Consider the following 47,678-nt stretch of genomic DNA (forward strand, 5'->3'; position numbering starts at 1 on the left):
AGGAAATTATAGAGATGTTACGTAATAGACCATATTGAGTTGTTGAAAATAAACGTGTTTAAACTTTGGAGGTGATTTAAAAAGTATGATGAAGTAAAAAGTTGACAATTAGAGCAAAAAGTTATATTTTTGCTTAAGCTTTCTTTTATATCAATTATGGGTACATCTAAAGTTGTATCATACTTTTTGAAGCACCACTGAAAATTATTATTACACAGAATAATGAAAAAGAATATTAACCCTTCCTCTTTATTAACTGTCTTTTGCTTGTTTTTTTTCAGCAGTTTATTATCTCAAAACATACGAATAGCTGAAATACAAGATAGGGATGGATATACGAATATACGGGAACAAGCAGATGTAAAATCTAAAATCATAGGTAAAGTGCTGAAAAAAGAGCTTTTTTTCTATGAGGAGTATAATAACAATTGGGTGAAAATAAAAACCCAAAAGGGTGTATATGGTTTTATTCACAAAAGTAGAATAAAGAATAAAGATAATACTAACTTGCTAATTGTAAAAGTAAATGATTATAAAAGTGATTTACTAAAAGATAGTATTTTAGATTTGAAAGTGAAATTAAAAGAGGAAGCTCCTCCCTTTTTTATTCAAGATTTTTCTTATACAAAATTAAACCGAAGAGAAAGACAACCATTTTATACTTTATTTTCTGACAAAGATACCAGCATTAAGATAGCTAAGAAAAAAACAAATATAAATGACTATCATATAAGAACAATAAAGGTAGAGAATAGAGCGTATATTGATATAATACCTCAAAAAGGATTGGAAATACACGGTGTAGATATTGATTTTCCAAAATATGAAATAGAAAGTATCAATATTTCCTCTAAAGACCATCAATATAGTATATCAAAGACAGCTATTAAATACCTATTTAATCCCAACTTAGAACAAACAAGAGTTTATAGGAAAACAGACAAAGAGTATATCATATTTCTGTCAGGAGGAGATGGGGTAGCAGCATATAATGTCATTTTTGTAGTTGATAAACAAAAAATGCTCCATAGATATATCTTAGAAAATTGAATGTAAGCTTTATAAAAATATCACATTATGAATACACAAGCTGTAACGCAGCATATAGTGGGGTGGCTCTCGGACTACCTCCAGCAAACAGGTATCAAGGGCATGGTTATAGGGATCTCTGGGGGGATAGACTCCGCAGTGGTCTCCACTCTATGTGCCCAAACGGGTAAGCCTGTATTGTGCTTGGAAATGCCTATACACCAAGCCCCGAACCAAGTGAGCCGAGGACGCGCTCATATAGATTTTCTTAAAGAGCGCTATCCCAATGTAAGCAGCTTAGAGGTGGATCTCACCCCTGTGTTTGATACCTTTGTAGGGCAAATCCCTCCTGCTGAGACGGATAACGCTTTGGCCTTGGCCAATACACGTTCCCGCCTTAGAATGACCACGCTCTACTACTTTGCGGGCTTATATGGCTATATGGTGGTGGGTACGGGCAACAAGATAGAGGATTTCGGAGTGGGCTTCTTTACCAAATATGGCGATGGCGGGGTAGATGTCAGCCCCATAGCCGACCTTATGAAGAGTGAGGTGTATGAGCTGGCCGACTACTTGGAGATTATCCCTGCCATACGTCAGGCACCCCCTACCGACGGCCTTTTCGGTGACGATCGTACCGACGAAGACCAGCTGGGGGCTTCTTATCCCGAATTGGAATGGGCAATGACCTTTGTAGAGGAAGGCCGCAAGGAGGAAGGACTCACCCCACGCCAAGCACAAGTACTCTCCATCTTTAAGCGACTGAATAAGGCTAACCAACATAAGATGCAACCGATCCCCGTTTGTAAGATTCGGTAGTCAGTTGCTAGTTGTCAGTTATTAGTTATTAGTTATTAGTTATTAGTTATTAGTTGTCAGTTATCAGTTCTAACCACTAACTTCTAACCACTAACTACTGACTTCTAACCACTAACCACTAACCACTAACCACTAACCACTGACCACTAACCACTAACCACTGAAGGTTGAATTGTTAAAGAATATAAAAAATATTTTATTCTCGTAATAAAGTAGTACCTTTGCGACTTATTAAATGAACCAATGAAAAAGAATATTTTTATACTCTTTATCTTAGGAGTAATCTCCTTTGCTTCTTGTAGTTTTACAGGAAAGAAGTTTGAATATACCGGAGAAGGGGATAGGGAGCGTTACCTGATGGATGTGATAGAATACCTTATCTCAAGGGGGCATTATAGCCAAAGGGATCTCAATGATGCTTACTCTAAGCGTGTCTATAAGGCGTATTTGCAGTACTTAGACCCACAGAAGCGCTATTTTATCCAGTCGGATATCAATGAGTTCAAGAAAAGTGAAACCAAATTGGACGATGACCTTAAGAATAAGGACATCTCCTTCTTTACCCTTACCTATACCCGACTCAAGGAAAGGATAGAGGAAGCCAATAAGCTCGTGGAGGAACTCCTTAAGCAGCCTTATGAGTTTACCAAGAATGAAACGGTAGACTTGGATTATGAGAAAATCCCTTATACCAAGGATAAAAATGCGCTTAAAGAGCGTTGGCGTAAGCTCATCAAGTATTCTATTCTTTCCAATATCCTTATCAAAGAGAAGGAAGAGCAGGATAAAAAGGAGAAAGATGCCAAATATGTAGTTAAAGATAGCGAAACGCTCAAGAAAGAAGCCTTGGAGGCTACTCAGAAGTCTTTCGAAGAGATGTTTGTATCCTACAAAGACCTTACCGAAGATGATTGGTTTGGTATCTACCTCAATAGTTATATGGAGGCTACCGACCCTCATTCGAACTATATGGCACCTGATATCAAGGAACGTTTTGATCGCGATATTTCCGGTAAGTTCGAAGGAATTGGGGCTGTACTCCAAAAGAAATCCGATGGGATACGTATCTCGGATATTATCATGGGTGGGCCTGTATGGAAAGGAAAGCTCTTGGAAGTGGGCGATTTGATCCTCAAGGTAGGACAAGGCGCTGATGACCCTGTGGATGTGATCGGGATGCGCCTGGAAGATGCAGTAAAGCTCATCAAAGGAAAGAAGGGTACCGAAGTACGCCTTACTGTAAAGCGCATGGATGGTAGCATACAAGTGGTACCTATCAAGCGCGATGTGGTGGAGATAGAAGAAACCTTTGCCAAATCAGCTTTGGTGAAAAAGGGCGATCATACCTATGGAATCATCAACTTACCATCGTTCTATATCAACTTCAACAATTCCCGTGAGCGCAACTCAGCTTCGGATATGGCCTTGGAGATAGAAAAGCTCAAGAAGGTCAATGTAGAAGGAATTATCTTGGACTTGAGAAACAATGGAGGAGGCTCTCTCTCCAAAGTGGTAGAGATAGGTGGTCTCTTTATCAAGGAAGGGCCTATTGTACAGGTACGCAGTGCTAACAACAGTACCCAAGTACTTGAGGATACCGATAGTGCCATCCAGTGGGACAAACCGCTGATTATCTTGATCAACGAACTATCGGCTTCTGCCTCTGAGATATTGGCCGCAGCTATGCAGGACTATGGCCGCGCGATTATTCTCGGTAGCAAGCAGTCCTATGGAAAGGGAACCGTACAGGAGCTTATAGACCTTAATCGTGAGATACGCAATAACCTGATGGGCGACCTGGGAGCACTGAAGCTCACTCGCCAAAAATTCTATCGTATCAATGGGGGCTCCACCCAGCTTAAAGGGGTCAATAGTGATATCGTGATTCCAGACCGTTACCAATATATCAAAGTAGGGGAGCGCGAACTGGAAAATCCGCTACCTTGGGATGAGATCAATAAGGTATCTTACGAACCATGGAAGAAAAACCAACGCTTTGCTACTGCGATAGCCAATAGCAAAAAACGTATAGAGGCCAATCCACTATTTAAGCTCATCGATGAGAATGCCCGCTGGGTACAGAAACAAAAAGAAGAAAACACCTATTCACTTGAATATAATGCCTATAAAAAACAGGTAGATGAGAGTGAAGCTATGATCAAGAAATTCAAAGAACTGACTGAATACAAATCGCCTGTACAGTTCTCCTCCTTACCAGCAGAAGAAGAGAAAGCCAAGACGAATGAAGATGTGAAAATACGTCGTGATCGTTGGCATGAAAGCCTTCAGAAAGATGTCTATGTAGAGGAAGCCGCATCGGTATTGGAAGATTTGGTAAAGTAAGCATGATAATGTATTAAAAATTGACGAACGCTTTGAAGAAAATATTCTTTGGAGCGTTTTTTTAAGGAAAATAAAGAACTAAAAAACATGAAAACAAAAACAATTCTGATGATGTCTGTTTTTACCTTTTTTCAGCAATTATGGGCGCAACCCATCACACAGAAACAGATTTTTGCGGAAGATATATCGCAGATAAATTCGTTGGAGAAGGCCATCCAGCAATCTGAATTGGTGGTGAATTACCTTCTTCAGGAGCACTACACCCCCAGCATGTCGATCTGTGTAACCAAGCGCGGTTTTCCCATATGGGAGCAAGGTTATGGTTATGCGGATATAGAGCAGAAAACACCGGTTAATACCCGAGAAACCCTCTATAGGATCGCCAGTGTCTCCAAGCCTTTGACAGGCCTTTCGCTTACCAAGATGCAAGAGCAGGGCTGGATCGATTGGGACTGTTCCCTCTATGACTATGTTCGCTATTTCCCTAAGAAGGAATATGACTTTACAGTCAAACAATTAGCTGGTCACTTAGCGGGGATACGTGCCTATAAGGGAAAAGAAGTTTTCCTTAACCGTTTTATGAGTATCAAAGAAGGGATAGAAGTCTTTGCGCAAGATCCCTTGCTTTTTGAGCCAGGGACGAAGTATTATTACAATAGTTATGATTTTAACTTGGTTTCTTTGGCCATGCAAGAGGCTAAAAAAGAGCCTTTTGAGTGGTATGTAACTCATAATGTATTGGAACCTTTGGGAATGAACCATACCTTTCCCGATATGGGAGGGCTTTCGCCCAATCAATCCATTCCTTATTCGGTGGATAAGAAGAAACAGTTCAAGCGGGCTACGGAGGTCAATAACTTCTTCAAGCTGGGAGGGGGCGGTTTTCTCTCGACTGCTTATGATGTCAATCTGATGGGACAGGCTATATTAGGCAAGGCCTTTCTAAAGCCAGCATATCAGGAGCAGATGCTTACCTCCCAGAAGCTAAATAATGGAGAAAATACTGGTTATGGGATAGGTTGGCAGAGTGCCCCCGACTGGAGAGGGCGTACCTACTACGGACATATAGGTAATGGGATAGGCGGTTATGCGTGGTTCTATGTATATCCTGAAGAGGAAGTAGTCTTTACCTTTCTATTCAATACGACGAACCCCTCTATAAATGATTACATGCACCGTATTATGGATTGTATGCTTAAGGGTGCCTCCTACAAGGAATATAAGACAACTAACTACCCGATAATCCATAAAGTAAAAGAGACAGAATCGACCCCAGTTACAGAATAGAAAGCTATGAAAACCGTTTTGATTACAGGAACCACCCGAGGGATTGGAGCTGAACTTGTCAAAGCCTTTGAAAAAGAAGGCTTTAGGGTGCTTGCTCTCTCTCGGTCTTATCCCCAAATACACAAGGAGGGAACAATCACTTATATTCCCTTTGACATCACCTGCGAAGCCGATCTACAGCAGTTAGTCACCTACTTACAGCAGGAGCAGCTACGCCTTGATGTAGTGGTGAGCAATGCAGGCAAGCTCATTCATGCCCCTTTTGAGACGATTTCTATGGAAGACTTGCAGGCGGTGTATCAGGTCAATGTGTTGGGAGTGTTTAGGCTTATACAATATTTGCTACCAATGCTTCAGCCGAAAGCCCATATCGTTACCATTAGCAGTATGGGCGGGGTACAAGGCGCTATGAAGTTTGCTGGCCTTTCCGCTTACACCTCCTCCAAGGCTGCCTTGATTGCCCTAACGGAGCTATTGGCCGAGGAGTACAAGGATACTCAGTGGCACTTTAACTGCTTGGCCTTGGGGGCGGTACAGACCGAGATGCTCTCGGAGGCTTTTCCCGATTACAAAGCTCCTGTTACGGCAAAAGAAATGGCGCAGTACATCAAAGATTTTGCACTGCACCAATATTCGTATTTTAATGGAAAACTATTACAGGTAGCCTCTACGACCCCTTAGTCTAAGAACTTTACCGACTTGATAATGGTCTCCAATTCGAAAAGCAAATCACGCTTGGAGGTACCAGGAGCAGCGATGAATCCCTCGATGACCACACAGCGATTTCGCTTTGGGTCTTCTATGATATAGTTGCTAAAGGGGCCTCCGAGGATAAAATTCTTCACTTCCCATAGGCCTTTACTCTCGATGGCAGGGTAAGGGCCTATTTGTATTTTCTTATAAGTAGGGGCAAAAGCAGGGCTGGTAATCATATACATCCCCTCTTCAGGGCCGGGGATATAGCGCTGCCCGATGGAGTCTCGCATTTGGATGATCTCTTTCGTATAGTCCTTGTTTGCAGTGCCAATAGCACTCTTGGGCATCTCATAGAGGAGGATATCGGCAGTGCCATTTTTTACTTTTCGCTCCAGCCAAAAGAAGTTGTTCTCTTGTTTTACGATGTTGTACACTGAAGGTAAGGTGAGGCTTACTCTTAGTCGCTCTTCGATACTCTTAGTCTTGTTAAGGGTATGTTTGAAACGGTTTTGTAGTTCCTTCATCTCATTTTCTTTGAAAGAAAGGATAATTATCGGGGCGTATTGCTGTATTCCTCTGATGAGGTCATCGGTGGTTTGTCCGGTAAGGAAGGCTACCTTTTGGGGCTTGGCATAGAGAGAGTCCTTGATATGGAAACGATTTTTGGTATCGGTGGAGACGACCAGTATATTTCTTCCGGCACGAGTCATTCCCTGAAAGACATCTTCGGGAATCTGTTGAATATCGAACAAAGGTTCTCTCGCTCCCGCGATTTCCTCGATGGGAGAGGCAAAATACTGTCGCAGGCTATCCCCGACAACTCCTCCCCAGAGTTGAGGATCCATCACAATCGTAACGGAATTGATACTTCCTACCGAGTCAGGTAAGTATTGTTTTTTCTGTTGTTTGCAGCTTCCCAATAAGCTACAGATAAGAAGTGCTAAGATACATTTTTTCATAAAAAGTGTTTTGCACACTTGCAATAGCTAATATTGTTCCAAAAATAAGGAAAACAAAAACTTTATAATTTGTTTAACAATTCAAAAAAACTAAGGGTTGAGCGTTTTGTTGGTTGTAAAGAAAGTGACATGGGTACCGGCCTTATAGAATCCGCTTTTGTATAGTTTGTTCTCCTCTACGCCTTCGGTAACGGTACCTCCTTGGTAGAGATCATACCGTTTGTTAGGCAGGAGCTTACCACTGGTAAAGAGTAGATAGTCACAAGATAGATAGCTTAGGGAATAGGTAAGTACCTCCCGTTCGCCCTCTCTGAGGTGTAGCAGCGTATGGGGAGGAAAATTGTGAGAGAAAGCGAAGGTTATTTGTGATCCCTCTTTGAGGGTAGCCATCTGTTCAGGACGTCCACCAATGGCCAAGAGGGTACCTGCTTTTATTTCGAAAGTCCCTGAGGAAGGTACATTGATAGGAGTTTCTGTTCCTCCACTTCTAAGGAAGGTACGCCCGGCAGTAAGGGTAAAGAGTAGGTTACTTTTTATAGCATTCTTAGAGGTAGATTCGATAAAATACTTACCTTGGTTGATATAGATCCCCTTGTCCCCCTGGAGGGCGAAGTCGATAGAGTTAATATTCATCTTCGCATTGGATAGGGTAACGATACTGGGGGAGGCGATTCCCTTAGTCCAGGCACTGATGGCAAAAGTTCCTCCATTGATGGTAATATAGGGGTCTATAGTTTGCTGTGAGGAAGCGGTAGTGAGCGCATTACTCCTGGCATTGAGGTTATAGTTACCTTGGTTGATGATGATATATCCGTTGGTCACGGAGATCGTGTGATTGCCGTTTCTAGCTCCTTGGGTATTGAGGGTAAGGGAGCCTCCATCTCCTATATAAGCATTTTTGGCTCGTAGGGCATCTTTATCTGCATTTATATTTAGGAGTGCCTCAGCAGAGAGTGCCACACGAAGTGTTTTTTGGCAAAAGATGCCAGAAGCTTTTTCTGTTTGTAGGGATAAGTTACCCGCTCCTGTAAGAATGAGCGTCCCTAAGCTATAGATAGCAGCGATATTTTCATCATCATTGGAGAAAATATTACAAGTGAGGGAAGAGGAGGTACCAGCGGGGATATTCAGAAAAGCCTTTTCGGTATTATTGAGCTTGATGACGGCATTGTCATGAGTAAGGTTCAGGTTCTGGAGCGTTAGCTTATAAGGGTGCGCGCTATTGATATTGAAACTTCCGCTGGAGGAATGGCCAGAGAGGATGTACTCCACATTTTGTTCGGAAGAGGAGAGGCTCAGGTGTGCCTGATTCTTATGTACAGTGATACTTCCGGCGCCTTCGACCCGTACATCAGTATCGGAGAAAGTAATTAGAACCTGTCGGTTGAAATTATAAGCACTGGGCAGGTCATTGGGGTCAGTGCCTCTTTGTCGCCCTCCTAAGGCTTCGGAAGAAGAGTCGGTAAGGGGGGTGATGGTTATTCTTTGGTCTGCCGCATTGGGGGTAGTGTTTGTTCTCGGGTTGGTTTTTTTCTTCGATATTTTATCGTCTATATCATTGTTGCAAGCAGCCATTAGGAATAAGGCGATTAGGCAAAAAAGGAAGTTTTTTTTCATTAAATATGGATTGGTTAAGTTATATAGAATATGTAATAAGGAAAAATCAGAATATGGTGAGTTGTTTCAGGCGATATTCCACCCCTATGGAGAGGAAAGAGTGCCTGAAGACATTTGCATTTCCCAAGTCTAAGGGGGAGAGAGCAGGGTGTTTTTTGTCAAATAAATTGGTCAGAGAATGGGTATAGCGGAGTTCGGAGGCTAGGTTGTCTCCAAGTCGTACTCTAAAGCCTAAGACAACCGCAAAGTCGAAGTTGCGATAGACACTTTTGTCTAAAAAGTTGTCTCCCTGATAGAAGATAGGATCTTCGGAACCTATTTCGGGCTTTACGATTAAGAACCCGAACTGAGGGCCTGTCAGTAGGGTAAGCTTTTCATGGAGTTTCAGATGGGTAAGGATGGGGATATTCAGGTAATCGGTATTCATAGAGGCCGTATAGGGCTGGTCATGGAGCGCTAAGGTCTCATGCTCCCAGCGGGCGCCCTCTCGAGAGAAAAGGATTTCAGGCTGTAGGGAAAAAATACGCCCTAAGAATAGCTCCCCATAAGCTCCTACATAGAGGCCTAATTTTCCCTTGAAAGAAGAGACCTCGGAGCCATTGCCACTGAGGTTCACATAGCTAAGGCCTCCCTTGACACCCACATCAAACTCCTGTGCAGTGGCTAAAAAAGAGAGGGAAAAGAAGCAAAAAAGGAAATATTTTTTCATAATAGAATATTGGTCAAAAGGAGATATCCTCTTGAAGAAGAAATCTCATAGATAAAACAATGTGCAAAAATAGTAAAAAAACGAGAACAGTTATTCTGTAGGGTAGGTATTTCCTAAAAAAAGATATTCACGGCTTTAGAAGTTAAATATAGGAAAAGAGTGTTAAAAGTAAGCAATAAAGAGAGGTGGAATGGGCGGGGAGAAAAATTTTTCTAATTTTGCTTGTGGAATAGAATTAAGTTTGTATCTTTGCCCCTATGTAAGCAGTGCCTAGGGGCAAGGAGCCTTGGTGCTGACTATCAAGTAATTACTTCATTCCAGTTAAGAGAAAATAAGTGAGAGCTTAGAGAACTTTGCTGGGGTGTTATTTTTTTATAAGTTTATCAACCTAAAAAGCATAGAAAAAGATGAAAGTAGCTTATTACACTGAAGAAGGCTTAAAAGCGCTGAAGGCAGAATTGGATCAGCTTCGTGATGTAGAAAGGCCACGAGCCTCACAAGCGATAGCAGAAGCCAGAGATAAGGGAGACCTTTCAGAGAATGCGGAATATGATGCGGCAAAGGAAGCCCAAGGGCTTTTAGAGCTAAAGATAGCAAAGTTAGAAGAGCTGGTAGCCAGTGCACGTGTGATAGATGAATCCCAGTTGGATACCTCCAAAGTACTGATACTCTCCACGGTAAAGCTCAAGAACAAGGCCAACAATGCAGTGATGACCTATACCTTGGTAGCCGAGAGTGAGGCTGACCTCAAGAGTGGTAAGATCTCGGTAAGTTCCCCTATAGGGCGCGGCCTATTGGGCAAATCAGTAGGCGATATAGCTGAAATAAAGGTGCCTAATGGCACCCTTCAGATGGAGATTATAGAAATAACCCGATAAAAATAATTGCACATGGCATCTATCTTTACAAAAATTATTCAAGGTGAAATCCCATGCTACAAGATAGCAGAGGACGAACACTGTTTTGCCTTTTTGGACATCAACCCCAATGCCATTGGGCATACCCTTTGTATCCCTAAGCAGGAAGTAGATAAGCTCTTTGATTTGGAGCCGGAGCGTTATCACCAGCTACTTGAGTTTGCTCGCCGCGTAGCCATTGCCCTTGAGAAGGCGATTCCTTGTGAGCGCGTAGGGATGGCCGTTGTAGGGTTGGAGGTACATCATGCCCATATACACCTGATACCTATTAGTCAAATGAGTGAGATGACCTTTCAAGAGAAGGTGAAACTTACCCCTGAAGAATTTCAGGAAGTGGCCGATAAGGTAAAGGCTTATTTGTAGAAAGTTGTCATCATAATGTTTATTAATAAACTTTGCTAAAGAGCTTCTTTGGCAAAGTTTTTTTGCGAAAAGTAAAAAAACAATTCTATTTTTGGTAGAAAATTCTTATATTTGCATTTTGAAAAAGACATATACCAACAATAGAAATAAATCATTTATTGAGGTTAAACAAACAGATGAATTATAATAATTTATGGGACTGATTACAGCCAAGGAACTAGCGAAGGCGGCGCATTTAGACCGTTTTGGGGTGGTGGGAACCTTTGCAGGATGGGGGCTTTTGCATTTGTTGCGCTTGGCACCTCTCAATAGAGTTTATGACAGGAACAAACATCTTCAAGGGGTAGCATTTTTAGAGGCTTTGCTTCAAGAGTTCAAGGTACATTATGATGTGAGAGAGGAGGACTTGAAGAAAATCCCCAAGGAAGGCCCCTTTATTACGATTTCTAACCATCCATTGGGAGGGTTGGATGGGATTCTTTTGCTGCGACTTCTCTTGGAACAACGTCCTGACTATAAGGTGATGGCCAATTTCCTTTTGGCACGTATAGCCCCCTTGGATCCTTACATTATTCAGGTCAATCCTTTTGAGAAACACAAGGATGCCTCCTCGAGCCTTATGGGGTTCAAGCAGGCCTTGGCACACCTCAAGGAAGGAAAGCCCTTGGGAATATTCCCTGCTGGAGAGGTTTCCACTCAGCCCAGTGGAAATATTTATGTGGATAAAACATGGGACAAATCGGCCATGAAGCTCATCAAAAAAGCCAATGTGCCCATCATTCCTATCTATTTTCATGCTAAAAATAGTCCTTTGTTCTACCAATTGGCCAAACAAAGTGATTTGTTGCGTACTGCAAAGCTCCCTTCAGAGTTGCTCTCCCAAAAAAATAAGACGATAGGGGTTCGTATAGGGCGCCCTATATTGCCTAAGGCTCAGGAGGAGATGGAAGACCTCTATGAATTTTCCAATTTTCTAAGAAAGAAAACCTATTTGCTCTCCAATACTTATGAGCAAAAGAAGCTCTTCAAGAGCTTTGCCTCTATGATCAGGGTTAAGAACAACAAAGACCCAGAGGAAGTAGCCCCTGCTATCGCTCCTGGTTTGTTGGAGAAAGAGATTATAAATCTGCGCTTGCAATCCGGTACGCGCCTTCTTCAACATAAGGAATACGAGATATTCCTAGCCAAGGCAGAGGATATCCCCAATATCCTCCATGAGATAGGGCGGCTTCGTGAGCTTACCTTCCGAGAAGTAGGGGAGGGGACTAATCTTTCGATAGACTTGGACGAATACGATGCTTATTATCGCCATCTTTTCCTATGGGAGAGTGATACCAAGCGCATCATAGGAGCTTATCGAATGGGGTTGGGTAGTGATTTCTTTGACCTCTATGGGGTCAATGGCTTCTATACTCATAGCCTCTTTAGGTTTGACCCTGAACTGAATACCATGCTGCGACAAACCATAGAGATGGGGCGTGCCTTTGTGGTAGGTGACTACCAACAAAAACCGATGCCCTTATTCCTTTTGTGGAAAGGAATCGCACTGACGACCTTACACTTTCCCGAACACAAGTACCTGCTTGGAGGGGTAAGTATCTCCAACCAGTTCTCAGACTTCTCTAAATCACTGATGATAGAGTTCATGAAGTCCAACTTCTACGATCCCTATATTGCCCAATATGTAAAACCGAAGAAGGAATACAAGGTGCGACTCAAGGATGCCGATAAGGACTTTATATTGGATGAAACCCAATCAGACCTGAATAAATTTGACAAAATCATCGATGAGCTGGAACCAGGTAACCTACGCCTTCCGGTACTGATTAAGAAATATATCAAGCAGAATGCTAAGGTGATCGCCTTCAATGTAGATCCACTATTCAATAATGCCATTGATGGGCTTATGTACATCCGTATCGATGACCTACCTGAGAGTACCATCAAGCCTGCTATAGAGGAGTTCCAATCCCAGATAGAGCGAGGAGAAATAGATCCTAAGGATTAGCCTCTAAGGCGTAAAAGCAAAAAGTCGTGCCGATTATAGGCACGACTTTTTCATTTATGAGAGGCTATGAACACTTAGAAAGAGAAGGTAACTCCTATGATACCGTTGGCCTCAGCCGCAGGATAGTATAGTGGCTTGTTCTTCTTGTATCGAGCATTGGGAACATACTTCTTATTCAAGAGGTTATTACCCGTAGCGGTGAACAAGATGGACTTGCATACCTTTTTTGGGAATAGCTCGTAAGAAAGCTGTAGTGAGTGCACTAAATAGCTGTCTAACTTAGCATTGTCTTGGTTTTCATTGCTAAGATATTGTTCGCCTACATACTTGGAAATGAGGTTTATTTGAAAGTTCTCTACAGGTATAAAAGTAAAGGCATTGCCTGCTACCCAGCTGGGAGAGAAAGAAATTTGGGTATTTCCTAAGTTCAAGAGTTCGTTAGGATGGTTAGGGTCTTTGATCTTGTAGTCAATATTTTTATTTTGGCTATAGGATACATTGGGAGCCCATTGCCACTTAGAGCTAAGACGTACCTTGGCATCTACTTCTATACCAACACGATAGCCATCACTATTACGATGGATAGGATAACCTTTGTCATTAAGGTCTCCAGTGCCCACTAACTGATCCTTATATAGCATATAGTATAGGTTGGTATTGAGTTTTACCTTATCGGTATCATACCGCCAGCCCAATTCTAAGTCATTGAGTTTCTCATGCTTAGGAAATTCAGCGCCGTTTTCTCTATCTAAGGCATAATTTTTATAATCATTTCGATTGGGCTCTTTGGTTACATGTGCGAATGAGAAATAAATAGTGTTTTTAGGATCGAAATAGTAGTTAAGTCCAGCTTTTGGGTTTAATGTAGATAGTGTTTCGTTAAAATCTACCTCTTCAAGAAAGGTTTTGAAGTGAGTATATCGGTATTGTACATCTCCAAATAGGCTGAGCTTAGGCGCTATTTGCCAAGTGAGTTTGGCAAAGGCTGATCCTTCTTTCTTATTTCCATAGACATTCTTACCCATCGGTTCTTTGTAAGAATAGCCACCGGTCTCCTTCCAAAGATACTCATCAAAGTGATTGCCTTCATATACATTGGCAGCTCCCCCTAAGACTAGGTCGATGCTATTTTTACGATAATTGGTAGAAAAGACGGTACCATAGAAGTCATTGTCTAGCAGATAGCGAATGATGAAATTGCCAGATCCCCAATTGTCCATTTCTTCCCAATAACCACGGCCTTTGGTATAGTGTAAGGAGAAAGTACTATTCCAGTAAGGGTTCCACTTCTCGCTCCAGTGGAGTTGGGCATTGTCCTGCTGATAGACGTTGACATCGTTGTCATAGAAGAGGGTTTGTCCGTCTTTGACATATTTTCCGGCAGGATTGTATTTTCTATCTTTTTCCAATTGCTGGGCAGTAATACCCTTGTAAGCGAGGTAGCTTTTCACATTTCCCCCAAAAATAAGTCCTTTGATCAGAGTATGCTCATCCTGATAGGCGCCTTGTAGGAAATACGACTTGAGGTTGGAGAAAGCACGATCTATATAACCATCGGAATTGACTTTGGAGAAGTTTCCTTTGACTTCGAAGTGGTCATTGAGCTTTCCTGTGGAGAGTTTTACCGTATGCCTATGTGTATTGTAGGAACCTAAATAGTTGGCGATCTCAGCGTAAGCCTTATCGGAGAAAGCCTCGGTCATCACATTAAGACTTGCCCCGAAGGATCCAGCTCCATTGGTAGAGGTACCTGCCCCACGTTGTACCTGAATACTCTCGGCAGAAGTGGCCAAGTCTGATAAGTTGGAGAAGAAAATTCCTTGAGACTCTGCATCGTTATAAGGAACCCCATTGATGGTCATATTGATACGATAGTTGTCATTGCCTCGGATGTAGATATGGGTATCTCCATAGCCGATACCATCTTCGGCAGAGGAAACCACATTGGGCAGATGGTCCAGCAATAAGGGAATTTGCTGACCAACATTCTTCTGTTGGATCTCCTTTTTAGAGACATTGGAGAAGGCTACCGGTGTAGACTTCTTGGCTCGGACGGCCTGGATGACCACTTCATCCAGTGCGATGGGTTGCTCCTTGGAGGAGTCATTCTCAGCGGGGGCTTCTTGCGCAAAGGCCTGAATAGAGAGGAGTAAAGCCCCACACAACCATTTTTTTTTCATGGTAAAAAGTGTTTTTACAAACAAAGGGGCATTATTTGTCTATTAAAAAAAGGCTTATTTTTGCTACCCAGGTGCAAAAATAAGCCACTTAAATTATATAGTAATCAGATAGTTTATTTTTTTCCTTTGACTGCATTACCAGCCTAAGTTCTATGGGTATGATCTCAGCTTTTTACAGCACCCCTTGAGATGAGCGCAAATTTACGAATTATTTTCGAACAACAGATTTTGTTTAATATTTTATTTAGAATTTTAAATAAAAATTTTTGGTAAGTTCCTGATACTCTTGAGTGTATTGGTGTCGTTCTTTTTCTATGACAAGGGTTTGGGTAAGGGGGGGAAGTACCTTTTCGAAGGAGAGTAGTAGGAGGCTGCGCTTGATGGGAGCCTTGTGGTGTCCCCGAACGTGTAATAGCTGCTTTGGGTGGAGTCCTTGTAGTCGGGCTATTTCTAAAAAATCCTTCTCTTCCTTATAGGGGATCACTACAGAGAATAATCCTGTGGGGGAAAGTAGCGCTGATACGCACTGAAGTAACTCGGAAAAGGGCAGATATTCGTTGGAGCGAGATAGCGCACGGGCTGCAACAGGGGAGAGGGTTTTCTCGGAGAAAAAAGGAGGGTTACTGATGATAAGGTCGTATTTTTCATCCTGGAAAAGGCGAATATCCTGTGTTTTGACCTCGATATGAGGCCAAGGAGCCCGTGAGATATTCTCTTGGCACTCCTGAGCGGCTAAGGTATCACACTCCACCGCACAGATATAGGCCTGGGGAAAGCGCTGTGCCATCATCAGGGACAATAGGCCTGTACCTGCTCCTATATCTAAGATACGGGTGGGAGCTACAGCAGGAGTCCAGGCACCTAATAGAACGCTATCGGTGCCTACTTTCATAGGGGAAAGCTCCTGAGAGATGGAAAACTGTTTGAAGTAGAAGTGACTCAAGTGATAAAAACTATTGGTAAGCCTTTTTGATGCGATCCATTTGGCGTTTGTTGTCCCGATCCTTAATCGTTTCACGCTTGTCATGCATTTTTTTACCGCGAACTAAGGCGATTTCTACCTTGGCAAAGCCATTTTCGCTTAGGAAAACGCGCAAAGGGACGATGGTAAGTCCTGTGTTTTTAACTTCCTTGTGTAGTTTTCGCAATTCTTTCTTCTTTAGCAGCAGTTTACGTTCACTTTTAGGCTTATGGTTGTAATAAGTTCCCCAAGCGTATTCCTCGATTGTCATATTGATGACAAAGAGTTCGCTTTTCTCATTGAACTCACAGAAGCTCTCGGCGATGGAGGCTTTACCCAATCGGATAGACTTAATTTCAGTACCCTGAAGGACAATACCGGCGATGTATTTGTCTAAGATTTCATACTCAAAGCGAGCACGTCTGTTCTGTATATTGACGTTATTTTGGATAGAGGTTTTCATGAATAAGTACGATATAAGTTAGTTCTTGTGTTAGGGGGGCAAAGATACGTTATTTTTATGTAAAAAGGCTTCTATGTGAATTAAAAGTTGTATTTTTGCGGCATAAAAAAATGTTATTCTTTTAGGACAGAAACTATGGCACGAGTACTTACCGGTATCCAAAGTACGGGGACTCCGCACTTGGGGAACTTATTGGGAGCGATATTGCCTGCTTTGCAGATGGCACAAGATGCTCGTAATGAGTCTTTTTTATTTATAGCCGACCTACATTCACTCACCCAAATAAAGGATGGCGTACAGCTTCGGCAGAATACTTATGAGGTAGCCGCCACTTGGCTTGCTTTTGGCTTGGATCATGATCGTGTGACCTTTTACCGGCAGAGTGATGTACCTTATACCACTGAGTTGGCTTGGTATTTGGCATGTTTCTTCCCTTATCAACGCCTGACCTTGGCGCATTCGTTCAAGGATAAGGCAGATCGCTTGGAGGATGTCAATACAGGGCTATTTACCTATCCTATGCTGATGGCAGCTGACATCCTACTCTACGATGCAGAATTGGTACCTGTGGGGAAAGACCAGTTACAACACTTAGAGTTCACTCGCGATGTAGCCTCTCGCTTCAATTATCAAATGGGAGAGACCTTCGTGTTTCCTAAGGAAAGCATCCGAGAGGACATCATGATCATTCCTGGTACCGATGGGGAAAAGATGAGTAAGTCTCGTCGCAACTATATCAATATCTTCCTTCCGGAGAAGGAGCTCAAGAAACAAATCATGTCGATCCAGACAGATAGTACCCCCTTGGAGGCTCCCAAAGATCCGGATAGTTGTAATGTCTTCACACTCTATAAGCTGTTGGCCTCAGAGGTACAAAGTGCGGAGATGGCCGAGCGCTATAGAGCGGGCAACTATGGATTTGGACATGCCAAGACAGCTCTTTATGAGCTTATCTTGGAGAAATTTGCCGAGCCACGCCAAAAATTTGCCTACTATATGCAGCATTTGGAAGAAATAGATGCTATATTAGGAAAAGGAGCAGAAAAGGCGGCAGTAGTAGCTCAACAAACAATCAAGCGAGTAAGAGAGAAATTAGGTTATTTGTAATAAAAATAAACATGAAAAAGATATTACTAATTTTAATGGTTTTTATAGGATTTCCTATTTTTGCACAAACCAAACAACATACCAGTTATACCGTAAAAGAAGGAGATACGCTGGAGGGTATAGCTAAGGTCTATCGTCTCTCTCCTAATGATATAAAGTCACTAAATTCCGCTTTGGTAGAAAAGGGCTTACAAAAAGGAATGATATTACTACTTCCAGGAGAAGAGGTGAGTTACTTTAATAAAAAACAACCCTTAGGCTTTCAGATACATGAGGTAGGGGATAAGGAAACGCTTTATGGACTGGCACAGAAGTATGGTATCACACAAGATGACTTGCGCCGCTATAATATGATTCTCTACAAAAAAGATTTGCGCAAAGGCCAAGAGATTACCATTCCAGTATATAAGGAAGTTACTAAGGAGATTTCCAAAGGTAAAGAAGGACTAACCAAGCATATTGTAAAACCTGGAGAAGGCATATGGCGTATAGCGCAGAACTATGGGACTACTCAGGAAGTCTTAGAGAAGCTCAATCCCAATCTTCCAGATCCTCTTAAAGAAGGAATGGAAATATGGGTACCCGCAGGGCGAAGCGGTCTTCCTCAAGTGACTACCGATAAGGCCTTAGTCCTCTACCAAGTAGAAAAAGGGGAGGGTTTCATGAGCTTAGAACGTAAGTTTGGTCTTTCTCAAAAAGAATTGGAAAAGCTCAATCCCGAGCTCAAGGAAGGTATCAAGCTCGAAGCTCAAATATGGATTCCTAAGAGTAATTTCTTAGATTATATAGCCACAGCAGGCTTAGCTCAGGTAGAGAGTGGAAATACTACAGATGCCAACCCGAAGATAAAGGCTAATATGCGTCCGGCTAATGCCAAGAGGGTATCCTTTGTATTGCCTTTCAAGGTTACAGGAATCCAAGCAGGTAATATGGCCGATCTTAAAATAAAGTTGCAAAAAGAAAAAATGACAGCGGTGGCAGCAGATTTCTATTCTGGAGCTCTTATAGCCCTGGATTCCTTACAAAAAATGGGCTTTTCCCTTACAGTGAATGTATATGATAGCCAAGGAAATGTGCAAGGAGTAAAGACTGTCGCCTCCAGTGAAGCCCTCAAGAATTCACAGGTCATTATAGGGCCTTTTGCTCCTTCTGCCTTTAATGCGCTTTCTGAGGCTATAACCGATGAGAATACCGCTATATTGGCACCTTTGTCTAACAAAAATATAGAATTGCGCCCCAATGTATTCCAGACGGTTCCTACTATAGAAGTACAGCAGAATAGTATGATCAGCTTCATATACCAAAAATATCCAGATGCAAACATTATATTGCTTTCCGATAGCAAGAGTAAGGATATGAATGAGAAGCTACAATCCTCTTTCCTACAAGCTAAAAATGTAGATAATATACAAGGGATACAGAAAGCATTGGTCAAGGATGCTACCAATATCGTATTTGTTTCTTCCGATAATGTAGTGTTCCTCTCCGATGCGATACGTATACTCTATAACACAGCAGGGATCTCAGGCAAGAATAGGAACTATAATATTATCATGGCTACCTTGGACAAGGGTGAGGCCTACGACCATAATAGTATATCCAACACACAGCTTTCAGCGCTGAAGTTTACCTATCCAGCCGCCAATAGATATGCTGGGGAAAATAATGCTTTTATAAGCAAATATCTTAAGACCTATAAGATTTCTCCCAGCAAATATGCCTTTAGAGGATTTGATCTTACTATGGATGCCGTACTTAGAACGAGCCTAAGTGGAAACTTTGTCAAGGAGGTTAATATAGGGGAAACCTCCTATCAGGAAAATAAATTTCAGTACATAAAGAATAGTGTAAAAGGAGGAGGATATGAGAATAGAGCTGTATACATACTTCGCTATGAAGACTTACAGATAAGTGAAATTTATTAGAAAATAGTCAACAAAATTATAAACAATAAGGGTGTGGGTAAAAAAAGATCTTTTTTCCTTTGCTATAACAAAAAAATGTTTTACCTTTGTCCCCACGTTAATGAAATTTAATTAGAATTAAAAATCACATTTATGAGAAAGCAAATTCTAGCTTTGACAGCTCTTGTAGCCTTGGGTGCGAATGCTCAAGAATACAATAAATGGTCGATAGATGTAAATGGTGGTGTCAACAAGCCAACAGTAGGGTTTACATCTGGATATGCGACAAAAACACCAAATCTTTGGACACTTAACGGAGGTGTTCGTTATATGTTTAATAACAAATTTGGTTTGCGATTAGCAGGAGGATATGACAAGATTGAAGAAGGAAAGAATTCTCCTAAATTTAATTCCAATATATGGAATGTAAACTTGCAAGCAGTAGCCAATGTAGGCCGCGTGCTTTCTTTTGAGGATTGGACTCGTGATCTTGGCTTGTTATTACACTCAGGTGTAGGTGTAGGACAACTTAAAGGAGATAATTTCTCTAAAGCAGATAACTTAGGCTTCTTTACTTTCGGTCTTACTCCACAGATTCGCCTTAGTAATCGTGTTTCTTTATTGTTAGATGGTTCTGTCTACTTGTATGCTAGGCAAAACAGAACATTTGATGGTAATGCAGTAACTACCAAACGTGGTTTCCAAGGAACTAACTTCACTGGAACTATCGGTTTGCAAGTAGCACTTGGAAGAAACTTGGTACATGCTGACTGGTACAGCCAAGCTGCTAGCGACAGCCAACTTGCTGAGCGTGTAGCTAAAGCTGAAAACACCGTAGCAGAACTCGCTAAGAGACTTGAAAACAAGGAAGACAAAATGGTGGATACCAACAGCAACCGTGTTCCTGATGAAGTTGAAAACTACATCAACGAAAAATATGGTAGCCTAGCATCTAACCAAGCTGCTCCAGCACCTGCTGCTCCAGCTACTAACTACTCTGGACAATCAGCTCGTGAGCTTATCGAGAAAGGTTACATCAATGTTTATTTCGATCTTGGATCTGCAACTCCTCAAGTATCTTCTTTGTGGGCTGTTGATTTCGTAGCTAACTACCTAAAACAAAACTCAGGAGCTAGCTTGAATGTAGCCGGTTATGCTGACCAAGAAGGTTCAGTTAAGTTCAACCAAAAACTTTCTGCAAGACGTGCTGAAGCAATTAAGAAATTGCTTACTAACAGAGGTGTAAGTGCTTCTCAACTTTCAACAGAAGGAAAAGGAGTAGATAAGACTTCTAACGTTAAGTCAGCTAACGTTCGTCAGCTTGCACGCCGTGTAACTTTCGAAGTAAAATAATTAAATATATTTACTTTAAAAGCCACTCCCAAAAGGAGTGGCTTTTTTATAAAAAATCTTTTCATATTTGTAGAAAAGTAGTATATTTGCCCCTTGTATGAACCTATCATTTTAAGGAATCAGTTACCTATATAATTGTTTGATAATCAATGAATAAGACTATTGAGCCTCCTTCAGTTTATTATGCTGTTATTCTTCCTCTGCATCTGTTACAATGTAGGGTTTTGTCTTTTTTTTCGCTACGCCCTGCCCAAAATATCCTTCGAAGGATAGGAAAGAGCTATGCCCCTCTGAGAATTTGAGTTTTATTTTCTATTTGTTCCTTATCTCTTCCCTAAAAATACAATAAATACGAAAATAAAATGAAAAATAAATATATAGATCTCATAGATCAAACTTACTATTTTCCTCAGGACGAATTTACCTTGGAGGGAGATGAACTTCGCTTCCATGATATAGACCTTATGGAGCTAGTACGCCGCTATGGAGCGCCTCTGAAATTCATGTATCTACCCAAAATTTCAGAGAATATCCAAAGAGCAAAGAAATGGTTCGAAAAAGCTATCAAAAAACATAAATACAAAGGAGAGTACAACTATTGCTATTGTACCAAAAGTTCGCACTTTAAGCATGTGATGGTAGAGGCGCTGAAGAATGATATCCATATGGAGACCTCTTCTGCTTTTGATATTAATATCATCAACAATTTAATTAACGAAGGACTTATTAGCAAAGAAAACTACATCCTCTGTAATGGCTTCAAGCGTGATGCTTATATAGATGGTATTGCTGACCTAATCAATAGAGGATATGATAGATGCATGCCTATTATTGATAATTATGAAGAAATCAATCTTTTTGACCAGAAAATAAAGGAGCGCTATAACATAGGTATACGTATAGCCTCTGAAGAGGATCCTCGTTCCGAATTCTACACCAGCCGCTTAGGGATCGGTTATAAGAATATTGTTCCTTTCTATAATCGAGAGATAAAAGATAATAAGAAGGTAACCCTCAAGATGTTGCACTTCTTTATCAATACAGGGATCAAGGACAATGCCTATTATTGGAATGAGCTTCTTAAATGTCTCAAAGTATATATTCAGCTCAAGAAAGTAGCCCCAGAGTTGGACAGCCTTAATATAGGAGGAGGATTCCCTATAAAAACATCCTTAGCCTTTGAGTATGATTATGCTTATATGGTGGATGAGATTATTCGACAAATTAAAATAGCTTGTGAACAAGAGAAGGTACCAGTACCGAATATCTTTACCGAATTCGGGAGCTTTACGGTAGGAGAAGCAGGAGGAGCCATCTATGAGATTATGTATCAGAAACAACAGAATGACCGTGAGAAATGGAATATGATTAATTCTTCCTTCATCACAACGCTTCCTGATACCTGGGCTATCAACAAACGTTTTGTGCTTCTCCCCATCAATCGTTGGAATGATGAGTATGAGAGAGTACTTTTAGGAGGGCTTACCTGTGATGGAGACGATTATTATAATAGTGAGCAGAATATGAATGCTATTTATCTGCCAAAGTATAATAAGAATAAGCCCTTATATATAGGTTTCTTTAATACGGGAGCTTATCAGGATTCCATAGGGGGAATAGGAGGGCTACAGCACTGTCTGATCCCTCAGCCCAAGATAATACTTATTGATAGAGATAAAAATGGAGAACTTACCTCACGCCTCTTTATGGAGCAGCAAAAGGCAGAGGAAATGCTTAAGATATTAGGCTATTAGTAGTACTTGTCTCTGATATATTCATATTTTTCAATCTCCTCGCAGCCTGACTGCGAGGAGATTCTTTTTTAGTATGCTAGTATTTTCTTTATTCTGAATTTATCTTAGTCATTAAAAGGAGGGAGAACAGACCTTTGTTGCTCATAGCGTATTCGGTAGCGTATTCGGTTCTTAAAATATGCAGGATTTTGGCCATAAAAAAAGAGTGTTTGTAGAATACAACACACTCTTTTTCAGTATTTTACGTTTTGTAGCGAAGACGGGATTTGAACCCGTGACCTTTGGGTTATGAATCCAACGCTCTAACCAACTGAGCTACCTCGCCATGCTTTTGCGGGTGCAAAGATACAACTTTTTTTCATATATACAAAACGATATCCAATATTTTTATCTGATAAAATGTAAATAGTTTATTATTAATAGGTTATGAACCTATAAGAGATGCTTTGATATATAATTGAGATTAAAAAGAAAGTTAAAGGTCTTTAGATGCTTTGTGTTTAGCTGAAAAATGAGTATATTTGCAGTGCTCAATATTTTAGAATATACAAGAAAAAATCCGAGTACTTTCGTAGCTCGGACTTTCGTGAAAAAACTAAACAATTATAAGATTATCTTCAATAAGTGAATTACTCTTTTTGGCAATTCCCTTTTTATTATCAGTAAACTATCTAAGGATTGGTTTTAAAACTTACTTCCTTATTTCGATTGCAAAGGTACGCATATTTTTTGAATCTACAAGTGTCAGATAGTATAAATATATGTTAAAATGTTTAAGTTGTTGATTGATTGAGATTTATAGGGTGGTTTAGCTTTGTTTTCCTAAAAGTATTATGGTTTAAAAATAGGAAGTGATAAAAATATTAAAAAATGAGTTTTTTATAAAGAAAAGATGTATTTTTGCCCCTAAAACTAAATTAAAGGAAATATGTTGTTTTTACAAGCAAATGCGATGTCTACAGCGGAATCAACCACTGAGGTAAAACAAGAAAGTCTCTCTATTATGAGCCTTATTTTAGATGGTGGCCTGGCCAATACCATCATTATAGGGGTTCTATTTCTGATGCTTGCTACGGCCATTTACATCTATTTTGAAAGGACTTTTGCTATCAGTTCAGCCAAGAGGATAGATGCTAATTTTATGAGCGTTATTCGGGATAATATAGCTTCAGGACGCATAGAGGCGGCTAAAAATCTTTGTCTTCAGTACAATAGTCCTGTAGCTCGATTGGTAGGTAAGGGAATCTCTCGAATAGGGAAGCCTATAGATGATATCCATAAGGCTATAGAGAATGCAGGATCTTTGGAAGTCTATAAGTTGGAAAAAAATGTTTCCTTGTTGGCTACTCTTGCGGGGGTAGGTCCTATGATTGGTTTCTTGGGGACTGTGGTAGGGATGGTGATGTCCTTCCATGCTATGGCCACCAATGGACAGGCTGATATGAGCATACTGGCCGGAGGGATCTATACTGCTATGACCACTACTGTAGCAGGTCTTATTGTAGGGATTGTAGCTTATTTGGCTTATAATCACTTGGTGATGAGAATCAATAATGTTACCCAAAAGCTAGAGGCTACTACAGTTGATTTCTTGGATATGTTGAACGAACCTATTTAATAAGATGAGTATCAAATCAACTAATAAGGTAAGCCCAGAGTTTAGTATGTCCTCCATGACGGACATCGTATTCTTATTGCTTATTTTCTTTATGCTTACCGCCTCTAACAATCCTAAGGTATTGGATCTGTTGTTACCCAAGGCACAAGGAAAGTCCTCAACGATTCAAAATGTATCGGTAAGCATTGATAAGGATGCACAATATTATGTAAATAATAAGTTGGTGGATATTTCTCAAATGGAAACGGAGCTTAAGGAAGCACTCTCAGGAATGGAGAATCCGACCATTGTCCTTAGGGTAGAGGAGAGTGTCCCTATAGAAAAGGCTGTTTCTGTTATGGATATTGCCAATCAAAATCAGTATAAACTTATCTTAGCCGTACGGCCTAAGTAATCCTAAGTTATGGTATTGGATACAGTACATAAGCAAAAGTCATTTGCTATTACGCTGATAATAATGGCGTTAATTGTGTTAGCCTTATTAGTAATGAGGCTAACTAATGCTATGGTTTCTGCTGAAGAGGAAGAGGGAATTACCATCACTTTTGGAACGGATCAAGTAGGGATGGGGGATATCAATCCGCCAGAGCCTACCGCTCCATCTCAAGACTTGGAAGATCCTCAGGAAGAATCCAAGATAGAGGAGCAACCTACAGCCAATGAGCCACTACTGACTCAAAATGACCAGACACAAGAAACCCTTGCCCTTCCTAAAGAGGAAGAAAAAAAGAAAACGCCACCTAAGGAGCCCAAACCTAAAAAAACGGAGAAAAAGCCAGCCGCTGCTACCACTGATGCCTTATCAAGTGTCTTGAATGCCTCACCAAAGCATTCGCAGTCCAGTACAGGATCAGGCAATCAGGGGGATGACCAACTCCCAGGCTACAAGGGGGATCCCAAGGGAAATTCTTATGCTAATAGCTTCTATGGAGATAGTAGTGAAGGGGCTGGAAGTGGAAGTGGAAAAGGTTGGGGACTGAGTGGGCGTAAGTATATAAGTGGCGAGAAGATATACCAAGATTGTAACGAATCAGGCTTGGTAATTGTACAGATAGAAGTGGATCGCTCAGGAAAGGTCATTCGTGCTAAGGCAGGGGAGCGGGGAACAACCAACAAGGCTCCTTGCCTATTAGAAGCCGCACGAAAATCCGCACTTACTTACAGATTCAATGCAGATGAGAAAGCACCACAGACACAAATAGGCTTTCTTTCTATTCGTTTTAAATTAGGAGAGTAATGTATTATAGCTTTTTATTAGTTTTTTATTTGTAGAAAAGTTTATATTCTGTAGTTTTTTGTTTGCAAATAGTTTTGCTGAAAGAAAAAAATCCTTTTTTGCTATTAATTTAGGTTAATTCATTAATTTACATTATATTTGTCTCATTGTAAAAAAATATTTAATATAACCCAATGGCATATATTGATTACTATAAGGTTTTAGGCGTAGATAAGTCTGCTTCTTCAAAAGATATCAAGAAGGCATACAGACAGCTTGCTCGTCTTTATCATCCAGATATGAATCCTAATGATAAATCGGCGGAGCAACGTTTCAAGCAGATTAATGAAGCCTATGAGGTCTTAGGAAACTCCAAAAATCGAGCTAAGTATGATAAGTACGGCAAAGATTGGCAACAAGGGGAAGCCTATGAAAATGCTCGACAACAGGGAAGAAACCCTTTTGGAAATGGTTTCGAGGGGGCTACTTATACAAGTGGTAATGATTTTTCAGATTTTTTTAAGGAGATATTTGGTAAGGAGGCTGGCTTTGACCGAGGTGGTTTTGGGACTGCTCATGGAAAATTTAAGGGGCAGGACTTGCACACCGAGCTCACTCTCTCGCTCAGGGATGCGGCTGTTACTCAGCCCACTACCTTTACTGTCAATGGAAAAACAATCCGCATAACACTTCCTGCAGGTATCCAAAATAATCAGCAAATAAAGCTCAAAGGCTATGGTGGTGAAGGAGTGAATGGGGGGCCTAATGGGGACTTGTATATTACTTTCCAAATATTGCCTGATCCTACTTTCGAACGCGTGGGAAATGATCTCAAAACAAAGGTCTCCATTGATATGTATACGGCTATTCTTGGAGGAGAAGTACAAGTGGAAACCCTCTCCGGTAGAGTGAAACTGAAGGTAAGACCTGAAACCCAACCAGGAACTACAGTACGCCTTAAGGGTAAGGGATTCCCAGTATACAAGAAGGGAACCTTTGGCGACTTATTCATCACTTATACTGTAGAACTCCCTAAAAATCTATCGGATAAGCAAAAACAATTACTAGAACAAATGAAAAAACTACAGGAAAATGGAACATCCGCTTAAAATATCAAAAACAAAGATTATAAGGCTCTATAAAATTAAATCCTCTTTTTTTAATGCTTTGGTAGATAACGGACTGATAAAAACTGAGGTTATTGATAGGGTTACTTATGTGAATTATGACCAGTTACCAGCCTTTGAACGCTTTGTCAATTGGCACTATGATCTTGATATCAATGTCCCTAGTATTGAGATTATTCATCGACTTTTGGAGAGAATAAAATTCCTACAAGAGGAAAATCAACGGCTTAGAAAAAAATGAAGTCTTTTCACATGTTTTCTAATTGATAAATGGGTGAAGTATAGTTCCTTGAACTATACTTCACTTCTTTTCTTTAGCAAGGAGGTAAGTAAAATTCCTATTCCTATAAAAGCACTGAGACGTGCTATATAGTCGCCATAGCGAACATAAAAAGTCTTCTTGTCATTGGCCAAGATAGTACCTCTTAAGGCGCCAGCTTTTCCATAATCGAGTGAGCTTATGACCTCTCCTCGCTGATTGATAAAGGCAGAGATACCGGTATTGGCACTTCGGGCAATACTTTTACGGGTCTCTATGGCTCTAAGGCGGGTATAGCTCAGCAGCTGCTTATGTCCTTGAGTATCTCCCCACCAGGCATCATTGGTTAGTATACCCAGGAATTGGGCGCCTTCTCTTACATATTGGGTTACATATTCTCCATAGATAGATTCATAACAGATGACGGGCGCTACCTTCTCATCGGATAAGGAGCTAAGAACAGAGGGAATCTCTTGGGTCGTTTTTACCGCTATGGTACCCCCTAGGTCGATCATAATATCTCCTAAGATAGGTCTCAAAATCCCTTGGAGCGGCATATGCTCTACCCCTACGACTAATTTTGACTTGTGATGGTAGCCCATAATCCCAAATGAGTTCAGCAAAAAAGCACTATTATAGTCATTAAACCAATAGTTTTGTAGTGGATTATAGTTGCTCTGTGCTCCAATCTTACTTTTATCTCGAACAACTTGGTAGATGGAGATACCTACAAGCCAATTCAGCTGAGGGTATTTCTCTAAAAGGGCATGTAAAGAGGTAACCTCTTGGCTATGAGAGATCTCCTCTAACTGATAAACGCCCTCAGAGATGACCGTTTCAGGGGTCAGTACAAAATGGGTGTTATCTGTAACGCTTTCCTCAGCGAGTTTCAAAAGCAAACGGATAGTTTCCTCATTGGAGAGGCTGTATTTTTCCCTATAAGGGTCTATATTGGGCTGTAGGGCTACCACTTCGATTGGTTTTCCTTCTTCCTTATAGAAGGAATATAGCCCCAAAGAGAAACCTATAGGAATAATTACCAATAAGCTGATACCTCCTATACGCTTGTAAAACAGTCTTTTATCTTTGGTTGCTAAGAAGATACGTAAGGAGTGGAATAATAGTATATTCACTACTAACACCCAAAGACTCCCTCCGAAAATACCCGTATATTCATACCACTGTATCCAGCGGATATTTTCAGAAAAGACATTCCCTAAGGAGAGCCAAGGCCAAGAAAAATCCCAATGATGATGGAACTTCTCAAAGGCTATCCATATAACGATAAAGAAGATACTGCTGATCTTAGTAGTATTTCGCTTCGCGACTAAGTGATAGGCGAAAAAAACGATACTCATCAGTAGGCTATTGACTAAAATAGCAAATAGAGCTCCGACTATAGTAGAGTTCCATATCCACCATGTAGTGAGGGTATTCCATACCAAAAAGCTAAGACAAGAAAGTAGGAAGACCTTTCCTTTACAGGGCTTTTGGGTGTTGCGGAGTTGTGCCTCCACAAGTAACAATGGTATCCAAGCAATAAAAATAAACAAGGAACATCCATAAGTAGGCCAGGCAATAGCCATTAGAAGCCCTGTAAGAAGAACCAAAAATAGATGCTTCATAAGTGAGAGTCAAAATAGATCTAAAAACAAATTTGCAAACAGCAGCAAAGTTAAGTAATAATATGCTATTTTCCAAGGTGAGGCCTGTTTTTATTTTCCTTGGAAAAAAACTAAAAAAGCCCCTTAGAAATCGGAAGTTTTTCGTAAATTTGTCCCTTTGTAATCAGAAAAAATCAAGCAAAATGAACAGGATTTTATTCTTATTTTTATATATTTTTCCCCTTTATCTCTTCGCTCAAGAGAAAATTTATATTGATGGAGGGGGGAATACAACCGTTAAAGAAAAGGCAAAATACTATCGCATCATCTCCGAAAAGGGAGGGCACTACCATGTCAAAGACTTTTTCCTAAGTGGAAAGCTCCAAATGGATGCTTATACAACTCGAAAAAAATTTAGAAGTATAGAAGAACTAGTAGGAAAGTTCACCTTCTATTTTGAAAATGGTAAGGTGGAAATACAAGGAGAGGAAGAAAACGGTAATCTTTCCTATAGTGTATATGATGAAAAAGGACGTTTGGATACTTTCTATAAAAAAGAAGGAGAAAATACTTATATAGAGACTTATAATTATGCGGATAATGCTTATGTAAAAGACAAGAAAGAGTTCAATGTAGCCTATTTCCAAGAAAATGCCAAAGTGAAAAAGAGAATACAATTCGACGAAGATATGAAGAAGGCAAGAATAGAAAATGATTATGATGAGAATGATAATGTAAATATAAAATATTATGATGAAGAAGGAAAACTTATAGGATCTCGATACATAAAAGAAAGTGAAGCCCAAGCAGGAATAGAAGTGGATTACTATCACTATCCTACAGAGGTGAAAACCATTACCCAGTGGGATGCCATAGGAAATATAGTGGATGAAAAAACATATTATCGTTCAAGAAAATTATTCTCTGATAGAAAAAAACAAAAAGAAGATGTTCTTATCACCTTCTTCGATTCTAAAGGAAAGAAAATGGGCGAACTTATTTACAAATATAATGAACCTTATGCTGGAGAGGCTTATACCTTGGATGATGAAGGTCACATAGAAGAGAAAAGTACGTATAAACTGGGACATATAGAACAAAGCATCGCTTACTATAAGAATGGAAATATAAAACAACAAACAGACTACAGTATTCATCATGATATAGATAAAATTACTTACTATAATAAGAATAAAAAGATAATAAAAGGAGAATTGTTTTTCAAAGAAGGGGCTTGCTATGAAGGTTATTTGTATAATGATTTGGAAAAAAACGATAGTTATATACTTTACAACAAAGGTGAATTTGCCGGTATCAAGCAAATAGATGAAAATAATATTCTTAGATATTATAAAGAAAAACAGAAAAATGGTCAGATAAACGCAGAGATATATAACGAAAAGGGAGAAAAAGAATACATATATACGATCATAGAAAATAAAAATGAAAATACAGATACTATAGATACAGTTATAAACTTCAAGCAATATGAAAAAGGTAAAGAAATAAATTCAGGGAGTATAAAAAATAAAATATTGCAAAAAGGAAGTATCAAACTAAAAAACAAATGGAATGAAAAACTACAATATTTCTATGTTGTGAAGGATAAAAAAATCATTATGGATTATATCCTAAATAATAAAATACTCAAAACAACCGAACTTAATACAGATTTTAGCGATTTTGGAGAAAACTATTTAAATCACATAGAAGAATTTATCATCACAGAAGATAGTTTTGAACCTTATGTGATGCTTCCAAGTTATATTTTTGACACAAACAATAATCCAATATTGGAGCACTAAAAAGAAATTAATAAAATCAGAATCATAGTAATTGATGGAATATTTCCATCCTACAAAAACAATAAAAAGACTAATAAGAATAACAATCTGTTTTGTATTTGTTTTATTCAATTCGAATATTCTAACAGCCCAACAAAAAGATACGCTATACGTACAAGAATATCCTCATAAGTGGTGGGTAAAATTCTTTGTACCTAATAAGATGCTTACCATCCAGCATGAAGGGATTTCTTATAATCCTACTTATCCACAGAATATAGGAATAGGCTTAGGATTGAGGAAGATTATAGGAATGAATCTGCTGCTTTCTTTTAGTTTATTTCCTCTGAAAACAGATACAGGCTTATCTTCTCATATTACAGATTTCCAAATGCACAAATATGGGAAGAAAATACTCTTGGATGGTTATTACCAAGATTATCGAGGCTTCTTCACTCAAGAAGGGCGACCTTTAGAAAAGAAAAAGTATACTCTTTTCCCCGATCTTGCGGTGAAGAGGTGGGGGATTGATGGTACCTATGTACTCCGTCATAAAAAACTCTCCTTGCGAGCAGCCTTCGAACAGAGTGAAAGGCAGCTAAAATCGGCAGGGAGCCTACTCTTTGGAGCTGGAATATATTATCATAAGCTCCTACCTGATATGGCATTACAAGAGACGATTCCTACAGCCTTTGATAACTATCAAGTAGGCGCTAATATAGGTTATGCTTATTCATGGGTGGTCTCTCCCAGCTGGTTGATGGCCGGTATGGTATCAGCGGGACTTAATTTTGGTAATAATTCACAGGCTTTGGCCTGGCATAACCTAAAGGCTTATCCTGCAAGTATCGGTAGGATGACCATTAATTACAACCGAGAGAATTGGTCTTTTGCGGTCATGGAGATATTTAATAACAAAGTGATATATTCCTCTGATCCCAAACCCTTTATGCTCTTTGCCCCTACTACACAATTGACTATTACCCGACATATAAGATAATACACTGATATAGAAGATGATAAAGAAAATCTTTAAAATAATAGCGCTTACCATCCTCTTAGGAGGGCTAACACTTGCTGGAGCAGGCTACTATATACTGCTTTATCCCAATACCTCCTTTCAGGAACAAGAGAATATATTCTATATTCCCTCGGGGAGTGATTATTCTTTTATCTCGAAGGAACTTTATCCTTCCCTTTCTGATACGAATACCTTCTATTGGGTGGCAACGGCTATGAAATATACCGATCATGTACGCCCTGGCCGCTATGAAATCCGTAAGGGAATGAATAACCTACAGCTGGTACGTATGCTCAGGAACCGAAGCCAACCGGTAAAAGTTTCTTTTAATAACCAAGATCGTTTGTCGCTTTTAGCACAGCGAATTTCTAAAGAGATAGAGGCTGACAGTACTTCGCTGATGAATGCTTTCCTTAGTCCTTATTTCCTTGCTGAAAATGGGACTGACTCTCTCAATATATTGGGGCATTTTATCCCGAACACCTATGAGCTCTATTGGAATACCTCAGCGGAAGAATTTGCCCAACGAATGGAGAAGGAATATAAGACTTTCTGGAATGAAAAAAGAAAAGAAAAGGCCGCTGCTCAAGGACTTACCCCCGAACAGGTCACCGTATTGGCCTCCATTGTACAAAAGGAAACCTATATGGCGGATGAGAGGCCTACCATAGCAGGTGTCTATCTCAATCGATTGAAGGATAAGATGCCCCTACAAGCCGACCCTACCGTGGTTTATGCCATTAAGGAGACTACCGGCAAGTATGATACCATTATCAAGCGGGTATATATCAAAGACACTCAGATTGCCTCTCCCTATAATACCTACCGAATACAGGGCTTGCCTCCTGCGCCTATCGCTATGCCTGATATCTCTTCTATAGAGGCTGTACTATCGCCCGAGGAGCATGAGTATCTCTTTTTTGTAGCCGATACGGCACGTATCGGCTACCATAAGTTTGCCCGCACCCTACAGGAGCACAACAAGAATCGACAGGCCTATAGGAAGTGGCTGGATAGAATAATGACTAATGACAAGTGACTAACCACTAATCATTAACCACTAACAACTGCTGTGCTGCCTTTTCAATTACAGCACGTGGAGCGGCTAAGTTGATTCGCATAAAACCGGTACCTTCTTTTCCAAAGACACTACCATCAACTAAGGCCAAGTGTGCCTTGTTGGTACAGAGGGCAACCAATTCTTTTTGGGAGAGTCCTAACTCCCTAAAGTCCAAAAATACTAAGTAGGAGGCCTGCGGGACGATATATTTCACTTTAGGCAGATGAGTATCAATATATTGGGTCAAGAAGTCGATATTTCCTTGTACATAGCTGAGTAGTTGGCCAAGCCACTCCTCTCCTTGTTCATAGGCTGCTACCGTGGTTTGGAAGGCAAAGACATTTCCATCGGTGAGCATATAACCCACGGTTTTGTCTAAAAATTTCTTTCTCACCTCGGCATTAGGGATAATAGCGTAGGCACTGGCCAGTCCTGCCATATTGAAGGTTTTGCTGGCCGAAGAAAAGGTTACACAACGTTCGGCCACTTCTTGGGAGAGGTTCGCCAAAGGAGTATGCTGGTAAGGGGGAAGGGTAAGGTCGGCATGGATCTCGTCAGAAATTATCAATACATTGTGCTTGAGGCAGATAGCGGCTAATTGCACTAACTCTTCTTTTTTCCATACCCGCCCGCCTGGGTTATGAGGATTGCAAAGGATAAAGAGTTTGCAGTCTTTCACCTTCTCTTCAAAATCCTTAAAATCAATCTGATATTGTCCGTCCCTGAGCAGTAGGGGATTGGTAACTACCTGGCGCCCAGTATTGCGGATGGCAGCTGCAAAGGGGTAATATACAGGTGGTTGGATAAGTACAGGGTCGCCTACTTGGGTGAAGGCTTCCACAGCCATTACGATCGCAGGGACTACCCCAGGGATGAAGGAAATCATCTCTTTGGTAATTGTCCATTGGTGACGTCTTTTTTGCCAATCAATGATAGACTGATACCAAGCATGTGGCTTTTCGGTATAGCCAAAGATTTCACATTCAGTACGTTTCTTGATAGCCTCTACGATAAAAGGAGGAGTTCTGAAATCCATATCGGCCACCCACATAGGGATCAAATCTGTTCGTCCCCAGCGGGGGAGTAGTGCCTCCAGTTTGAGGGCATCGGTACCGCTGCGGTCGATAATATCATTAAAATTATATTTCATAGGTTCTGTATGTTTTATTTATAGAAAAATCACCTCTTTGACCACCTCTTTTTTCAAATGTTCATTCATAAGCTGCACCAGTTCGGTTTTCCTAAGGCTTAGGTCTGCTTTTAGCGCCGCATTATTCAGCGTGATAAAGAGTTTATCTCCTTGCAGGCGTACTTGTTCGGTATATCGAACAACTCCTATACCGGCTATCTCTACCCACGCCTCCTTGACACGCACTTTGTCAATGCCATATTCAAGGTTATTTTGACTAAAGAGGGCTAAGATAAGTTCCTTAGCGGAGGAGGTGTTGTGATCTTGACTCATTTGTTTTTTGCCCCCAAAGGTAGTGATATTTTTTTGAAAAAATCCAATCAAAAAAGCCTTTTTTATTTCTCTTAGCTTGGTATTTTTTTCCATTGCTCTTGCTCAAAAGCTTTCCACTCTTCTTCGGTGTAGGTTTTGCCATTGAAAGTGGTGGTTTTAGGTTTGTTTTTCTCTTTTAAGGATTCTAAAAATTCATATACAGGATCTCTTCCACTTCCTCCTCTTCTGTGTATTATATCTGTTTTAAACAAGTTCTTTCCTGTTTGCCCATCTATCATAATATCTTGTGTAGGTTCATCATAAATATTTTTAGGGAATAATATTAGATGGTAGTAGTACCTACCATTTTTATTAAACCTACTTACATACCCTCTTTCTTCTTTTAGTTCTAAATTAATATGATATTCTTTTTTTACTTTTTCAATTAGTTGGCGTATAGAGAATTTATAATTCTCATCTTGATTTACTTTTCTTTCTAATTTGCCAATTTTAGAGTAAAAACACCATATACCATAATCAATATTAAAAAAGGATTGACCTATAGTAGTCCGTATTTTTGTTTCTAAATTATAAGTAGCCCAACGAGTATAAGGAGTGATTGTGTCGCTTTCCTCTATTCGTACTTCGTTATCATTATAATCATATAACAATTGAATTCTTCTATTTCCTTTTTTAAAGTATTTATCATCTCCTATTGGGACATATTGTCTGTTCACTTCCCAATCTATAAAAAATTCTTCATTAAAATATTTCATATTGTGTAAGTTAAATTCTTGAGCTTTGCAGTCAACAAGAATCAATAACAATAATGAAAATAAAAGTGTTTGTTTCATTTTGTATATTTTAGATTATCCAAAAATCCAATCAAAAAAGCCTTTTTTGTTTCTCTTAGTTTGGTATTTTTCCCATTGCTCCTATTCAAAGGCTTTCCTCTCTTCTTCGGTATAGGTTTTACCATTAAAAGTGGTGGTTTTAGGAGTCTCTTTTATCTTTTTAAGATATTCTTCTTTTGAGGGGAAAGAAGACTTTGATTTAGGTATATTCTCTCCTCCTAATAACCATAAAAAAATCTCTTCCTCACAAAGAATTTCTCCTGTATTACCATGTATATAGATTAGTCTTCGAGGATAAAAATCACCATCTGGGGGGAAGTGGATTACTATATAAAATTACAATATAACAATATTTACCAATTTCCTCTACAAGCATCCTCATCACATCATAATTTACGTCTGGGTTATAATCTTTTGAAAAATGATTCTGTATGGTCATCAGATCTACGTTATATTCCTTTTTCATTAATTGACAAAGAGAACTTACACTAAATGTATAATTTTTATCATTATTAATAGTTTCTTTTAAAAGTCCCAGTTTATTATATTTTTTTGTAGTGTCTATTTTAAAATCAAAAAAGAATATAGTTTCATAATATAATACACCATTAGAATAATAATTTCTTGCTATGCTAATAGGAGAATTTTTCTTTGTTTCATTTTCTATAAAATGCCCCTTGTCTACACTACTCATAAATTGTTCAAAATGATCCCCTCGTTCATTATAGAATAATTTAATATCTTCTCGTATTTCGTTATCTTTTTCAAAGGATTTAATGTCAAAATATTTTATTGGATTGTTTTTTATATAATTAATAATACTATCTTGGGCAAAGGCTCTTATAGATAGAAAGAAAGTGATTATAAATATTCTATTCATTTTATATTTATTTTTAATTTCAGGTATTTTCTGATTAATTATATTCCATTGCCAATAATGTAATGAATATCCTACTCTTTTTTCTTCATAATGAATTATATTGGTTATATTTTTTTATAGGTTTTCATATCTTTTGGAGTACTTAATAGGTGTATTTCCTCTTTTTACAGGATAGTGAGCTCCTTTAGGAGCAAATATTTTACTGTCAATAAGCTCTCTTTTCATAATATTGCCCATACATTGAGGGGGCTATAAGTAATGAAATAATAATTAGATTTTTTTTTGTTGTTATTTTGTTATTTTTGAGGCATATTCAGTTCTTCTTCTTTAAAAATATCTTGATTTAAATAATATTTACCATCAGAATAAAGATAATATCTGCAATTTTTCCAAATAAGTCTATATTTATTGGGTTCTTTGCTAATAATATGTAATTCCCATCTGTCTGACCACTCTTTTAGTAGGTATAAGAATTGCTTATCTTTTGAAAAACCTGTATTTGCTAATTTTTCATACGTATCTCTATCTAAAATGTCCTTTATTTTTAATTTATCAGAGTTCATATCGTAAAGCTCTGATATATATATCGGGCGAGAATAGTAAAAAATCATATTATTGGTACCCTGTATATACAAATTTCCTTGTTTATCTTCAAAAAGATTATCTTTTACTTGCTTATAATCTTCCGTTATCTTTATATATTGGCAACCTTGACTGTCTATATATACATCATTTTCAAAAGAATTATTACTTACTTTTTTTATTTTTATATTTTTAGAGCAAGATATAGATGCTAGTAATAAAAGAAAAAATATTATTCTTTTCATAGTTTTGTTTTTATCTCTTTAACTTCCAAATCGTTGTGCCTGAATAGATATTTCTTTTGAGAAAGTACTATATTCGCAAAATAAGAAAGGTATGGTTCAAATATTTTCTATAGAGGGTGGCAATTTACAAAAAAAATGATAATCTGGCAAGGAAAAAGTAAATAGCTTTTTAATCGACATGAGTTCGATGTAAGCAAAATTATATTTTCCCACAGATTCCACGGAGAAATAAGGTATAGTAACTCATTTTAATTATTCGATTTTCGACAATATATAAAATTAAAGGGTGTATAATAATCTATGAAAATCACAGCAGTATAGTTACATATACATAGAAAATTCGTGGGATACGTATTTCAAAATGGGAGTAAAATAGCAAAAAAATACAAGCCAATAAAAAACTTCGAAAAAATTTGGATACTACCAAAAAAAGCCTTATTTTTGCCGAGTTTTTTAACAACTATTACACGATGATAAAAATTACCCTACCTGACGGTTCTATTAAGGAATACGAGAAGGGGACTACCCCCTCTCAAGTAGCTCATAGTATTAGCGAAGGCTTGGCTCGTAATGTGATATCGGCCAGCTTCAATGGAAAAACGATTGAGACAGTAACGCCCCTTACCACGGATGGTAGTTTGGTACTCTATACTTGGGATAGCCCTGAAGGAAAGAAGGCCTTTTGGCACTCTTCCGCCCATATTTTGGCACAAGCCTTGGAGGAACTCTATCCTAATATCAAGCTCACCATAGGGCCTGCTATTGCTAATGGCTTCTACTATGATGTGGATTTCAATGGACATAGTGTAACAGATAAGGACTTCCCAGCCATAGAGGCTAAGATGCTCGAAATAGCTCGTGGTAAGCACGAATTTAAGATGCGCCCAGTGAGCAAGGCCGAAGCACTTTCTTACTATAAAGGAAAGAACGAATATAAGACAGAACTGATTGAAGCCTTAGAAGATGGCTCCATCACCTTCTGTGACCATAGTACCTTCACCGACCTATGTAGGGGAGGACATTTGCCTAATACAGGTTTTGTAAAAGCGGTAAAGATTCTTAGCGTAGCAGGGGCTTACTGGCGTGGTAATGAGAACAATCCACAGCTGACCCGTGTGTATGGGATCTCTTTCCCTAAGCAGAAAGACCTTACCGAATACCTCACCCTTTTGGAAGAGGCTAAGAAGCGCGACCACCGCAAGCTCGGTAAGGAGCTCGAACTCTTTACCTTCTCCAACAAGGTAGGACAAGGATTGCCCTTGTGGTTGCCTAAAGGAGCCGCCCTTAGAGAACGTTTGGAAGCCTTCTTGCGCAAAGCACAAAAACAAGCAGGCTATGAGCAGGTGGTGACCCCTCATATTGGTCATAAAAACCTCTATGTGACCTCTGGGCATTGGGAAAAATATGGAAAGGATAGTTTCCAACCTATTGCCACTCCTAACGAAGGAGAGGAATACTTGCTTAAACCGATGAACTGTCCGCACCACTGTGAGATCTACAACTCTCACCCATGGAGCTACAAGGACTTGCCTAAGCGCTTTGCTGAGTTTGGTACCGTATACCGCTACGAACAAAGTGGTGAGCTACATGGACTGACCCGAGTACGTTGTTTCACTCAGGACGATGCCCATATTTTCTGTACACCAGAACAGCTCGATGCAGAGTTCAAGCACGTGATAGACTTGGTGCTCTATGTATTTGGTTCTTTGGGCTTTGACAACTTTACCGCTCAAGTATCCTTGCGTGATCCTGAAAACCTATCTAAATATATAGGAACGGATGAGAATTGGGCAAAGGCAGAGAATGCAATTATCAATGCCGCTAAAGAAAAGAACTTAACTTATGTAATAGAAACTGGCGAGGCGGCCTTCTACGGGCCTAAGCTCGACTTCATGGTCAAGGATGCCTTGGGCAGAAGCTGGCAGCTGGGAACCATCCAAGTGGATTACAACCTTCCTGAGCGCTTTGACCTATGGTACAAAGGTGCTGATAATGAGCTACACCGCCCTGTGATGATACACCGTGCACCTTTTGGTAGTATGGAGCGCTTTGTAGCCATCCTATTGGAGCACACCGCGGGTAACTTACCCTTGTGGTTGGTACCAGAGCAGGTGAATATCCTTTCTCTTAGTGAGAAATACGAGGGCTATGCCCAAAAAGTAGCACAGCTCTTGCAAGAAGCCGATTTGCGCCCTCATGTGGATAACCGCAATGAGACTATAGGTAAGAAAATCCGTGAGGCAGAGACCCAAAAATTCCCTTATATGCTTATCGTAGGCGAGGAAGAGGAAAAGAATGGCACCCTTTCGGTACGCCGCCATGGGGGAGAGGACTTGGGAACTATGAAAATAGCCGATTTCATCACCCTCATACAAGAGGAAATCAATAAGAACGTACGACCTTTCTCAATAGATGTTTAACCTAAAAACTGAAAAGCTATTAATACTAGAGTACCCAACACGAAGAGCACAAGTGACGAAAAGACCTCACACCGCGTGAACCGAGATATCCGCGTTCCCGAAGTGCGTTTGGTAGGAGATAACGTGGAAACAGGTGTATATCCTACAAAAGAAGCCTTGCGTATGGCTGAAGAATTGGAATTGGATTTGGTAGAAATCTCTCCCAATGCCCAACCTCCTGTATGTAAAATCGTAGATTACAAAAAGTTCCTTTACGAACAGAAAAAACGTGCCAAGGAGCTCAAAGCCAAGGCTACCAAAGTGGAGATCAAGGAAATACGCTTCGGCCCCCAAACAGATGATCATGATTATGAGTTCAAAAAGAAACATGGGGAAAAATTCCTCAAAGAAGGGGCTAAGGTAAAGGCTTATGTATTCTTCAAAGGGCGTTCGATTGTCTATAAAGATCAAGGGCAAGAGCTTTTGCTACGCCTAGCCGTAGACTTGGAAGAGTTCGGAAAGGTAGAGCAAATGCCTAAGCTCGAAGGAAAGCGTATGACTATGTTCATCGCTCCAGTGAAGAAAAAATAAAAAAATAACAGATATTTCATCATTAATTTTTAAGTAACAGATGCCAAAGATTAAAACTAAATCCAGTGCTAAAAAACGTTTCAAACTAACGGGCTCTGGTAAAATCAAAAGAAAGCATGCTTTCAAAAGTCACATCTTGACTAAAAAAGCTAAAAAACGTAAGTTAGCTCTTACACACGCTACCTTGGTTCATACCAATGACGAGGCCAGCGTAAAGAAACAATTAGGCTTAAAATAATTGTTTCTAAGGTAAATTAATTGTCTCACCTTGGAGTATGGCTCAAAAGAACGTAAAGTCGCCTACTACAAAAAAAATTAGAAATTTATGCCAAGATCAGTAAACGCAGTAGCGCGCAGAGCGCGTAGAAAAAAAATAATGAAGCAAGCCAAAGGTTACTTTGGCCGCAGAAAGAACGTTTGGACAGTTGCCAAGAACGCGGTTGAAAAAGCGTTAGTATATGCTTACAGAGACCGTCGCAATAAGAAAAGAACTTTCCGCGCTTTGTGGATTGTTCGTATCAATGCAGGGGTTCGTCCTTATGGATTGTCTTATTCTAAGTTTATGGGTGCACTCAAAGCTAATAATATAGAACTTAATCGTAAAGTTCTTGCTGACTTAGCCCTAAACCACCCAGAGGCTTTCAAAGCAATTGTAGAAAAAGTAAAATAAAACGTTTCATCAAAGAAATATCTGTTAGTAAAAGGCTATCCTCGTGTGGGATAGCCTTTTTATATTTTACAGGTCAATCTCTACTTGGTTGCGCAGTAAGTCCTCAAGGGTTTCCGCCTTGCGGATGAGCTTGGCTTGCCCATCTATCCAAAGCACTTCGGCAGGGCGTGGACGTGAGTTGTAGTTGCTGGCCATGGTGTAGCAGTAGGCGCCTGCATTCCTAAAACAGAGAATATCCCCCTCGGAGATTTCCGCAATTTGTCGGTTGGAAGCAAAAGTATCTGTTTCACAGATGTAGCCTACCACAGTGTAAAAACGCTTCTTTCCCTCAGGATTGGATAGGTTCTCTATAAAGTGAGTTGCTCCGTAGAACATAGGGCGAATCAGGTGGTTGAAGCCCGAATCAATTCCTGCAAAAACGGTAGAGGTCGTTTGCTTGACTACATTGACCTTTACTAAGAAAAAGCCTGCTTCACTGACCAAGAACTTCCCAGGCTCAAAAGCCAAGGTCAGGTCTCTTCCATAGCCCTTACAGAACTCCAAGAAGCGTTGGCTAAGTTTTTCGCCCAGTTCCTCTATATCGGTCTGAATATCACCTTCCTTATAAGGAACCTTAAAGCCACTACCAAAGTCAATAAACTGGAGTTCCTTGAAGTGCTTGGCTGTATCAAAGAGGATTTCAGCAGCATAGAGGAAGACCTCTATATCCAAGATATCACTACCTGTGTGCATGTGAATTCCATTGATGTGCATCTTGGTATTCTCCACAATACGGAGAATATGAGGTATCTGGTGGATACTGATACCAAACTTACTATCGATATGCCCTACCGAGATGTTGGAGTTGCCCCCAGCCATGACATGCGGATTGATACGGATACACACAGGCACCTGTGGGTGCTTGCTGCCGAATTGCTCCAAGATAGAAAGATTGTCAATATTGAGCTGTACACCCAGTGAAGCCGCCTCTTCGATCTCCTCCATAGAGACCCCATTGGGAGTGAAGATAATCTGTTCGGGGGCAAAACCCGCATGAAGGCCTAACTTGACTTCCTGTATAGAGACCGTATCCAAGCCAGCTCCTAGCTTTCGCATGAGCTTGAGGACAGAGACGTTGGACAGTGCTTTCATTGCATAGTTGATCCTAAGGCTAGGCACAGCAGCAAAAGCCTTGGTAAGTCGCTCATACTGAGCGCTGATTTTGTTAGCATCATACACATACACAGGACTTCCGAAAGTATGTGCTACAGAAAGTAAGTCTTTGACTTCCATAGAGATAAGTATTAATGGGTTTGTTTGGGACAAAGATACAAAAATAATGACAAATGACGAATGATAAATTTTTATCATTATTCATTACTCATTGCTCATTATTTCGTATATTTGCACAAAGTTAGTTCTATTATGAAGACCTCTACTAAGTATATATTGTTGTCTTTGTTGGTAGAATTTGTGCTCTTTTGTCTTTTTATGCACTATGTAATAAACACAAAATCAATCACTTATGTTACCACAATAGGGGCTATACGTACCTATTCGGTCATTACAGCGCTTTATATCCCTACCTTTGTATTGGCTTACTTTATAGGGCAAAAGGTACCGTTCCACCTCTATAGTAGGATCAAGAACTTTATCTTAGGAGTAGTGCTTATTTTTGGTTTTTATATCACTACCTTTTGGCTTACCATGATGGGGGCTACTTATTTTCTCTGTCCTGAGCATGATAGGCGCTATTGTATGGAGCTGATACAATTGATGGTGTTTATCTATACTACAGATGGAAAAGCTATAGGGTTGTTTGTCTTTGTAGCGCTGCTCTTGGCAGGAGGGCTAATGACCATCTCCGTTAACTCCATAGAAGAATCAAAGACCAATGCTGATAATACCTAACTTATGGATTCTATAAAATACCCCATAGTAGCTTTCGAGCTTCCTAAAGAAATTACTCAGAAGCACATAAATACTTATATAGAAGAGCTCAGGCACTTTCCTTATTTGTTAGAAGAAGCAGTAAAACAATGTCCGCCTAATATACTCAACCTTACCTATAGAGAAGGAGGCTGGACAATAGCCCAGATAGTACATCACTTAGCCGATGTGAATATGAACAGCTTTATTCGTTGTAAGCTCGTTCTAACGGAAGAAAATCCTATCGTAAAACCTTACGAAGAAACCTTGTGGGCAGCGCTTCCTGAGGCAAGAGACTTTTATATAGCACCCTCTTTGCATATCATAAATGGAGTACATTGGCGCTGGTGGAACCTCCTAAGAGCTCTCGCTCCAGAGGATTTCGAAAAGACTTACCTACATCCACAGACAAGTCAAGTAGTATCACTCAAACAAGAAATAGCCAAGAGTGTGTGGCACGGCGAGCACCATTTAGCCCATATTGAGTTAGCTAAAAAACTTGAAATAATTACTAACAGCTAATAACTTATACAAATGAAAAGAAGGTTTATCTATCAAGATGCCAAATCAGATAAGTTTTGGGATATTGACTTTGAGGGTACTACCCAAACAGTCGTTTATGGGAAGACAGGTACCGCAGGGCGTGAGGCGGTAAAGGAATTCGCCTCTGCCGAGGAATGTGTCCAAGAAAGCGAAAAACTAATCCTTCAAAAACTCAAAAAAGGCTATACCGAACTCAAGGAAGGGGAGGCCGCTCCTGAAAAAAGAGCATACTCCGAGGAGGAAAAAGCGGACTATTTCTTCTGGGAAGCTATAGAAAAGAGCTATAAATATAATAAAAAGGATTGGAAAGCCTATGACTTGGACGAACATTTAGAAAAACTCGCTACCTATCTATCTAAATATAGTGAAGAGAAGCTTATCCTTTTTCAAAAAACCTTAGAACAGAAGCTCATCACCCTCTATACCGCTCCTATAGCCGAACTTTATATCATTCTTGGCAATGAATATGAAAAAGAGGGAGATAATTATAGTTTTGATGGCTTTATCTCCGATGATGGGTTCCTCTATTTCCGGTGTTGGCTGCTACTGAAGGGAAAAGAATTCTATGACGATATTACTCAGGATATAGAGACCTTTGTTTCAGGTAAATATCACTTTGATATAGGCGAGACTTGGGCAGAAGGTCTGCTCTATGTAGCCGATGATGCCAATCAAGAAGCCCGTCCGGATAGTGATGAGGGAATCATAGAAGATACTGTATACCAGAAATGGCCAGAGCTGAACTATGACTTTGGCGAATTTGCTATGGACAGAGCGCCTAAGAGTGGGGTTGAGTTACAAAAGATGTATCCCAAATTGGTGGCTGAAATCATGCCTATTCGTTAGTAAATAAATTCTTTAATAAAATAGCGATATTCTTCAAAAAGTAGTACCTTTGCCGCAGCTATGGAAAAACAAGAACGATACGACCGTGCCTATATGCGTATGGCACAAGAATGGGCAAAGCTCTCCTATAGCCAGCGCAAGCAGGTAGGGGCTATCATTGTCAAAGACCGTATGATCATTTCTGACGGTTACAATGGTACGCCCACAGGTTTCGATAATTGTTGTGAGGATGCACAAGGGGAGACCCTATGGTATGTCCTACATGCTGAGGCTAATGCGATTCTTAAGGTAGCGGCCTCCACCCAGTCGTGTGCTGGTGCGACTCTCTATATCACCATGTCGCCCTGTAGGGAGTGTAGCAAGCTGATACATCAGGCAGGGATCATTCGCGTGGTGTACAAGGAAGCCTATAGGGATACCAGCGGACTGGAGTTCCTGGACAAGGCGGGGGTGGAAACCCTTTACCTACCGGACACAACCGCAGATAAGGAATCTTTATAACTCGTTTTCTTGACTGTATATGGCCTTAGTACTCGAATGGGACTTTGAGCAATATCAGGAGGACGACCTCCTTATTGCCTTGCATACCCGGTTTGTTCCCTGCAAACTGGCCTATTGGATCAATAAGGTACTGGGTATTCGGCTTGAACGCAGCTTGAAAGACTTATACGACCAGGAGACAGCGACCTTGTTTCCCCTTTTCTCCTATGAGGATGAAATGTCCCAATGGCACCTTATTACCAATAAGGTACGCGAAAAGGTCGCCATGGGAATGTTCGACCAAGTAGAGCAGCAGCAGCTATTTATCAAAGAACTTCCTAAAGTAGACTATTTGCTTAGGACAAATACTAAGGAAAAGACCCTTTATTGTCTGTCCTTGCTCAAGGAACAATCTTGGATAGATTTTATCTATGAAATACCGCTCTTCCCTGAAGAGAAAGTCTCCAATAAGGAGCAGAAAAAACTTAAAGAAATCAAATCAAAGTTAATCTTTTAAAATTTATATAGTATGATAGGACGAAAAAAAACCAAAATAGTAGCGACCTTAGGGCCGGCTACCGATAGCCCTGAAATTCTCAAAGGAATGATCTTGGCCGGAGTGAATGTATTCCGTATCAACTTCTCTCATGCCAACTATGAGGAGGTAAAGCAGCGTATTGCCCAGGTACGAGCCCTTGAGGAGGAACTCAACACCCATGTAGCGCTCTTGGGAGACTTACAAGGTCCTAAGCTCCGTGTAGGGGTGATGGAAGATGATGTCGTAGTGGAAGAAGGAGACCAAATCTCCTTTGTCACTGGCGAGCCTTTCGTAGGAAACAAAGAGCGTGCCTATATGAACTATACCCAATTCCCCCGAGATGTGAAAGCCGGCGAACGGGTACTTTTGGATGATGGCAAACTCATCTTCGAGGTGATATCTACTAATGAAAAGGATACCGTAGTGGCCAAAGTGCTACAAGGCGGTGTACTCAAATCCAAAAAAGGGGTGAACCTACCTAATACCAATATCTCTCTTCCTGCCCTTACTGAAAAAGATATCAAGGATGCCATCTTTGCGATAGAACAAGAAGTGGATTGGATAGCCCTTTCCTTCGTACGCCACGCTAAGGATATAGCAGACCTCCAAGAACTTATCAAAGCACATACCACAGAGGAGATTCCTATCATTGCTAAGATAGAAAAACCAGAGGCTTTGGCCAATATAGATGAGATTATCGCCAACTGCCAAGGGCTGATGGTAGCTCGAGGTGATTTGGCTGTAGAGACACCCGCTCATGAGGTGCCACTACGCCAAAAAGAATTGGTTCGCAAGGCCAAAGAAGCTCGTATTCCGGTGATTATCGCTACCCAGATGATGGAAACCATGATAGAGAGCCTTACCCCTACTCGTGCCGAGGTGAATGACGTGGCCAACTCAATCATTGATGGGGCGGATGCGGTGATGCTCTCGGCTGAGACCTCCACAGGGAAATATCCCGTACAGGTTATCGAGCGAATGTCCAGCATTATCAACAGTGTAGAGGATTCCGAGTTCGTTAATATACCTCGTATCCCTCCTGTACGAGAAGGTAATGAACGCTTCGTGACCCAGTCTATTTGTTTGAGTGCTGCCAAATTGGCCGACGAAATGGATGCCAAGATCATCTCCACCCTTACCGGTAGTGGTTATACAGCCTTCCAAGTATCAGCTTTGCGCCCCAGTGCCAATATCTTGGTCTTCTCCTCCAACCGACGTCTGCTTACCAAGCTCAGCCTACTATGGGGGGTAACCACCTATTACTACGACCGTTACGTATCCACCGATGAGACAATAGAAGACATCAATCGTATTGCTACCCGTGAGGGACACGTACAAGTAGGTGACATCGTCATCAGCCTTAGTGCCATGCCGATCAGCTACCAAGGCCGTGTAAATACCGTACGTGCTACTCAGATATTAGCGTAAAGAAATGAATAGTGAAGAGTGAATAGTGAAAAGTGAAAAACGCTTTTCACTATTCACTTTTATCTTTAAATTGGTTTGTTATGTTAGTAATGCGAATTAATAGTTAAAATAATACACTTTATACAGTAATCCGTTGATATTCAGGATTTTTTTTCTACATCCCCCTCACATACTCCTCCGCTCTCGCGCACTTCCTTCAAGGGGAGAATTGTAGAACGCTGAACTATCATGCTGATATTCAGTATATTTTTTTCTACATCCCCCTCACATACTCCGCTCTCGCGGACTTCCCTCAAGGGGGGAATTGTAGAGCGCTGAACTATCATGCTGATATTCAGTATATTCAAGTGTGTTTGTTCACTATTTTACTTGATACCACTCTGTGATTCCTCCCTTGAGGCGGGGCTAGGGGGGATGTGATGGTAAGTCGTTAATAATGAGTTGTTTATAATTTTTTAAATATCTATACTTATAGTTTTTTAACTATTGATTTGCATTATAGTAGGTTTCAGCTAGCTTAAAACTCTTTGGTGGAGGTCTTACATTGGAGAGCAGATCGGTTTGAATGACTTTTAGATAGGGATCGTGTAGGGAGGGGTGCTGCTTCTTTGTAGGAAAGCCATCATAGAGGCGATTGCTTGCGATGTAGGGGCGCATGCAAGAGGTCGTCTGCTGACACTTTCCGTTAGGGAAAAGTTTGGGTTTCATATATTTTTCAAAGTATTTTTTAGCAAAGCTCTTGAGTTGCTCAGGATAAGGCGCCTTAGCTGTGGGAACAAGAGAGGGGAGCTTTTGAGTGGATAGTGAATAGTGAATAGAGGAAAGCGGTGTTTCCTTAGGAAGTTGGTTGTCAGCCGAAAGAGACCATTCATCTTCGTCCAATAGGAAAGGAGCGAAAGGAGACACTTCCTCTTCTTCCTCCTCCTCAAAGGAAGTATAGTCAGCTACACTCATCACACTTTGCTGTTCACCCACATACCCAAGCTCCATGTTTTCGCTTGGCTTTTCGCTTCGTTCCTCACTCATCATTCTTTGTTCGCCTCTTTTTATTTTTCGCTCCTCCCTTTTTTTCGCTTCTTCCAGACGAATGATCAAACGGATCGCGGCAATGCTTTGGTTGATGGTAGGGATTACCACCTTTCCATTGCAATCAATCGGCTGGCGGCGCGCGTATGTCCAAAGTATGTCTAGAGCCTCTTCCATAATGATTAATGATTAATGCCAACAATGATTAATTAATGCCTGACGGCTGACTACTGAATGTGGTGCAAAAGTACAACAATTGGAGAGGGGGAGTCAAGGAAATGCTATGCGAGAAGTGAGAGTTTATACAATAAAAAATAAAGTTAAGTATTTAAGAGCTGAAGTTTTTCCTTTACAAAGCTACTGACGGTCAGGCGATGTACGCCAAGGATACGCCCAATGGCGGAGTAGGATACACGCTTATCTAGCAGCTCTTTGATACGTTTTTCTTGTCCGGTGAGTTTGGTTTTGGCGGATTTACTTCCTTTAGGTCGCCCCAGTACCACTCCTTCCGCTTTTTTACGCGCCAAAGCCTCCTTGGTACGTTGGCTAATGAGATTACGCTCTATCTCAGCAGAGAGACCAAAGGCAAAGGCCAGCACCTTGCTATTGATATCGCTCCCTAAGCGGTAGTTATCCTTGATCGTCCAGACCTGAATGTCGCGGTTCATACACTCATTGAGTACTCCCATAATCATCAATAAGTTACGCCCCAAACGCGATAGCTCCGAGCAGATAAGGATATCGCCTTTTTTCATACGCTTGAGGAGCTTGCCCAGCCGGCGCTCTTCCACACTCTTGGCACCAGAGATGGTCTCTTCAATCCATTTATCCACAACCATTTCTTGGTTTTTACAGAATTGATTGATTTCAAAACGTTGGTTCTCTACCGTTTGTTTATCGGTACTGACCCTAATGTATCCATAAATCATGGTATAAAAAATTTAGAATTAGGGGGGACAAAGTACATAAATTTTTGTACCTTATAGGTCAAGAATAGGCTAAAATTATCTGATTTCTGTCTAAAAAAAATAGCGAATAAGACCTTTATTTTAATCAGCCTTTATGTTCGGCAACATGGAGGAAAAACCT

Annotated in this window: 45 protein-coding genes and 1 tRNA gene; 30 read left to right on the forward strand and 16 right to left on the reverse strand. The window is 40.3% G+C overall.

The genetic code is table 11. The features are described 5' to 3' along the window. The first annotated feature begins 222 nt into the window (after positions 1-222). From HMPREF1551_RS11040 to HMPREF1551_RS11060, 5 genes are all read left to right on the forward strand, one after another. Positions 223-1,050: an SH3 domain-containing protein gene (locus HMPREF1551_RS11040; protein WP_021629231.1), complete on the forward strand. Its 828-nt coding sequence runs from the start codon at positions 223-225 to the stop codon at positions 1,048-1,050. A gap of 27 nt (positions 1,051-1,077) precedes the next feature. Then, positions 1,078-1,848: an NAD(+) synthase gene (nadE, locus tag HMPREF1551_RS11045; RefSeq protein ID WP_021629232.1), complete on the forward strand. Its 771-nt coding sequence runs from the start codon at positions 1,078-1,080 to the stop codon at positions 1,846-1,848. Positions 1,849-2,091: 243 nt separating this feature from the next. Next, entirely contained in the window at positions 2,092-4,191 is a 2,100-nt protein-coding gene (locus HMPREF1551_RS11050) for a carboxy terminal-processing peptidase (protein WP_021629233.1), read from the forward strand. Positions 4,192-4,278: 87 nt separating this feature from the next. Further along, positions 4,279-5,478 (forward strand): serine hydrolase domain-containing protein, encoded by a 1,200-nt coding sequence (locus HMPREF1551_RS11055; RefSeq protein ID WP_034544671.1) that lies wholly within the window; start codon positions 4,279-4,281, stop codon positions 5,476-5,478. A gap of 6 nt (positions 5,479-5,484) precedes the next feature. Continuing rightward, entirely contained in the window at positions 5,485-6,159 is a 675-nt protein-coding gene (locus tag HMPREF1551_RS11060; RefSeq protein ID WP_021629235.1) for an SDR family NAD(P)-dependent oxidoreductase, read from the forward strand. On the opposite strand, the gene HMPREF1551_RS11065 is transcribed toward HMPREF1551_RS11060, so the two are convergent. The 3 genes from HMPREF1551_RS11065 to HMPREF1551_RS11075 all read right to left on the reverse strand — a co-directional run bounded on the left by HMPREF1551_RS11065 (position 6,156) and on the right by HMPREF1551_RS11075 (position 9,459). Continuing rightward, positions 6,156-7,133: a DUF4837 family protein gene (locus HMPREF1551_RS11065; RefSeq protein ID WP_021629236.1), complete on the reverse strand. Its 978-nt coding sequence runs from the start codon at positions 7,131-7,133 to the stop codon at positions 6,156-6,158. The genes HMPREF1551_RS11060 and HMPREF1551_RS11065 overlap by 4 nt on opposite strands. A 90-nt stretch (positions 7,134-7,223) precedes the next feature. Then, positions 7,224-8,750, reverse strand: coding sequence for a carbohydrate-binding domain-containing protein (locus HMPREF1551_RS11070; protein WP_021629237.1), 1,527 nt, complete (start codon positions 8,748-8,750; stop codon positions 7,224-7,226). A gap of 46 nt (positions 8,751-8,796) precedes the next feature. Further along, complete coding sequence (locus tag HMPREF1551_RS11075; RefSeq protein ID WP_021629238.1) at positions 8,797-9,459, reverse strand: porin family protein; 663 nt, start codon at positions 9,457-9,459, stop codon at positions 8,797-8,799. Between the two features lie 407 nt (positions 9,460-9,866). Between HMPREF1551_RS11075 and greA the strand changes: the two genes are divergently transcribed. The 3 genes from greA to HMPREF1551_RS11090 all read left to right on the forward strand — a co-directional run bounded on the left by greA (position 9,867) and on the right by HMPREF1551_RS11090 (position 12,747). Then, positions 9,867-10,337, forward strand: a complete 471-nt coding sequence (gene greA, locus HMPREF1551_RS11080) for a transcription elongation factor GreA (protein WP_021629239.1) — start codon at positions 9,867-9,869, stop codon at positions 10,335-10,337. Positions 10,338-10,349: 12 nt separating this feature from the next. Continuing rightward, on the forward strand, positions 10,350-10,739 hold the full coding sequence (locus HMPREF1551_RS11085) for an HIT family protein (RefSeq protein WP_021629240.1): 390 nt from the start codon (positions 10,350-10,352) through the stop codon (positions 10,737-10,739). Between the two features lie 193 nt (positions 10,740-10,932). Next, the gene (locus HMPREF1551_RS11090; protein ID WP_021629242.1) at positions 10,933-12,747 is read left to right on the forward strand and encodes a GNAT family N-acyltransferase; all 1,815 of its coding nucleotides are present in this window, start codon (positions 10,933-10,935) and stop codon (positions 12,745-12,747) included. Positions 12,748-12,821: 74 nt separating this feature from the next. Here the strand turns inward: HMPREF1551_RS11090 and HMPREF1551_RS11095 are convergent, their stop codons facing one another. The 3 genes from HMPREF1551_RS11095 to smpB all read right to left on the reverse strand — a co-directional run bounded on the left by HMPREF1551_RS11095 (position 12,822) and on the right by smpB (position 16,351). Beyond that, a complete protein-coding gene (locus HMPREF1551_RS11095; RefSeq protein WP_021629243.1) occupies positions 12,822-14,927 on the reverse strand; it encodes a TonB-dependent receptor in 2,106 nt (701 codons plus the stop codon). Positions 14,928-15,171: 244 nt separating this feature from the next. Then, complete coding sequence (locus HMPREF1551_RS11100) at positions 15,172-15,870, reverse strand: tRNA1(Val) (adenine(37)-N6)-methyltransferase (protein ID WP_034544663.1); 699 nt, start codon at positions 15,868-15,870, stop codon at positions 15,172-15,174. 10 nt (positions 15,871-15,880) lie between these two features. Then, on the reverse strand, positions 15,881-16,351 hold the full coding sequence (smpB, locus tag HMPREF1551_RS11105) for an SsrA-binding protein SmpB (protein WP_021629245.1): 471 nt from the start codon (positions 16,349-16,351) through the stop codon (positions 15,881-15,883). 135 nt (positions 16,352-16,486) lie between these two features. Here smpB and trpS point away from each other — a divergent pair, with 135 nt between their 5' ends. The 4 genes from trpS (at position 16,487) to HMPREF1551_RS11125 (ending at position 22,469) form a co-directional block, all read left to right on the forward strand. Further along, a complete protein-coding gene (gene trpS / locus HMPREF1551_RS11110) occupies positions 16,487-17,458 on the forward strand; it encodes a tryptophan--tRNA ligase (RefSeq protein WP_021629246.1) in 972 nt (323 codons plus the stop codon). A gap of 11 nt (positions 17,459-17,469) precedes the next feature. Beyond that, a complete protein-coding gene (locus HMPREF1551_RS11115) occupies positions 17,470-19,383 on the forward strand; it encodes a LysM peptidoglycan-binding domain-containing protein (protein WP_021629247.1) in 1,914 nt (637 codons plus the stop codon). A gap of 132 nt (positions 19,384-19,515) precedes the next feature. Beyond that, a complete protein-coding gene (locus tag HMPREF1551_RS11120; protein ID WP_021629249.1) occupies positions 19,516-20,715 on the forward strand; it encodes an OmpA family protein in 1,200 nt (399 codons plus the stop codon). A gap of 362 nt (positions 20,716-21,077) precedes the next feature. Next, positions 21,078-22,469 carry a Pyridoxal-dependent decarboxylase sheet domain protein gene (locus tag HMPREF1551_RS11125; RefSeq protein WP_021629251.1) on the forward strand — a complete coding sequence of 464 codons (1,392 nt, stop codon included), beginning with the start codon at positions 21,078-21,080 and terminating at the stop codon, positions 22,467-22,469. A 251-nt stretch (positions 22,470-22,720) separates the two neighbouring features. Here the strand turns inward: HMPREF1551_RS11125 and HMPREF1551_RS11130 are convergent. Continuing rightward, a tRNA-Met gene (locus HMPREF1551_RS11130) sits at positions 22,721-22,794 on the reverse strand. 603 nt (positions 22,795-23,397) lie between these two features. On the opposite strand from HMPREF1551_RS11130, the gene HMPREF1551_RS11135 reads away from it, so the two are divergent. The 5 genes from HMPREF1551_RS11135 to HMPREF1551_RS11155 all read left to right on the forward strand — a co-directional run bounded on the left by HMPREF1551_RS11135 (position 23,398) and on the right by HMPREF1551_RS11155 (position 26,671). Then, positions 23,398-24,087: a MotA/TolQ/ExbB proton channel family protein gene (locus tag HMPREF1551_RS11135; protein WP_021629252.1), complete on the forward strand. Its 690-nt coding sequence runs from the start codon at positions 23,398-23,400 to the stop codon at positions 24,085-24,087. 4 nt (positions 24,088-24,091) lie between these two features. Continuing rightward, complete coding sequence (locus HMPREF1551_RS11140) at positions 24,092-24,481, forward strand: ExbD/TolR family protein (RefSeq protein ID WP_021629253.1); 390 nt, start codon at positions 24,092-24,094, stop codon at positions 24,479-24,481. A gap of 93 nt (positions 24,482-24,574) precedes the next feature. Next, positions 24,575-25,324 (forward strand): hypothetical protein, encoded by a 750-nt coding sequence (locus HMPREF1551_RS11145; RefSeq protein ID WP_231374981.1) that lies wholly within the window; start codon positions 24,575-24,577, stop codon positions 25,322-25,324. A 173-nt stretch (positions 25,325-25,497) separates the two neighbouring features. Next, entirely contained in the window at positions 25,498-26,412 is a 915-nt protein-coding gene (locus HMPREF1551_RS11150) for a DnaJ C-terminal domain-containing protein (protein WP_021629255.1), read from the forward strand. Further along, entirely contained in the window at positions 26,396-26,671 is a 276-nt protein-coding gene (locus HMPREF1551_RS11155) for a chaperone modulator CbpM (RefSeq protein WP_021629256.1), read from the forward strand. Before HMPREF1551_RS11150 ends, HMPREF1551_RS11155 begins: the two co-directional genes overlap by 17 nt. Before the next feature lie 53 nt (positions 26,672-26,724). Here HMPREF1551_RS11155 and lnt read toward each other — a convergent pair whose 3' ends face one another. Continuing rightward, positions 26,725-28,314, reverse strand: coding sequence for an apolipoprotein N-acyltransferase (gene lnt, locus HMPREF1551_RS11160; protein WP_021629257.1), 1,590 nt, complete (start codon positions 28,312-28,314; stop codon positions 26,725-26,727). A gap of 182 nt (positions 28,315-28,496) precedes the next feature. On the opposite strand from lnt, the gene HMPREF1551_RS11165 reads away from it, so the two are divergent. From HMPREF1551_RS11165 to mltG, 3 genes are read left to right on the forward strand one after another with little or no spacing between them, the layout of a single operon-like run. Beyond that, complete coding sequence (locus tag HMPREF1551_RS11165) at positions 28,497-30,098, forward strand: hypothetical protein (RefSeq protein ID WP_034544664.1); 1,602 nt, start codon at positions 28,497-28,499, stop codon at positions 30,096-30,098. Positions 30,099-30,132: 34 nt separating this feature from the next. Continuing rightward, positions 30,133-31,077: a DUF4421 family protein gene (locus tag HMPREF1551_RS13520; protein WP_021629259.1), complete on the forward strand. Its 945-nt coding sequence runs from the start codon at positions 30,133-30,135 to the stop codon at positions 31,075-31,077. A gap of 16 nt (positions 31,078-31,093) precedes the next feature. Next, positions 31,094-32,137 (forward strand): endolytic transglycosylase MltG, encoded by a 1,044-nt coding sequence (gene mltG, locus HMPREF1551_RS11175; protein ID WP_021629260.1) that lies wholly within the window; start codon positions 31,094-31,096, stop codon positions 32,135-32,137. Positions 32,138-32,144: 7 nt separating this feature from the next. Here mltG and HMPREF1551_RS11180 read toward each other — a convergent pair whose 3' ends face one another. The 5 genes from HMPREF1551_RS11180 to HMPREF1551_RS11200 form a co-directional block, all read right to left on the reverse strand. Next, on the reverse strand, positions 32,145-33,308 hold the full coding sequence (locus tag HMPREF1551_RS11180; protein WP_021629261.1) for a MalY/PatB family protein: 1,164 nt from the start codon (positions 33,306-33,308) through the stop codon (positions 32,145-32,147). Positions 33,309-33,326: 18 nt separating this feature from the next. Further along, positions 33,327-33,620 carry a DUF721 domain-containing protein gene (locus HMPREF1551_RS11185; protein ID WP_034544675.1) on the reverse strand — a complete coding sequence of 98 codons (294 nt, stop codon included), beginning with the start codon at positions 33,618-33,620 and terminating at the stop codon, positions 33,327-33,329. A gap of 71 nt (positions 33,621-33,691) precedes the next feature. Then, positions 33,692-34,453 carry a hypothetical protein gene (locus HMPREF1551_RS13235; RefSeq protein WP_021629263.1) on the reverse strand — a complete coding sequence of 254 codons (762 nt, stop codon included), beginning with the start codon at positions 34,451-34,453 and terminating at the stop codon, positions 33,692-33,694. Between the two features lie 301 nt (positions 34,454-34,754). Beyond that, entirely contained in the window at positions 34,755-35,333 is a 579-nt protein-coding gene (locus HMPREF1551_RS11195; protein WP_021629265.1) for a hypothetical protein, read from the reverse strand. A 296-nt stretch (positions 35,334-35,629) separates the two neighbouring features. Beyond that, positions 35,630-36,160, reverse strand: coding sequence for a hypothetical protein (locus HMPREF1551_RS11200; RefSeq protein WP_021629267.1), 531 nt, complete (start codon positions 36,158-36,160; stop codon positions 35,630-35,632). A 470-nt stretch (positions 36,161-36,630) separates the two neighbouring features. Here HMPREF1551_RS11200 and thrS point away from each other — a divergent pair, with 470 nt between their 5' ends. The 4 genes from thrS (at position 36,631) to rplT (ending at position 39,820) form a co-directional block, all read left to right on the forward strand. Then, the gene (thrS, locus tag HMPREF1551_RS11205; protein WP_021629269.1) at positions 36,631-38,580 is read left to right on the forward strand and encodes a threonine--tRNA ligase; all 1,950 of its coding nucleotides are present in this window, start codon (positions 36,631-36,633) and stop codon (positions 38,578-38,580) included. An 18-nt stretch (positions 38,581-38,598) separates the two neighbouring features. Continuing rightward, the gene (gene infC / locus HMPREF1551_RS11210; protein WP_081695763.1) at positions 38,599-39,150 is read left to right on the forward strand and encodes a translation initiation factor IF-3; all 552 of its coding nucleotides are present in this window, start codon (positions 38,599-38,601) and stop codon (positions 39,148-39,150) included. Between the two features lie 40 nt (positions 39,151-39,190). Continuing rightward, entirely contained in the window at positions 39,191-39,388 is a 198-nt protein-coding gene (rpmI, locus tag HMPREF1551_RS11215) for a 50S ribosomal protein L35 (protein WP_009641953.1), read from the forward strand. Between the two features lie 87 nt (positions 39,389-39,475). Continuing rightward, complete coding sequence (rplT, locus tag HMPREF1551_RS11220) at positions 39,476-39,820, forward strand: 50S ribosomal protein L20 (RefSeq protein ID WP_016419247.1); 345 nt, start codon at positions 39,476-39,478, stop codon at positions 39,818-39,820. Positions 39,821-39,886: 66 nt separating this feature from the next. Here rplT and lysA read toward each other — a convergent pair whose 3' ends face one another. Next, positions 39,887-41,092 carry a diaminopimelate decarboxylase gene (gene lysA, locus HMPREF1551_RS11225; protein WP_021629271.1) on the reverse strand — a complete coding sequence of 402 codons (1,206 nt, stop codon included), beginning with the start codon at positions 41,090-41,092 and terminating at the stop codon, positions 39,887-39,889. A 132-nt stretch (positions 41,093-41,224) separates the two neighbouring features. Here lysA and HMPREF1551_RS11230 point away from each other — a divergent pair, with 132 nt between their 5' ends. From HMPREF1551_RS11230 to pyk, 6 genes are read left to right on the forward strand one after another with little or no spacing between them, the layout of a single operon-like run. Beyond that, positions 41,225-41,710 carry a hypothetical protein gene (locus HMPREF1551_RS11230; protein WP_021629272.1) on the forward strand — a complete coding sequence of 162 codons (486 nt, stop codon included), beginning with the start codon at positions 41,225-41,227 and terminating at the stop codon, positions 41,708-41,710. 3 nt (positions 41,711-41,713) lie between these two features. Next, the gene (locus HMPREF1551_RS11235; protein WP_021629273.1) at positions 41,714-42,250 is read left to right on the forward strand and encodes a YfiT family bacillithiol transferase; all 537 of its coding nucleotides are present in this window, start codon (positions 41,714-41,716) and stop codon (positions 42,248-42,250) included. 12 nt (positions 42,251-42,262) lie between these two features. After that, the gene (locus HMPREF1551_RS11240; RefSeq protein WP_021629274.1) at positions 42,263-43,117 is read left to right on the forward strand and encodes a DUF4240 domain-containing protein; all 855 of its coding nucleotides are present in this window, start codon (positions 42,263-42,265) and stop codon (positions 43,115-43,117) included. A 60-nt stretch (positions 43,118-43,177) separates the two neighbouring features. Continuing rightward, positions 43,178-43,618, forward strand: a complete 441-nt coding sequence (locus HMPREF1551_RS11245) for a deoxycytidylate deaminase (protein ID WP_021629275.1) — start codon at positions 43,178-43,180, stop codon at positions 43,616-43,618. A 19-nt stretch (positions 43,619-43,637) separates the two neighbouring features. Further along, entirely contained in the window at positions 43,638-44,114 is a 477-nt protein-coding gene (locus HMPREF1551_RS11250; protein WP_021629276.1) for an IPExxxVDY family protein, read from the forward strand. A 12-nt stretch (positions 44,115-44,126) separates the two neighbouring features. Then, a complete protein-coding gene (pyk, locus tag HMPREF1551_RS11255) occupies positions 44,127-45,563 on the forward strand; it encodes a pyruvate kinase (RefSeq protein WP_021629277.1) in 1,437 nt (478 codons plus the stop codon). Between the two features lie 483 nt (positions 45,564-46,046). Here pyk and HMPREF1551_RS11265 read toward each other — a convergent pair whose 3' ends face one another. Together HMPREF1551_RS11265 and HMPREF1551_RS11270 are read right to left on the reverse strand one after the other, a co-directional pair. Beyond that, positions 46,047-46,766 carry a hypothetical protein gene (locus tag HMPREF1551_RS11265; protein ID WP_021629279.1) on the reverse strand — a complete coding sequence of 240 codons (720 nt, stop codon included), beginning with the start codon at positions 46,764-46,766 and terminating at the stop codon, positions 46,047-46,049. Positions 46,767-46,909: 143 nt separating this feature from the next. Further along, entirely contained in the window at positions 46,910-47,518 is a 609-nt protein-coding gene (locus tag HMPREF1551_RS11270; protein ID WP_021629280.1) for a master DNA invertase Mpi family serine-type recombinase, read from the reverse strand. Positions 47,519-47,678: the final 160 nt, after the last annotated feature.

This window comes from Capnocytophaga sp. oral taxon 863 str. F0517 (assembly GCF_000466425.1).
GTDB lineage: Bacteria > Bacteroidota > Bacteroidia > Flavobacteriales > Flavobacteriaceae > Capnocytophaga.

Coding starts and splice junctions, on each gene's coding strand:
- nadE (WP_021629232.1), top strand. CDS start 1,078: ATGAATACACAAGCTGTAACGCAGCATATAGTGGGGTGGCTCTCGGAC.
- HMPREF1551_RS11060 (WP_021629235.1), top strand. CDS start 5,485: ATGAAAACCGTTTTGATTACAGGAACCACCCGAGGGATTGGAGCTGAA.
- rpmI (WP_009641953.1), top strand. CDS start 39,191: ATGCCAAAGATTAAAACTAAATCCAGTGCTAAAAAACGTTTCAAACTA.
- mltG (WP_021629260.1), top strand. CDS start 31,094: ATGATAAAGAAAATCTTTAAAATAATAGCGCTTACCATCCTCTTAGGA.
- HMPREF1551_RS11120 (WP_021629249.1), top strand. CDS start 19,516: ATGAGAAAGCAAATTCTAGCTTTGACAGCTCTTGTAGCCTTGGGTGCG.
- HMPREF1551_RS11185 (WP_034544675.1), bottom strand. CDS start 33,620: ATGAGTCAAGATCACAACACCTCCTCCGCTAAGGAACTTATCTTAGCC.
- HMPREF1551_RS11065 (WP_021629236.1), bottom strand. CDS start 7,133: ATGAAAAAATGTATCTTAGCACTTCTTATCTGTAGCTTATTGGGAAGC.
- HMPREF1551_RS11235 (WP_021629273.1), top strand. CDS start 41,714: ATGGATTCTATAAAATACCCCATAGTAGCTTTCGAGCTTCCTAAAGAA.
- HMPREF1551_RS11040 (WP_021629231.1), top strand. CDS start 223: ATGAAAAAGAATATTAACCCTTCCTCTTTATTAACTGTCTTTTGCTTG.
- HMPREF1551_RS11050 (WP_021629233.1), top strand. CDS start 2,092: ATGAAAAAGAATATTTTTATACTCTTTATCTTAGGAGTAATCTCCTTT.
- HMPREF1551_RS11135 (WP_021629252.1), top strand. CDS start 23,398: ATGTTGTTTTTACAAGCAAATGCGATGTCTACAGCGGAATCAACCACT.
- HMPREF1551_RS11230 (WP_021629272.1), top strand. CDS start 41,225: ATGAAGACCTCTACTAAGTATATATTGTTGTCTTTGTTGGTAGAATTT.
- HMPREF1551_RS11265 (WP_021629279.1), bottom strand. CDS start 46,766: ATGGAAGAGGCTCTAGACATACTTTGGACATACGCGCGCCGCCAGCCG.
- HMPREF1551_RS11115 (WP_021629247.1), top strand. CDS start 17,470: ATGAAAAAGATATTACTAATTTTAATGGTTTTTATAGGATTTCCTATT.
- HMPREF1551_RS11200 (WP_021629267.1), bottom strand. CDS start 36,160: ATGAAAAGAATAATATTTTTTCTTTTATTACTAGCATCTATATCTTGC.
- trpS (WP_021629246.1), top strand. CDS start 16,487: ATGGCACGAGTACTTACCGGTATCCAAAGTACGGGGACTCCGCACTTG.
- HMPREF1551_RS11075 (WP_021629238.1), bottom strand. CDS start 9,459: ATGAAAAAATATTTCCTTTTTTGCTTCTTTTCCCTCTCTTTTTTAGCC.
- HMPREF1551_RS11165 (WP_034544664.1), top strand. CDS start 28,497: ATGAACAGGATTTTATTCTTATTTTTATATATTTTTCCCCTTTATCTC.
- HMPREF1551_RS11145 (WP_231374981.1), top strand. CDS start 24,575: ATGAGGCTAACTAATGCTATGGTTTCTGCTGAAGAGGAAGAGGGAATT.
- HMPREF1551_RS11245 (WP_021629275.1), top strand. CDS start 43,178: ATGGAAAAACAAGAACGATACGACCGTGCCTATATGCGTATGGCACAA.
- smpB (WP_021629245.1), bottom strand. CDS start 16,351: ATGAAAACCTCTATCCAAAATAACGTCAATATACAGAACAGACGTGCT.
- HMPREF1551_RS11270 (WP_021629280.1), bottom strand. CDS start 47,518: ATGATTTATGGATACATTAGGGTCAGTACCGATAAACAAACGGTAGAG.
- rplT (WP_016419247.1), top strand. CDS start 39,476: ATGCCAAGATCAGTAAACGCAGTAGCGCGCAGAGCGCGTAGAAAAAAA.
- thrS (WP_021629269.1), top strand. CDS start 36,631: ATGATAAAAATTACCCTACCTGACGGTTCTATTAAGGAATACGAGAAG.
- lnt (WP_021629257.1), bottom strand. CDS start 28,314: ATGAAGCATCTATTTTTGGTTCTTCTTACAGGGCTTCTAATGGCTATT.
- HMPREF1551_RS11195 (WP_021629265.1), bottom strand. CDS start 35,333: ATGAATAGAATATTTATAATCACTTTCTTTCTATCTATAAGAGCCTTT.
- HMPREF1551_RS11250 (WP_021629276.1), top strand. CDS start 43,638: ATGGCCTTAGTACTCGAATGGGACTTTGAGCAATATCAGGAGGACGAC.
- HMPREF1551_RS11180 (WP_021629261.1), bottom strand. CDS start 33,308: ATGAAATATAATTTTAATGATATTATCGACCGCAGCGGTACCGATGCC.
- HMPREF1551_RS11155 (WP_021629256.1), top strand. CDS start 26,396: ATGGAACATCCGCTTAAAATATCAAAAACAAAGATTATAAGGCTCTAT.
- HMPREF1551_RS11140 (WP_021629253.1), top strand. CDS start 24,092: ATGAGTATCAAATCAACTAATAAGGTAAGCCCAGAGTTTAGTATGTCC.
- HMPREF1551_RS11090 (WP_021629242.1), top strand. CDS start 10,933: ATGGGACTGATTACAGCCAAGGAACTAGCGAAGGCGGCGCATTTAGAC.
- HMPREF1551_RS11125 (WP_021629251.1), top strand. CDS start 21,078: ATGAAAAATAAATATATAGATCTCATAGATCAAACTTACTATTTTCCT.
- HMPREF1551_RS11150 (WP_021629255.1), top strand. CDS start 25,498: ATGGCATATATTGATTACTATAAGGTTTTAGGCGTAGATAAGTCTGCT.
- HMPREF1551_RS13235 (WP_021629263.1), bottom strand. CDS start 34,453: ATGAAACAAACACTTTTATTTTCATTATTGTTATTGATTCTTGTTGAC.
- lysA (WP_021629271.1), bottom strand. CDS start 41,092: ATGGAAGTCAAAGACTTACTTTCTGTAGCACATACTTTCGGAAGTCCT.
- HMPREF1551_RS11095 (WP_021629243.1), bottom strand. CDS start 14,927: ATGAAAAAAAAATGGTTGTGTGGGGCTTTACTCCTCTCTATTCAGGCC.
- HMPREF1551_RS11070 (WP_021629237.1), bottom strand. CDS start 8,750: ATGAAAAAAAACTTCCTTTTTTGCCTAATCGCCTTATTCCTAATGGCT.
- HMPREF1551_RS13520 (WP_021629259.1), top strand. CDS start 30,133: ATGGAATATTTCCATCCTACAAAAACAATAAAAAGACTAATAAGAATA.
- pyk (WP_021629277.1), top strand. CDS start 44,127: ATGATAGGACGAAAAAAAACCAAAATAGTAGCGACCTTAGGGCCGGCT.
- HMPREF1551_RS11085 (WP_021629240.1), top strand. CDS start 10,350: ATGGCATCTATCTTTACAAAAATTATTCAAGGTGAAATCCCATGCTAC.
- HMPREF1551_RS11055 (WP_034544671.1), top strand. CDS start 4,279: ATGAAAACAAAAACAATTCTGATGATGTCTGTTTTTACCTTTTTTCAG.
- greA (WP_021629239.1), top strand. CDS start 9,867: ATGAAAGTAGCTTATTACACTGAAGAAGGCTTAAAAGCGCTGAAGGCA.
- HMPREF1551_RS11240 (WP_021629274.1), top strand. CDS start 42,263: ATGAAAAGAAGGTTTATCTATCAAGATGCCAAATCAGATAAGTTTTGG.